The organism is Streptomyces cinereospinus (genome assembly GCF_042430725.1).
In the GTDB taxonomy this organism is placed as follows: domain Bacteria; phylum Actinomycetota; class Actinomycetes; order Streptomycetales; family Streptomycetaceae; genus Streptomyces; species Streptomyces cinereospinus.
Genome location: NZ_JBHMCY010000068.1, coordinates 1 through 43,546 on the forward strand (window position 1 = coordinate 1; position 43,546 = coordinate 43,546).

Here is a 43,546-nt window from a genome sequence, read left to right on the forward strand (position 1 = left end):
CGACGAGCCGTCGGCGAACCCGCTGGATAGATCACGAAACCGCACTGGAGTATTAGCCGGTATCTATGCCGGTCGTCGTTCGCCCGTCTGGCTCAGGAGACGAAACGGAACTACACGGACGACTACTGCCTGTTCTTCGATTTCCTGTGGCAGCGCGGGAAGACATGGGGCGACGCCACAGCAGACGATCTGTGGGACTTCGAGGACTGGCGAACCCGCTCGCTGCGCAATCCGCGTCGGGTGGGAGGGGCACGGTGGAACCGCGGGCTGGCCGCTCTGATCCGGCTGTACGAGTGGGCGGTGCAGCGCGATCATGTGCCGGTCAACCCGGTGATCATGCGATCGGTCCCCAGCAGGAGCGGCCAGCGTGTTCTGGTGCCGGCGGCCAGGGCGAGGAACGCGCGGACCAGCGAGATCCGTTGGCTGACGCCACGGGCATTTCGCCGCTGGGTGGAGTGCGGTCTGCGTGGGCATGGTGCCGACGGCGTGCCGTCGGCGGGGTGGGCGGGGCGGCTGGCCGACCGCAACGGCACCTTCGCTGATCTGCTGTTCTCCTCCGGGGTTCGGCTGACGGAGGGGGCTTCGTTGCTGACGTTGGAGGTCCCGCGCCTTCGGCTGGAAGGCGGTCGTTACTACGTGGGGCGGCTCGCTCGGGTGGTGACGAAGTCGAAGCGGGCGCGCACGTTCTATGCCTCCTCCGTGGTAGTCGGGGAGATCGAGGGGTACGTCGAGTCCTCGCGCGCCCGGGTGGTTCGGCGCGCGCAGGCCTTGGGCCGCTACGACGATCTGCCGATGAGGCTGGTGACCCGTGAGACCGGTCGGCACCGGCGTGTGCTGCATTGGTGCGACCGGGACGGTGAGATCGGGCAGACCCCGCTCGCGGAGGCAACGGTGGAGGAGCGGATGGGCTTCTTCATCGAGGGTCCGGCCGGTCCGGAGCCGCTGTGGCTGTGGCTGAACGAGGCCGGTCTGCCGTTCAAGCCGGCCTCGTGGGAGGGCGTTTTCCGGGCGGCGAACGAGCGCTGCGAGGCAGTGCTGGCGCCGGTGATGAGCGAGCCGCCGTTCTGCACGCCGCACATGTGCCGGCACATTGTCTCCGCTTAGTTTCCGTGTGGCGATTGGCTCCAACGGGGCTGGTGGCCTGGGCGTTTGGGCTTTGCGCTGAGCCGTGTGGTGTTTCTACTGTCGGCGCTCATGATCCTGAGTTTCTTCTCGTCCCGGGGCTGGGAGTCCTGGGATGTCGAGCATCGGCCGTTGATCCCTGAGGGGATGCCCGTGCTCGTCGACGACGACCTGTGCTTCGAGGACGGCCCGGCCGCGCCGCGCCCGGTGGCGGTGGTGAACCGGTGGTTGCGTGAGCTCCCGGCCAGTGGGGCGCCGGCTCCGAGCTCGTGGGAGAACTACGCGCGGGTGGTCAAGGAGTGGATGGAGTTCCTGGCCGTGCACGGGGTGGGGCTGTTCGACTCGCGGGTACGGCTGAAGGCCGCGTTGAGCCGGTACGCCGAGCACCGGGCGGCGGGCCCGCTGAAGGCCCGGTTCGCGGCGACGACCTGGGGTCAGCACATGAGCATCCTGTCGCTGTTCTACCGGTGGGCGATCGCCGAGGGGTACGCGACGGCCGAGCCGTTCACCTACCGCGCCGCGCGGGCGCTGTTCGCGGGCACCGGCCGGGAGGTGAAGGTGAACCTGGCGGTCCGCCGCACCCCGAAGCCGCACGTGACGATCAAGTACCTGGAGCCCGACTTCACCGAACTGTTCCGCAACGGACTGCGCGGACTGGCACCCGACGGCTCCCAGGACACCGGATTCCACGGCCGGGAGATGACCCGCAACGCGGCCGTCGGGGACCTCGCGCTGGCCACCGGACTGCGACTGCAGGAGTTCACCTACCTGCTGCCCTGGGAAATCCCCCCGCTGCCGCCCGAGCCGACCGTGGTGCCGATCCCGTTCCCGGTGCCGGCCGGGATCACCAAGGGAAAGAAGTTCCGCACCACCTGGGTCTCCTACGAGGCCCTCGCCACGGTGCACGACTACGTGGAGCTGGACCGGGCCGCCACCGCGGAGAGCACACGGTGGCGGCCGCCGCGACGGTGGGGTGAGCCGTTGATGGTGACCGAGCCTGACGCGAGGGGCGGGCTGATCAACGGCATCCGGCGGCCCTGGGCATCGCTGACCCCGGCAGAACGCCGTCGGCTGGTCGCGCCGGAGGGCGGTTCGTGCCTGCTGGCAGTGAAGAACGGCGGCGGCCCGTTCACCGCGTGGGCGACGGTCTTCGAGCGGACCTCCGACCGGATCCGCGCCCGCTTCGAACCGCGGTTCCCGCACGTCTGGCCCCACCGATGTCGCCACACCTTCTCGATGAGGACTCTGGAATACCTGGTCACCGGGCACTACCGGCAGGCCGCGAAGCTCGTGCGGGACACCGATGCCGACGCCGCCCTGGTCTTCTACCTCAGCAAGGCCGACCCACTGCTGGTGCTCCGCGACCTGCTCGGCCATACCACCGTCCTCACCACGGAAAAGTATCTCCGGCGCCTGGACACCACCCGCATCTTCCGAGAGGCATACGAGGGGGCGGGCGCCGCGGCCGGACTGACCGACGACGCGGGCGCCGACCGGGAAGCCGCCGCCGAGTTCGCCGAGGACGGGGCTTTCTGATGCCGACTATACTGATCGACCAGCCCCTGGGAATCACCTGCGTGTTCAGCGACGGAAGCCGTGCGACGTTCTCGCTGGACGGCTTGCCGAACCCGTTGCTGGCCCGGCAGTTGGCCACCGGCCTGGTGGATCTCATCCACCCGCACGGCACCGCGGATTCCGCCGGCACGGTCAACCATTACGCCCAGGCGATCCGGGGCATGGTGCGGATCCTGGCCGCGCAGGGCTTCACCGGTGGCCTCGACCAGCTCAGACGGGGCAGGCTGGCCGAGTACCTGATGGGATGCTCGGGCGGCCGGGAGGCGTGCACCCGCGCAATGGTCGAGGCGTTCGGCCGGGCCGACGGCTCGCTGGCGGACGGCGTGCTGGAGCTCGCGGCCGGACGGAACTTCAACGTTCAGCCGAACCACCACGCCCTGCCTCCCTACTCGGAGACCGAGTGGCAGCGGCTGGGCGACCTCTGCCGACGGCTCGTCGAGGAGTCGTACACGGCCCACCGACAGGCCCTGACCGCCGTCGCTCATGGACAGCATCCCGCCGACGGCGGATGGATTCCCCAGAACCTTCGCTGGCTGCTGGCCACCATCGGACCGGTGAACATCTCCGAGTTCGGCCGCAACGTCGGCATCTCGGCCGCTTTGGTTCACCGCCGCGGCGGCTTCCACGACGCGACGCAGGCCCTGTTCCCACATCTGAACGTACTCATCGCCTACCGGCTGTTGTTCGGCATCTACTCCGGCATCGTGCCGGACGGCATCGAGGACCTGGTCACGCAGGACGTCGACTGGGCCGGGGACTCCACGATCCTGCTCTCCTACGTCAAGGGCCGCACCGCGGCCGAGAGCCTGAACCTGCCGCGCAGGGCCGTGCGCCTGCTGGAGCAGTGGCTGGCCCACTCCACGCTGCTGCGGAGCTTCGTTCCGCCGGACGAGGGCCGCAAACTGTGGCTGGGCCTGAGCCGGGCCGGCGGTGACCGCCGAGTGAGACAGTTCGACCGTGTCGCCATCCAGCGGTGGGTGAAGCGGCACCAGCTGGCCGGGGACGACGGGCAGCCCCTTAAGATCCACCGATCCCGGATCCGCACCACGCACGAGGCGATGCGGGACAAGACCACATGGACCGGCAGCGGCCGGGCCACCATCGACCCCAACCACACCCCCGCCGTCGAAGGCGACCACTACCTGACGGCCACGACCCCCGCCCAGCACCGCGCGGTCGAGACAGTGATCGAAGACGCCCAGCACGACCTGCTCCGCAGGTCGCACCCGCCGACGGTGATCACCGAGGAAGAGGTCGCCGCACTCGCCGAGGGCTACCCGCTGCTGGTGGCGGACCTCGCACTGGACGACGACGTGATCGCCGAACTCGTCGGCGGGCAACGGGACGTGTTCACCGCCGCCTGCGGCGATCAGCTATCCGGACTGCACGGCCCGAAGGGCAAGCCCTGTCCGGCCCGCCCCTGGGTCTGCCTGCTGTGTCCCCTGGCGGTGTTCGCACCACGGCATGCTGTCAACCTGCTGCGGCTGAAGGCGTTCTTCTCCCGGCAGTGGCAGCAAATGCCCGCCGCCCACTTCATGGCGGTCTTCGGCCCCTACGCCGCCCGCGTCCAGCAGGTCCTGGACCGCTTCGATCCGGCCGTGGTCACCGCGGCCGCCGCCCACGTCACCGACCGGGACGACGAACTTCCCCTGCGGCCCGAGGAGATGACCGCATGAGCACCGCTCTCGCTCCCGCCTTCGATGGACGCTCTGCCGTCTTCACCGGCGCCGATATCTGCGCCGAAGCGGGTCTGACGCTGCCCGGCGATGCCGCTCGCACGGTGTTCGAGGACGACGTCTGGGACTTCACCCACGTCGTCGGGCTGCCGACCCAGCTGAGCCCGTCGCTGAGGCGCTTCGACTTCACCCTGATCACGGGCTCGCGTTGGCGACTGGTGGCCAAGGAACTGGTCCTGGCGATGCTCGCACCCCGCCACCAGACGGTCGCCCCGTTGCCCCGAGCCTTCCGCAACCCGCTCCATGTCACCAGTTGTCGCGGTCGTCTCGACGAACTCGTCCGCTTCTTCAGCTGGCTGAGCGACCGGGCGATCAGCAGCCTGCAGCAGATCACCACCCGGGACTGCGAGGCATACCTGGCTCACCGCCGCTACGTGCTCGACGAGGACGGAGCCGTGATCGGCGAGAACAGCCACGCGACCCGGAGGGCGGCCGCTCAGGTCGTCGTCGATCTGGTGAACTACCGCGACCTGTTCACCGCCGACCGCGTTTCCGCCGAGCTGAGGCCCTGGGGCGGTGCCACCGCCTCCGCCGTCGCCGAGATGCCCTGCGGCCGGGAGGAGAACAAGACCCAACCGGTCGCGGACGAGATCATGCAGCCGATGCTCGCGGCCGCCCTCTACCTGGTGTCCGCACTGGGCCCGCACGCCGTCGATCTGGCACACAAGATCCGCGACTCCGACCTTCACTCGGTACGGCGAGCCCAAGGACTCCGCCGCGTCGGCCCCAAGAACCGTGTCCCGGTCCGGGAACTCAGCGAAATCCTCGCCGAGTACACGCGAACGTGCACAGCCCTGCCCATGCTGGAGGATCATTACATCGCGAAACGCCTCGAACAGGGCTGGGCCGAGGACGATCCCCTCCTCCCGGTGGCCATGGGCGCCCTCGCCCGCCGGGCCGGGCTGAGTCAGTTCTGCCATCCATGGCTGTCCACCATGCGGCCGGCGCTGGAAGACGCCCTGGCCCAGGTCGGCGTCGAGAGACCGTTCGGCCGCGAAGCCGAACTGGTCCCCGCGGCCGACGGAACACCGTCAACGCCCTGGACCCTACCGCTGTCCCGGCTCCAAGCCGTCGCCGTGGTCGGCATCGTCCGTACTGCCGCGATCATCACCGCTGCCGCCATCTCAGGCATGCGCGCGAGTGAGCTGATGGAATTGCGCATCGGCTGCCGGCGACCGCCCGAAGAGTCCGTCGTGGGCCTGTCCCGCTACCGGATCGCAAGCAAGATCGTCAAAGGGCAGCCGCTGGGCGGCACCGACGACGAGTGGGTCGTCATCGAGCCGGTCTATCGGGCGATCGAGCTCCTTGAGCAACTGCACGATGTCTCGGCAGAAGGCGCCTTGCTGATCGGCCGGTTCTCCTTCAACGTCCGCTTCAAGTGGTTCAAGAACTGGGTCAACTCCGCGGCCGGGAAGCGACTTGGCCTGGCGCCGATCCCCGAGGGACCGGTCAACCTGCGGATGCTGCGGCGGACGTTGTCGCTGGAGATGGCCTACCGGCCTGGCGGCGTCCTGGCCACCAAGATCCACATGAAACATATCGCCGTGGCCACAACAGAGGGCTATGCCTCGCGTCCTGGCGGGGCGCAGGCCGAACTTCTGGCCGAGGTCAACAAGCACGAGAGCGAACGCAACCTCCAGCTGGTCCTGGCGGAGTTCCGAAACTACCAGCAGGGTGTCCTGCCCGCCGGCCCTGGCGCCCGCAGCCTCACGGAGTTCTTCGCCGGCATCGACGCCCGGGTCGATACGTCCTCGACCGCAGCACCGAGAGTCCAGCGCAACGGCCGTGACGTCCTCAACCTGCTGACCAAGCGCGCCAAGACGTTGCACCTCGGACCGGCGAACTACTGCTGGTTCACCGATCCCTCCCGGGCGCTCTGCCTCAAACTCGCTGGCACCCCCACCGCGGACCGGCCGCTGATCGGGATGTGTGACTCGGCCCGCTGCCCGCAGGCCACCCACCACCCCTGCCACCGCCCCGTCTGGGCCGAGCACGCCGAACGCACCGAAACGTTCATCGGGCAGCTCGGCGCGACGCGCAAGACCGAACGCACCCGGCTCCAAGCCGACCACGACCGGGCCCTCCGCGTCGTCGCCGAAATCGACGCCGCCAGCACGATGAACGAGGCATCCGCATGAGAATCTCCGCAGCCCAGCGGGCCGAGAACGAGAACCGCATCCGAGCCGCCATGGACCGCCTCCTCCGCGGAGAGATCCCGCCCGGCGGAAAGTGCGACATCAAGACCCTCGCCCGCGAAGCGGGCGTCGACCGCACCGCGTTCTACGGCACCCGTCCCTACGCTCACCTCCGCGTCGAGTTCGAACGACGGGTCCAGACACTGCAAGACGCCGGCGAAATCCCAGATCCCCGCGAGGCCCAGATCGCCCGGCTCAAGGCAGAGAACAGCAAGCTCCGGGACCGGCTGGCCCAGTCGGAGCAGACGATCGAAGAACTGACCGACTTCCGCGCCCAGGCCCTGGCCCAGCTCGCCGCCCAGCATGAAGAGATCGTCCGGCTTCGCGAGTCTGCCGCCGGGGCAAGCCGAGTGAGCCGCCTGCCCGCTCCGCGAACCACGGTGATCGGCAGCTGCAGTTGAAGGGGAGGACCCGGAAGAAGTACGCGCCCCAAGACCGCACGCGCTGAAGCAGTCACTCTCTTGAACTACGCGTCCGGCGAACGATCCCGCCTCCAAGCGAACCTCATCCCACAGTGGTGACCATGCTGAACCGAGTAGCCGTCCTGTCCGACATCCACGGAGTCCTGCCCGCCCTGGAGGCCGTGCTCGCCGAACCAGAAGTAAGCGCCGCCGATCGCATCGTGCTGACCGGCGACATCACCGCCGGCCCGCAGCCGACCCAGGTCCTCGACCTGCTGGTCAGTCTCGGCGACCGCATCGTCTGGATCAGCGGCAACGCCGACCGTGAACTCCTCGAATACCGCTGCGGTCAACGCGACTCGATCCCCGATCCGATTGCTCCCTGGGCCGCCGAACAGCTACGCGAAGACCACCTCGACCTACTCGGCCAGCTGCCCCGATCGCTCTCTCTGCCAGTGCGCGGCCTGGGAAAGGTGCTGTTTTGCCATGCCACCCCTCGTGACGATGAGGAGGTCGTCCTGGTGGACTCACGCCTTGACCGCTGGCGAGAGGTTTTCAGCGAGCTCGACGACGATGTCCGCACGGTGGTCTGCGGTCATACGCACATGCCGTTCGTCCGCCTCGCTCACGGCCGACTCGTGATCAACCCTGGCAGTATCGGCATGCCCTATGGGCGGGCGGGAGCCCACTGGGCACTTCTGGGCCCCGGCGTCGAACTGCGATCGACCACCTTCGACACCGAGGCTGCCATCACCCAGGTCACGCAGAACTCCTCCTACCCCGAGATCGCCGAGTGGGCCGACTACTTCCTTCATGCTCGGGCAACCGACGCAGACGCTCTCGAAGCCTTCGCGCCGCGGGACGGGCGCAGTGATGCACCGTGACATCGCACGCCACCATCCTCTTGAACCACCCACCAAAGGGTGTGATCTGCATCGCACCCATGGACGTGGAATGCAACACAGTCGACGGACTGCGTCACGAAAGCAACCACATCCACACACATGGTCAATCGCTACACGGGGTCATCCGCACACGGCCTCTGCGGACACAAGTCATGGCTTCGCGTTGTTGATGCTCGTGGTGCTCAACCACGTCATGGACCGGCGTATGGGTCTGACGCCGGAGGAGCGAAGGGACTTCCGCCTGCTGTACGGCGATCCCTGGCGGATGGTGCAGGACCTCCTCGGTCACTCCCAGATGGAGACCACGAAAGCGGTGTACCTCGCCCCGGTCGCGGATCTGCAGCTGCGGTCGCTGCTGGCTGACTTCGTGCCCGCGGACGGGCCGGTGTCGGAGCAGGAGCTGGCGGGGCTGTTCGCACGGCTGGCCCTGGAGAGCGAAGGCATCCAGGACCTGGACGATCAGTTTGAGGCCCGTTGAGCCGCCGCGGCAGGGCTGCTGCCTTGCCCGACGCTCCGCATCAGCGTCCGGCAGTCCTTGAGAAGGAGGGCCTGGTCGTGCAACACCGGGACGCTCAGGGCATGATGCGCAGCTACGACTTCGGTGTGCTGCCGGTTCCGGAGGCGTTTCAGCGGTCTTTGGCCGCTCTGTACGCGGCCAAATGCGCCCCGGGCGGAGGCTGGGACAGCGTCGAGACCAGCGAGGCCCATTGGTACCTCGTGCGGCCCTTCACCGAGTTCCTCGCCAGCCTGGACGACGTGGCGCCGGACGTGGACCGGCTGACGACGGCGCACTGGAATGCGTGGCGGCTGAGCCTGCCGCCAAGACCGAACGGCTACAGCAAGTACGCATCGGTCGCCGGCCTGCTCCAACTGGATCCGCGGCTCGCGCAGCCTGTGCGGGAGGCGATGGCCAAGCGGTTCGCATGGGAGACGGGTCGTGTCCAGGCCTATGGGCCCGAGGAGTTCAAGGAAATCCGGATCGCGGCCCGGCGGACGTTCCGCTCGGCGCTGCTGCGGATCCGGGAGAACACCGACCGGCTCACGGCCTGGCGTGCGGGCGCGACTGAGCCAAGCAGCCGGGAGTGGCTGGTCGGGGAGGCTCTGGACGTGCTGGCGCGCACCGGCGATGTACCGCTGTACGAGTGGCGGCGCGTCGTGCGCCGTCGCTACCGTCCGGCGCTGGGCGGCGGCTCGGCGGAACACACCTGGAAGCGGCTCTTCCTCAGCCGTAAGGAAACAGCTGCACTGGCGGTGCTCATCGCCTCCGAACTCGGGCTGAACTCCACCACGATCTCTGAGCTGTCGATGCCCAAGACGCTGCCCGGCACGGCGGAGGCGGGTATGCCGGTCTACCGGCTGCGGCTGGAGAAACGGCGCCGTGCAGGTCACCGTGGCCGCTTCGAGAGCCGTAACCTCACCGACTCCGGGGCCGACTCCTCCGGACGGATCATCAGCGAAGCCTTGGAGGCCACCTCGCACGCCCGGGCCACGTTGGCGCTGCTCGGTGCGGACACCGAGCGGCTGCTGGCCTGGCACCAGACCACCGAGCACGAGGGCCAGGCCTACCTCAAGGCCGTCCGAGCCGGCCAGTTCGGGTTCGGCGTGGACGAACACTCCGGCCGCGACTGGGCACGGTCGGTCGGGCTGTCCGGTTCTCCGCTCAAGCGGATCCGCAAGACGGTGAACGTGCTGCACCGGCGCGAGCCCGGGCAGAACACCCAGGACACGCACGACAGCGTCTACGTGCTGCCGGAGCCGCAAGTCCAGCAGGCGGCGGTGCCGGTGATTGCCGAGGGGGCCCTGGACGCGGTGGCTGCTGCTCATCGCACCGTGTTCAGCGCCCGTCTGACGGAGCGGTCCAAGGCGGGGGAGCTGGAGACGGCGACAGCAGATTGCGCCGACTACGAGCACGGCCCGTTCAGCCCGCCGGGCCAGACATGCGCCGCCTCGTTCCTGCTGTGCACGGCCTGCCCCAACGCCAGGGTCACGCCCACCCATCACCCTCGTCTGGCACACCTGCACCAGGCGCTGGGCAACCTGCGCGGCGTCGTGGAACCGGTCGTCTGGGACGCGGACTGGGCCGATGCCCACGCCCGGCTCGCCGATCTTCGCGACCGCCTCGGGGAGGCGGTCTGGAATGCCGCGCTCGCATCGGTCAGCGATACCGACCGCGATGTCATCGATCAACTTCTTCACGGAGTCTACGACTTGTGACCGCTCTGCCTTCCGAACTGCCGGCAATGCCCGGATGGAGAACCCCGGTCATCGCACCGTCCCTGATCCTGGCGCCCGGCCCCGTCCCGATCTCGATCTACGGCGACGACGTCTGGTCTCTCGCACCGTTGATCGCCAACCCCAGCGCGTCGCGGGTGGGCGTGGACTGGTCTAAGTTTCCGGACGCCTTCCGGGAAGAGATGCGTCTCGCGGCTTGGACGATGATCAATACGGCGCTGCCGGAAAGCGTCCTGGTCGGTCACCCTGCCTGGCACTCCCGCCTGGGACCGCACGGGATCTACGACACCGTGCGCCGGTGGCAGCGCTTCGCCCGCTGGGTCACGGCGCAGGGGATATCCGGCCTCGGTGCCTGCACGACCGAGATCTTCACCGCGTACGCCGGTCACCTGGCCCGCCGGTCAAGTGCCAACCGCAACGATGGCACGAAGGAGCTGGCCGCTCTGACCCGCCTGTGGGCGTTCGACGCCGCGAGCGCCCGTCCGGCCGGCCTGGTGATGCCTCCCTGGCACCGGTACGGCGTCGACGACTACCTCCCGGCCGCGCCTGCCCCCGGTCCCGGGGAGAACAGCCGGGAGCCGATCGCTCCGGCCACCATGGGGCCGTTGCTGGTCTGGGCGCTGCGCGTGGTCGACGACTTCGCCGACGACATTCTGTCCGCCTGGGCGGAGACGCAGCGCCTGACCGAGCAGGCCGAACAGGCCGTTGGTACATGGGAGACCATGGCGCGGCTGAGGATCTACCTGGATCAGCTCGTGGAGCGTGGTGACCCCGTACCCACCCGATGGCACAAGGGCGAGCACCAGATCAGCATGACCTACATGGCCGCGCTGGTCGGCTGCTCCCCGAAGCAGATCAACAGCCATCTGCGGACCGAGCTGCGGGAGGGCTTTCGCGACTACGCCCAGCGCCGCCCCGGCCCCTGCCCGCTCTCCACGCCGATCACCGGGCGGGTCGCCGGACAGCCGTGGACCGAATCGATCGACTTCACCGAGGTCCCACAGCTCATGCGGCATCTGAGTGTCGCCTGCTTCATCGTCCTGGCGTACCTGACTGGCATGCGGCCCGGTGAGGTGATGGGCCTGGAGAGCGGCTGTTGTCCCGAACCGTCATCGCCAGGACGGCACCTGATCTATGGCCGGGTGTTCAAGGGGGTCCACGACCAGGACGGCAACCACTACTCCGCCGGGCAGGTGCGGGAGGTCCCCTGGGTCGCCATTCCACCGGTGGTTACCGCGATCCGCGTGCTGGAACGCATCGCCCCGGACGGGCTCCTCTTCGACAGCGCCGTCCACGCGATCCCGCGCGGTCGCATCTCCACAAGCCGGGTCGTCGGCTTCGAGGCGATGCGCAACCGGATCGAGGACTTCATCGAATGGGCCTCCGGCCTCGCGGTGGGCCTGGATCGTCCCCATGAAGTCATCCCAGAGGATCCCTTCGGGGCACTCGGCGTGGCGCGCTTCCGCCGGTCGCTGGCCTGGCACATCGCGCGCAGACCGGGCGGGCTGGTGGCCCTGGCCATCCAGTACGGGCACATGCGCACCGCCATGAGTGCCGGCTACGCCGCCCGCGGCCGCGGCGGCATCCACGAGCTGCTCGACGTCGAAACCGCCCGGGCTACCGCCGACACCCTCACCACCCTCCACGACGACCTCGCCGCCGGAACCGGGATTTCAGGGCCGGCCGCCCGGCGGGCGATCCACGCCGCGGCCCAGGCCCCCACCTTCGCTGGATCCATCCGCACGCACCGCCAGGTCCGGGACATCCTGGGCAACCCGGCCCTGACCGTCTACGACAACCCGCACTCGTTCCTGATGTGCGTCTACAACCGCGACCGTGCCTTGTGCCACCGCCTCGATGGCACCGACGCCCCGAGCCTCGACCGCTGCCAGCCGTCGTGTGCGAACATCGCGCGCACCGACCGCCACGCCGACGAACTCGTGCATCATGCGAAGAGGTTGGAGAAGCAGGCCGCGTCGGAGGCTGTGCCCGGCCCGCTCGCCGACCGGCTCTCCCGGCGTGCCGACCATCTCCGGGGTCTGGCCGACCGCCACAGCAACGCTCGCATTCACTCCCAGGAGCCGACCGCATGAGCCCCGTCGCAGACGAGCGCGACCGCATCCGTGCCGCGATGGACCGCATCCTGCGCGGCACACCCGAGCGCTCCAACGGCGCCCTGACGATCGTCTCCCTCGCCGTCGAAGCCGATGTCCCGCGCAACGCCCTCACCCAGCGGCACACCGATCTGAAGAACGAGTTCTACGACAAGGTCCGCGCCCGCGGCGGCACCCCGGACAGCGAACAGCGCCTGCGCAAGCAGATCCGTCGCCTCAAGGAACTACGGGCTGCCGACGCTAAGGAGATCACCCAGCTCAAGGCCGATGTCGAGGCACTGGTGGGCGCCCTGCACCAGGCCACGATGGAGAGCAGTCACTTGCGCCAGCAGTTCGCCGACCATCCTGTGATCCGTACGCTGCCCACGCAGGCCCCACTCGACAGGTAGTTGATCAACCGCCTGAAACAGAGCTGGCGGCAGCCTTTGTCGCGACCTGGGCGCCTGGAGAGGGCGACGGTCTGTTCCTCGAAGGCGCCGCAGGCGGGGCGGCAGTCATAGGTGCACGGCATCAGTCAGTATCGAGGCCGTCGATCAGGCGGTTGAGGAAACGGGTGAAGGTGGCGTCGGGGGTGAGAGGGCGTCCGGGGGCGGAAAGGGCTTCGGCGAGTTCCGGATGGCAGCCGTCGGCGGCGACAGCGGCGAGATAGCGGCCCTCGGCTGCGGCCCGGTCCGGTGATCTTGAGACTGCGGCCTGCGCGATCTCATGGGCAACGTACCCGGCCACGAATGCGGTGATCTGGGCGAAGACCTCTAGCTTCGCCGCACCGTCCAGCCCGGTGGGCCGCAGGACGGCGAGCACGTGTTCCAGGAAGGCCAGGGTGTTGGGGCCCGGAACGCGACGGGTGGACAAGGCGGCGGGCAGCCAGGGGTGACGCAGCATGTGAGCGCGCTGCAGTCGGGCCACGGTCTTCAGATCGGCACGCCAGTCGCCGCTGGGTGGGTCCGTGACCGTGAGTTCGCCGCTGACGTGGTCGACCATCAGTTCCAGCAGCGTCTCCTTGTCAGGGGCGTAGCTGTAGAGCGACATGACGCCCGCTCCGACCTCGGCGGCTACCCGCCGCATGGTGACCGCGTCGAGTCCTTCCGCGTCCGCCAGGGCGACGGCCGCCGCGGTGATCACCTCCCGGCTGAAGGAGGGCCTGCGACCCCTGCGAGGCTCGGTGGGACGCAGCCAGAGCTGTTCGGGACCGACGCTCTCTGCACCGGACTTTCCGTCACCGGACACGGCCTCGCACCCCTTCCCCTGGTTGTCGAGGCGGCTCTTGCCAAGGTCATCCAAGCATCCTCTATTCTCGTACATCGTACGAGAATAGAGGAGGGGAACGATGCCATCACGCACGCCCGACGCCGTAGCCAGACCAGCCTGGGTGCCACCCGCCGGAAAGCCGCCGCTTTCCTCGCGGATGATGAGGGCGACCTGGCGAGGTCTGCCGGCGAAACGGCATGAGGCCGGTTGGGAGCCGGGACTGTTGGTGCCGGCCGCCGACGGCAGCCCGTTGATCACTGACCACTACTTTCCGCGTGCCCAGGGCGACTTCCCCACGCTCCTGGTCCGCTCGCCCTATGGCCGGGGCCTGCCGTGGTCACCCCAGTACGGCCTGCTCTTCGCCGAACAGGGCTTCCACGTGGTCCTGCAGAGCTGCCGCGGCACCGGAGGTTCGGGCGGCATGTTCGATCTGTGGCGCAACGAGGCCGCCGACGGCCGGGCCACGGTGGCCTGGCTGCGCGAGCAGCCCTGGTTCAACGGAACACTGGGGACCGTCGGCCCCAGTTACCTGGGCTACGTGCAATGGGCCCTCGCTCTGGACCCACCGCCGGAACTGAAGGCGATGGTGGTGCAGGTGGGGCTGCACGATCCCTACGCCCTGTTCTACGCGGACGGTGCGCTTCGCCTGGAGAACGCCCTCGCCGTGGGCGTGGGCATGAACTACCAGCACCAGGGCATGGCACCGTTCCTCAAGGCGACGCTGCGCCTACAGCGCCGCCTGCGCGACATCACCACCGCGCAGCCCCTGCGTGGCGCGTACGTGTCGGCCTTCGGCAGCGAACTGCCTTGGCTGGACGACGTGATGACACACCCGGACGCCAAGGACGCCTACTGGCACGGCGCGTCGTTGGCGGAGTCGGCGGAGCGGCTCCGCGTGCCCACGGCGCTGATCACCGGATGGCACGACGCACTGGCCGACCAGACCTTCGAGCAGTACGACCGGCTGCGCCGGGCCGGGTGTGAGGCCGCCCTGCTCGTCGGTCCCTGGACCCACACCTCCGCCCTGCAGCAGGGATGGCCCGAGGTGTTCGCCGAGAGCCTCGCGTGGCTGCGCACCCACCTGTACGCCGATCCCTCCGGCCTGCGTCCCACCGCGGTGCGCGTGCACATCGGCGGCGAAAACGCCTGGCGGGATCTCGACGACTGGCCGCCAGCTGCGGCTGCCACCTCGTGGTACCCCATCCCCGGCGGGCATCTCACCCAGCAGGCCCCCGCAGACTCCTCACCCGTGGCGGCGTTCCGCTACGACCCGGCCGACCCCACCCCCTCCCTCGGCGGCCCGCTGCTCTCCCGCACCGCCGGTCCCCGGAACAACGCCACCCTGGAGGCCCGAGACGACGTCCTGACATTCACCGGCCCACCACTGACCGAGCCCATGGACATCCTGGGCCCGGTCTCCGCACGGCTGAGCATCTCCACGGACACCGGACACGCCGATGCCTTCACCCGCCTGTGCGACGTGGACCCGCAAGGCCGCTCCGTCAACATCTGTGACGGGTTCAGCCGACTCCGGACGGCTGAACAGGCGCCCTCACAGGTCACCGTGCCGATGAGCTCCATCGCCCACCGCTTCCCCGTCGGCCATCGCATACGCTGGCAGATCAGCGCAGGCGCCCACCCACGCTACGCCCGCAATCCCGGCACCAGTGAGTCGCCGGTAGACGCCATCACCTTCACGCCGGTGCGCATCACGCTCCACGCGGACTCGGCATTGGTACTTCCCAGCAGCCCTGGGCTCGCGTAGTTCGTCAGTCCTCCGGGGAAGGGTCGACGAGCCGGGCCGTCCGGCCCGGCTCGTCTCCTCCACGCCCTTTTCGCGATCCAGGTCAACCAAGTCAGGATTTCATAGCAGCCACCCGTGGGCCGCGATTCACTTCGACACGCTGAACTTGACAGAGAACTCGCGGGCCGCTTGCAGCCGGTGCGCGTGGCCGGGCCCGGTCCGGTCGGTCGTCGAGGCGGGGCGGGGCGGCGCGGAGGCCAGGCCCGTGGGAGTGATCTCCTCAAGGACGCTCGCGGAGCGCGGCGTCGGGGCTCTCCTGGCGGTCGGGCACGTACTTGTAGCCCACGCGCCGAACGGTGACGATGCGGTGCCGGTGGGCCTTGCCCAGCTTGCGGCGCAGGCGGGCGATGTGGACATCCACGGTGCGGCCGTCGCCGATGTGGTCGTAGCCCCAGACGCGGGCCACCAGCCGATCACGCGTCTGCACGTGGTGGGGGTGCTGAACGAGATGCGCCAGCAGCTCGAACTCCAGGTAGGTGAGGTCGAGTTCGTGTCCGTCGACCTCGGCGGCACGCCGCGCCGGATCGATGCGGACGACATCGTCCGCCGTCCGCCGGACAGGGGTCGAGCCTGTGGCGGCGACCGGCCGGATCTCGGGCCGTGGCCGGTCCTTGACGAACAGCTCGGCGGGATCGGTGCCCTCGGGGACGAGCACGAGGTAGCCGACGAGTGGCGCGTCGGTGTGTCCCTGGGTGTCTCTGTGAGCGGTGTCGCCCACCAGGCGAAGACGGGGGGTGTCGGAGAGGGGCGGATCGTGTGGGGTGGCCTGGGCCGGAAGCGCCGTGGTCATGGCAGTTGTCCCTCAGAAGTGTGTCGGGTCGTCAGGCGCACGGGGTGATGCCGCCGATCGCCTGGGAAGGGGGGCGGGAGCGGAGCGACACGGGCGCGAAGGCGCGCGTCGCGTGCCTCACGCGCGGCAGCAGGCGGCGCTGACGACGTGACCAAAGTCGACATGCCGACGACGAACGAGTCGTTGCTGCTTGGGGGACATGGTCGTCATCCTGGTCACCCCGGCGGACGCAGTCAAGGTATTCCTAGTAATTCCATAGGAAATATAGGGAAAGTCTCACACTCTGAGAGGCCGGCCGTCCACCGGAGTCCGGGCGCGTCGGCGGCGATGCGCTCCAGCAGACCCGTGGCGCGCGGCCCCCGCGCCGACGACGACCAGAACGGCCGGGTAGGGGGGCGGTGCTCACCGGCCACCGCCGATCGCCGGGCGGGCGTCGGCGGCCGTCGCCGCGCTCAGTCGCCGGCGCAGGGCCCTCGGACGGCCGCGCAGCCGTTGCAGCGGGGTCGGCGGCAGGGCGCGGGAGTTGCCGCGGGCGTAGTACCGCTCGACGTAGAACTGGCCCGTGCTGAGCACCGTGGTGACCGCGATGTACCAGAGGGTGGCGACCATCAGCAGCGGAATGACCTGGTAGGTCTGGTTGTAGATCAGCTGCACCGAGTACAGCAGGTCGTGCACGGCCAGCACGCTGACGATGCTGGTGCCCTTCAGGGTGCCGATCAGCATGTTCCCGGCCGTCGGCACGATCGAGCGCATCGCCTGCGGGACGACGATCCGGCGCAGGGTGCGGCGTCTGCTCAGACCGAGTGCCTGAGCCGCCTCGGTCTGTCCGGAGTCCACCGAGAGGATGCCGCCGCGGACGACCTCCGCGGCGTAGGCGCTCTCGTGCAACGTCAGGCCGATGACGGCGGTCAGGGTGGGGCCGAGCAGGTTGACGGTCTCGACGGTGAGGAACTGCGGGCCGAACGGGAGGCCGAGGCCCAGCGTCGGATACAGGGCGCCGATGTTGAACCAGAACAGCAGTTGCACCAACAGCGGCGTCGACCGGAAGATCCACACAAAGCCCCAGCTCATCGTGCGCAGCACCGGGTTGGCGGAGAGCCGCATCACGGCGAGCACCGTGCCGAGCAGGAAGCCGAGCACCATCACCACAGCCGTCAGCCACAGGGAGAGCAGCAGTCCGTCGAGCACGGCGGCGCTGGTGAAGTACCGGCCCACCACGCTCCACTGGAAGGCGTCGTTGCGGACGACCGAGTTGAGCACCATCGCGAACAGCAGCAGCGCGACGACAGCGGTCAGCCACCGGCCGACGTGCCGGCGCGGCACGATCCGCGGCACGTCGGGGCCAGGGGTGCGAGCCTGTTTCGGGGGCTTCGGCGCAGGGGCGGGCGTGACTTCGGAAGGCATGACCATCGAGGGGCTCTCCGGGGGAGGGGATCGCAGGCGTGGGTGACCACCCGGTGGCACTCGCAGGGAGCGCAACGGCACAGACGCTGCGTGCGTACGGTGCGTCCGGGGCTCGGCGTCGTCACATGCGCCGCGTCCCTCAACGCGGCCGGGACGGCTGCCGCGCCGGGCGGCGCCGATCCGCCGTCGATCGTAAGTGCCCAGGGCATCGACGTGTCAACAGCGAGCTGGACGACGCCGGTCCAGGTGGTCCGGCATCCGGGCGCTGCTTGACGGGCGCCACGATGTACTGCTCAATTGGTCGCATGAATGCCCAGCAGCGCTTGGTCTCGCGCGATCACATCGACTTCGGTCGGGTGTGGTCCGCCGCGTGTTGCGCCTGACTCGGCAGCGGGCCGTCTGACCGGCCCTTCCCTCCCTCGGTGACCCCGTCGCGGGCCGAGTCAATTCCTGACGTGCGCTGCCGCAGCTTCGCTTCTCCCGACGCCCGACGTCGTCACGACCGCACCGACCCGTCCGCCTGACGGTTCGTGTGCTCATGTCCGCACCCGATTCCGCCATGCCCGAGTGCCGTCGCACCCCCGGAAAGGCCATGCCCCATGCCCGTGGCGGTCCGCGGGACCGCCGCCACCCGCGACGGCTCCGCATCCACCCCGCGCTCCGGCGCCGTGTTCGAGCACCTCGACGTCCAGTCGCGCACAGGAAAGGCCCCGACCTTTGAACCTCCCCGGCCTCAGAGCCCGCCTGCGCCGCACCGCCGCCCTCACGCCACTGCTGACACTGACCGCGTGTGGCTCCGGCGACACCTCCGGCACCACACCGGCGGTCGCTCAGGACTCTCCCGCGCCGACCGACGACCCGGTCGCCGCCGTGCGCAAGGCGGACTCCGCCGCCGCCCTGCTTCCCGCCGACATCCGCGAGGCGGGCACGCTCCGGGTCGGCAGCTCGATCGGATTCCCGCCCGGGGCGTACTACCCGAACGGCACCGACCAGGCGCCCGCGGGCCAGGACATCGACCTCGCCGACGCGGTGGCCAAGGTCCTCGGCGTGAAGCTGGAGCGGCAGGACGCCTCCTTCGAGACGATCCTGCCCGCCCTCGGCAGCGGCAAGTACGACTTCGGCACCGGCAACTTCGGGGTCACGAGCGATCGCCTGAGGACCATCGACTTCGTCACCTACATCAACGACGGCCAGGGCTTCGCGGTCAAGAGGGGCAACACCGAGCTCACCTCGAAGGTCACCGATCTCACCCAGCTGTGCGGGCTGACCATCGGCACCGGCGCCGGCACCACCTTCGAGGCGACCCTCACCGCGCAGCAGGGCGTGTGCGCCAAGGCCGGCAAGGAGCCGTACGACGTGAAGGTCTACTCGGAGAACGCGGCGACCCTCACCGCGCTCCAGCAGGGCCGTATCGACGTGATCATGTCGACCATCAACGGCCTGCGCTACCAGGCGGACCAGCCCGCCTCCCAGACCACCTTCCTCGGCGAGTTCCACCGCCTCGACGTCGGCTTCGCCTTCAAGAAGGGCTCACCGCTCACCCGGGCCTTCCAGGCCGCCGTCAACGAGCTGATCAAGGACGGCACCTACGCCCGGATCCTCGAGAAGTGGGGCACGTCCGCCTCCGCGATCGACACGTCGCGGATCAACCCGCCCGAACACACGTGAGAGTCGAGCAGGACCACCACGATGGCACGGCAGGACGGGCTGGCCGCCCGGGCTGTGCACGGCGAGACGTGCCAGGCGCCGCAGCGCCTGACCCCGGCGACGCGGGGTCGGACGTGATGCACCTGTGCCGCGCCGTCCACCCGCACTCCCGGCCCCGCACAGATCTCCAGCGCGTGGCCGGCGCGCTCTGTTGTTCCTGACCCGTTCCTCCACCGCCGTGCCCACCCCTCGGTGAGGGCCGGCGTTCTCGTCACGGACTTCCAGGAAGGCACCCACTCGTGTCCCCAACACCTCCCCCCGGCCTGCACCTTGCCGTCGCCCTGGACGGCACCGGCTGGCACCCCGCCTCCTGGCGTGAGCCGGAGGCCCGTCCCCGGGACCTGTTCACCGCCGGATACTGGACCGACCTGGTCGCCGAGGCCGAGCGCGGACTGCTCGACTTCGTGACCTTCGAGGACGGCCTCGGCCCGCAGTCCTCCCACTTCCTGGACCCGGACGAGCGCAGCGACCAGGTGCGCGGCCGTCTCGACGCCGTCCTCATCGCCTCCCGCGTCGCACCGCTGACCCGGCACATAGGTCTGGTGCCGACGGTGGTGACCACCCACACGGAGCCGTTCCACCTCTCCAAGGCGATCGCCACCCTCGACTACGTCAGCGCCGGCCGCGCCGGCCTGCGCGCGCAGATCACCGCCCGCCCGAACGAGGCCGCGCACTTAGGCCGCCGGACCATCCCGCGCATCGAGGCCTACGACAGCCCGGCCGCCCGGGACGTGGTGACCGGCCTCTTCGACGAGGCCGCCGACTACGTCGAGGTGGCGCGCCGCCTCTGGGACAGCTGGGAGGACGACGCCGAGATCCGGGACGCCGCCACCGGCCGCTTCATCGACCGGGACAAACTGCACTACATCGACTTCGAGGGCCGGCATTTCAGCGTCAAAGGGCCCTCCATCACGCCCCGGCCGCCCCAGGGCCAGCCCATCGTCAGCGCCCTCGCGCACGACACCATCCCGTACCGGCTCGTGGCCCGTGCCGCCGACATCGGCTACGTCACCCCGCACGACGCGGACGAGGCCCTCGCGATCGTCGCCCGGATCCGTGCCGAGCAGAAGGCGGTGGGGCGAGACGCCGAACCCCTCCATGTCTTCGGCGACCTGGTCGTCTTCCTCGACGACGACCGGACCGCCGCGGCGGCCCGCCGGGAACGGCTCGACGCGCTCGCGGGACAGCCGTACACGAGTGACGCCCACATCTTCGTCGGCACGCCCTCCGGACTCGCCGATCGGCTGCAGGAACTGCACGGCGCCGGGCTGACCGGCTTCCGGCTGCGCCCCGCCGTAGCGGGCCACGACCTTCCGGCGATCACCCGGGGCCTGGTCCCCGAGCTGCAGCGCCGGGGTGTCTTCCGCCGCGCCTACGAGGCCGACACCCTGCGCGGCCTGCTGGGCCTGGCCCGCCCCGCCAACCGCTACGCCGCCGCGACCGCCTGAGCCGGAGGGACCACCACGACCATGAGCAAGCCGCTGAAGCAGATCCATCTGGCCGCCCACTTCCCCGGCGTCAACAACACCACCGTCTGGAGCGACCCGAACGCCGGCAGCCACATCGAGTTCAGCTCCTTCGTCCACTTCGCGCGGACCGCCGAACGCGCCAAGTTCGACTTCCTCTTCCTCGCCGAGGGCCTCAGGCTCCGCGAGCAGGGCGGAAGGATCCACGACTTGGACGTCGTCGGCCGCCCCGACACCTTCACCGTCCTGGCCGCGCTCGCCGCCGTCACCGAGCACCTGGGCCTGACCGGCACCATCAACTCCACCTTCAACGAGCCCTACGAGGTGGCGCGCCAGTTCGCCAGCCTCGACCACCTCTCCGGCGGGCGCTCCGCCTGGAACGTCGTCACCTCCTGGGACGCCTTCACCGGCGAGAACTTCCGCCGCGGCGGTTTCCTGCCGCAGCAGGAGCGCTACTCCCGCGCCAAGGAGTTCCTGGCCACGGCGAACGAGCTCTTCGACTCCTGGCACGGCGACGAGATCCTCGCCGACCAGGAGACCGGCGTCTTCCTGCGGGACGCCAAGGCCGGAGCCTTCGTCCACACCGGGCAGCACTTCGACATCCACGGCCGGTTCAATGTCCCGCGCTCCCCGCAGGGCCGCCCGGTGATCTTCCAGGCCGGCGACTCCGAGGAGGGCCGCGAGTTCGCCGCCTCCTCCGCCGACGCGATCTTCAGCCGGCACGCCACCCTCGAAGCGGGCCAGGCCTTCTACACCGACGTCAAGAAGCGCCTCGCCAGGTACCGCCGTCGCCCCGGCCACCTGCTGATCCTGCCCGCCGCCACCTTCACGCTCGCCGACACCGACGCCGAGGCGGAGGAGCTGGCCAAGGTGGTGCGCCGGCAGCAGGTCAGCGGGGCCACCGCCATCAAACACCTGGAGTTCGTCTGGAACCGGGACCTGTCGGCGTACGACCCGGACGGGCCGCTCCCCGAGATCGACCCGGACCTCGGCGACGACCACATATCCCAGGGCCGCGCTCAGGTCCGCATGTACCGCGACCCGCTGGCCACCGCTCGCGAGTGGCGCGAACTGGCCGCCGCGAACAACTGGTCCATCCGCGACCTGGTCATCGAGACGGGCAGCCGGCAGAACTTCGTCGGTTCACCGGAGACGATCGCCCGCACCATCAACGAGCTCGTGCAGGCCGACGCCAGTGACGGCTTCATCCTCGTCCCGCACATCACCCCGACCGGCCTCGACGCGTTCGCCGACCAGGTCGTCCCGCTCCTGCAGGAACAGGGCGTGTTCCGCACGGAGTACGAGGGGCCGACCCTGCGCCACCAGCTCGGCCTGGCCCACCCCGACGACGTCCGCGACGAACGGGCGGCGTCATGAAGTTCCTCGCCATCACCCTGATCGCGCACCGGCCGGACCCGGTCACCGGGGTGCACAAGCCGACCCATGACCGCTTCCGCGAGGTCCTCGACAACGCCCTGCTCGCCGAGGAGCTCGGCTTCGACGGCTTCGGCGTGGGGGAGCGGCACGAGCGGCCCTTCATCTCCTCGTCGCCGACCGTCGTCCTCAGCCACATCGCGGCACTGACCCGACGCATCCGGCTGTTCACCGCCGTGGCCACGCTCAGCCTCCTGGACCCGGTGCGCGCCTACGAGGACTACGCCACCCTCGACCACCTCTCCGAGGGCCGGCTGGAGCTGATCATCGGCAAGGGCAACGGCGCCGCCCAGCGCGAGCTGTTCCACGTCACACCCGAGGACCAGTGGGACCGCAACGCCGAGAGCTACGAGGTGTTCCGGCAGATCTGGCGGCAGGACAAGGTGACCGCCAGGACCCGGTTCCGGCCGGAGCTGAAGGACGCCGAGGTGTGGCCGAGGCCGTACCAGCAGCCCGTCCGGGTCTGGCACGGCAGCGCGACCAGCAAGGAGTCGGTGGACCTGGCCGCCCGCTACGGCGATCCGCTGTTCTCGGCGAACGTCACCCACCCCATCGAGCCGTACGCCGAGTTGATCAGGTACTACCGCGAGCGCTGGGCCTTCCACGGCCACGACCCGGCGAAGATCGCTGTCGGCGCCGGCACGGCCGGGCTCCTCGTGACCCGCACCTCCCAGGAGGCCCTCACGGTGTACCGGCCGGTCTTCGAGTCGACGCTGGCGTTCCAGAAGCAGTTCGGCCTGCCGGTGGTCTTCGAGACCCTGGAGGACTTCGTCGAGCGCAGTTCCGCCCTGATCGGCAGCCCGCAGCAGATCATCGAGAAGGTACACCGCTACCACGAGCGCTTCGGGCACACGGTGCTCCACCTGCACGCGGACGCGAGCGGGTTGACGGACGGCCGGCACCGCGCCTCCCTCGAGCTGTTCCAGTCCGCGGTCGCCCCCGTACTACGGCAGGACATCCCGGACCCGCCTTTCACCTGGGGGCCGGCACTGCCCGTCACCGAGGAGTCCGCCCGGGCCTGACCTCGCCCCGGCACCCCCGGCCTGGCGCCGATACCGCCGGTCGGCGGTCGGTGAGGCGGATGATCAGCCGTCCGATCTCGGCGGAGCCTAGGCGCTCGCCGCTCATGCCCGCCGCCCCCTGCCGTGCACATCCGCGGGGACGGCGAGTCACCTGATCAGTGCGGAGCTTATCCGCGGGTGAGCTGGGAACTCGGAGCACATCACAGCCGCCCGTCGTCCAGGGCCGGGTCCCGTACCCGCGAGGGCAGCGCTCGGATCTTCAGGAGTGACTTTGACCATGCGCATCGGGGTGGAGGAGGAGTTCCACGTCCTTGAGGCGGAGCGCGGACGGCTCGTGCCGCGCGCCGACGCCATCCTGCGAGGGCTTCCCCGGCGGACCTTCACGACGGAACTGCACCAGTGCACCGTGGAGACCAACAGCGCGGTGCACGCATCCCTGCACGACCTGTACGCGGACCTCACCCGCCTGAGACGGCAGCTGGACGCGGCCGCCTTTGCGCAGGGGCTGGCCGTGGTGGCCGCGGGGACGGCCCCGCTGGCGACCACGGCCGCGGTGCCCACCACCGCCGACGCCCGCTACCGCCACATGGCCGACGAGTACCGCAAGGTCGCCGACGAGCAGCTCATCTGCGGCGCCCAGGTCCATGTGGACGTGCCCGACCGCGACACCGCCGTGCGCGTCATGTGCGAGGTCTCGCCCTGGCTGCCCGTCCTGCTGGCCGTCTCCGCGAGTTCCCCCTTCTGGCAGGGGACCGACACGGGGTACGCGAGCTGGCGTTCCATGGTGTGGCAGCGTTGGCCCACCGCGGGGCCGGCCGGCTGTTTCTCCACCGCGGCCGAGTACGACGCGGCGGTGGACGACCTGATCCGGGCCGGGGTCATCAGCGACGCGGGGATGATCTACTACGACGTCCGTCCCTCCGCCCATCTGCCGACGCTGGAACTGCGCATATGTGATGCCTGCCCGCGTGCCGAGACCGTCGTGCTCATCGCCGGGCTCTTCCGCGCCCTGGTGACCGAGGCCCGCGAACGGCTGCGCGGGCGCGGTGCCGGCTGCGCGGGCCGGCACGAGTGGCTGCGGGGCGCGGCATGGCGTGCCGCCCGGTCCGGGCTCGAAGGTCCCCTGGTGGACCCCGAGACCCACCGCGAGGCACCCGCGGGCCAGGTCCTGCGCGGGCTGCTCGTCCGGCTGCGGCCCGCCTTGGAGGCCCACGGGGACTGGCACACCGTTCAGGCGCTGACCGAGTCGGCGCTCGCGGACGGAAGCGCCGCCCGGCGCATCCGCCGTACGGCACAGGCGGAGGACCTCCTCGGCTGTGTCGACATGCTGATCGCCGAGACCCGCGGCGAACGCGCACACCGCCGCTCCACGCAGCGCAGCCGCGGGCCCGCCCCGGCCGTCGCCGCGTGCGGCCCGCACTCCTCCGCCGGTTCCGGGACGCCGGAGGCCATCGGCCCCGGATGAGCGGTGCGTGCCATGAGACCGCCTCCGGTCCCGCAGCCTCCGCGCGCAGCACCCCCGCGCAGGCGCCGCCTCGGCGGCACCGCCCTCTCGGGCAACCCGGCCCGCCGTGCGTCCTGCCCCGTGGCAGAGCGTGTGTCCTGTCCCCGAGCAGAAAGGATCTTGTCATGTCATGCAGCACCGCCCGGATTCCGGCAGAAGGGCGGACAGGCCCGTCGCGGCGTGCCGCGGCCGGTACCCGGAAGGGAGGCGGGACGCCATGTGCGGTCTGAGCGTGGAGATCCGCTTCGACGGCCGACGGCCCGACCTGGCGGCCGTCGGACGCATGACCGACCGGCTCGCCGCCCGTGGCCCCGACGGACAGGCGACCTGGACGCGGGGCGCGGTGGCGCTGGGACACCGGCGACTGAAGATCATCGACCTGTCGGACCGGGGAGGGCAGCCGATGACGGACAGCCGGGGAGAAGTCACCGGCGTCTTCAACGGCTGCGTGTACAACTATCCCGAGCTGCGAGAGGAGCTGCGCCGCCTCGGGCACCGCTTCGAGTCGACCTCGGACACGGAGGTGGTGCTCAACGCCTACCTGCAGTGGGGAACCTCCTGCGTCGAGCACTTCCGCGGCATGTTCGCCTTCGCGATCGTCGAGCATCGGACCGGCCGGGTGATCCTGGCCCGGGACCGCCTCGGCATCAAGCCGCTGTACCTGGCACGGACACCGGGCCGGCTGCGGGTCGCCTCCACGCTGCCCGCCCTCCTCGCCGCCGGAGACGTCGACACCTCACTCGATCCGGCAGCGCTCCACCAGTACCTCAGCTGGCACGCCACGGTCGCGGCGCCGCGCACCGTCCTCAACGGCGTGCGCAAGCTCCCCCCGGCCACGGTGCGGGTCGTCGAACCGGACGGCACCCACAAGGATCACTGCTACTGGCAGCCGTCCTACACACGCCGGGCGGAATGCTCCGGCATGAGCGCCGACGAATGGCGGGACGCGGTGCTGGACGCGTTGCGCACAGCGGTGCGCCGCCGCATGGTCTCCGACGTACCGGTCGGGGTGCTGCTCTCCGGGGGACTCGACTCCAGTCTGATCGTCGCGCTGCTGGCCGACGAGGGCCAGCGCGACCTGATGACGTTCAGCGTCGGGTTCGAGACGGAGGGCGGCGAGAAGGGCGACGAGTTCCGGTACTCCGACCTCGTGGCCCAGGAGTTCGGCACCGACCACCGCCGGATGATGGTGCCCTCCGAGCGGGTCTCCACGGCGCTGGACGGGGCGGTCGCGGCGATGAGCGAGCCGATGGTCAGCCACGACGCGGTCGCCTTCTACCTGCTGGCCGAGCAGGTGTCCAAGGAAGTGAAGGTCGTGCAGAGCGGGCAGGGCGCCGACGAGGTCTTCGCCGGCTACCACTGGTATCCGCAGCTGGCCGAGGTCTCCCGCGAGGACGAACCGGAGCGCTACGCCGAGACGTACTTCGACCGGTCGCACGCCGATCTCGCCCGGATCCTGCGGCCGGAGCTCCTGCCCCGCGAGGACGTCTCGGGCGACTTCGTCCGCCGCCACATGGCCGTACCGGGGGCGCAGACCGCGCTGGACGCCGCGCTCCGCCTGGACACGCATGTGATGCTCGTCGACGACCCCGTCAAGCGTGTCGACAACATGACCATGGCCTGGGGCCTGGAGGCCCGCGTGCCCTTCCTCGACCACGAACTGGTGGAGCTGGCGGCGGCCTGCCCGCCGGAACTCAAACTGGCCGACGGCGGCAAGGGCGTGCTGAAGGAGGCGGGCCGCAAGCTCCTGCCTCACGAGGTCGTCGACCGCCCCAAGGGCTACTTCCCGGTACCGGCCATCCGGCACATGGCCGGACCCGTCCTGGAACGGGTGCGCGCGGCCCTCCGGGCACCGGAGGCCAGGCAGCGCGGACTGTTCCAGGAGTCGTATGTCGCCAAGCTGCTCACGGCGCCCGACGAGCACCGCACCAGGCGGGGCGCCAACGCACTGTGGCAGACGGCCTTGCTGGAAATATGGTTGCAGACCCACGGAATCAAGTGACCGGCCACCGGGGCATGCGGCCGGCGCCCGCCCCCGCTCCCGGGACGCTCGGTCCGGCCCCCGTGCCGGCACAGGACGGCCGGACAGGGAACCGGCCGGGCGCCACCGGCGCCGCCGCGCCCGCGTCGGTGGCACTGCCCGGGGCGGGCGGCCCCCGAGACGCCGTGACCCGGCTGCGCGCGCACGGCTGCTGGTACCCCTCCGCCAACGCCGACGGCACCGAGGCGGCCTTCATCTGCGACCGGGGCGGCGTCCCCCAGCTGTGGGCCGGCCCCGTCGGCAGCGACGAGGTGCGCCTGCTCGACTCCTCACCGGATCCCGTCAAAGAGGTGTCCTGGTCACCGGACGGCCGCTGGATCGCGTACACCACCGCGCCGGGCGGGGGCGAACACACGCGCGTGCTGTGCGTACGGCCCGACGGCACCGGCCGCCGCATCCTGGCCGGGGCCGACCCGGCCAGTTCCGCCCATCTGGGGTGCTGGGCGCACGACGGCTCGGCCGTCGCCGTCACCGTCGCGGCCCCGGCCGCCACCGTCCCCCCGGGCCTCGCGGGGCAGACCCTGCTGGACCGCGGCCCGGCGGACAGCCTGCTCACCGGGGCCCGCCCGGGCGCCGACCGGACGGACCGGGACGGTCCCGCGACGCTCCTCGGCCCGGCCGCGCACGACGCCACGCCGAGGACGGCGCCGAACGGGACGCCGGGCGGGACCACGGCCCCCGCGGCCCGGCCCGACGGCGGCCTGTCGGTCTACCTGATCGATCCCGACGGCCTCGCGTCCCCCGTGCTGCTCACCACGGAGACGCACGCCGCCTCCCTGCGCGCGTGCGACCTCAGCCATGACGGCCGCTTCGCACTGCTGCGCCGGGGGCCGCGCGGGCGGCGCGAGGCGGTCGTCCGCCGCACCGCCGACGCGGCGACCACCTTCGCCCTGCCGGTCGCCGACGGCGACCCGTGGATCGGACGGTTCTCCCCGGACGGGCGTTCGCTGTGGCTGCGCAGCAACGCGGACCGGGAGTACGCGGCGCTCCTCGCCGTCGCCCTGGACGCCGACGGAAGGCCGGAGGGTACGTCCGTCGCGGCGGAACGCGACGGAACCGATCTCGAACTCCTGGCGCTCGCGCACGACGGCCGTACCGCCTCGCTGGCATGGAACGTGCAGGGCGCCAGCGAGCTGGAGCTCGTCGAGACCTTCCCCACCGGGCACACCTCCGACGACACCGGCCCGGCACGTTCCCTCCCCGTGCCCCACGAGGTCGTCACCCGGGTGACCGCCGCCGGAGCCGGGCGACTGCTGCTCGCGCTGTCCGGGTCGCAACGCCGACCGGGTGTCTGGTGGGCCCACGAAGGCGTGTCCGTGCTCCGCACGCCCTGGTCCGCCCGGGACGAGGACGCCGTTCCGCCGGGCCGCCCACCGGTACGCCCCGTCCCCTTGCGTCTGACGGCACGCGACGGGCTCCCCCTGAGCGGCTGGTACTACCGGGCGCCCGGGCGTGCCCCCGACGAACCGGCACCGTGTGTCATCCACCTGCACGGCGGTCCGGAGGAACAGGAACGCCCGGTGTTCAACCCGCTCTACCACGAGCTGACCGGGCGCGGCCTGGACGTCTTCGCCCCCGACGTCCGGGGATCCCTGGGACACGGCCGGTCGTTCGTCGACGCGGACCTGGGCGCCGGCCGCTTCGCCGCGTTCGACGACGTCGCGGACTGCGCGGCCCACGCGGTCACCGCGGGCCCCGCCGATCCGACGCGGCTGGCGGTCATGGGCCGCTCGTACGGCGGCTATCTGACGTTCGCCTCCCTCGTGTGGCACCCGGATCTCTTCCGCACCGGGGTCGCCGTCTGCGGCATGTCGGACTTCCTGGCCTTCTTCGCCGGTACGGAGCCCTGGATCGCGGAGTCCGCCGCGCACAAGTACGGCCACCCGGAGCGCGACCGCGAGCTGCTGCGCGCGCTGTCACCGATGAGCCGTATCGGAGCGCTGCGGGTGCCGCTGCTCGCCGTCCACGGCGAACACGACACCAACGTGCCACCGGGGGAGTCCCAGCGGTTCGTACGGGCGGCGCGGGAACGGGGCATCCAGGCCGAACTGCTGACTCTGCGCGACGAAGGCCACGACTTCCTGCGCGCGGACAACCGGCGCCTGTTCCGCCGGGCCGCCGCCGACTGGATGGAACGGCACCTCCAGGCGTGACCCTTCGGGTTCCGTGCCGGTCGACGGCGCCCGGGGCCGGGGCGGGTCCGGCGGCGGTGACCGGTGGCGGGCCCGTCAGTCGTCGCCCGCGGTCCGGCTCACCAGTCCGCCGTACGCCTGTGGCAGCGCGTCCGCGCACCGGCCAGTGCCGCGAGCGCACCCGAGCGCGGAGTTTCCCCCAGGCAGGCGGCCCCGTCGGCCGGCGCGGCCGCTGGGGCTCCGAGTCAGGCGCGGGGAAGGCGTCGGGGGTGCTGATCCGGCTCTTGAGCAGCGCCCCGGACTCCGTCAGCGCACCGCCGCTGCTGTAGTCGCTGCCGGTGCCGGGCCGCAGCGCCGCTCTCGGGGCGTCGGAGTCCTGCCCCCGGGCAGCACTCATACGGTCCACTGGCTGGCGGCCGACGCCCCGGGGCGGCTGTCCGACCCGTCCGGTCCGCTGACCTTCACTACCGGCACCCCGCCGGAGGCCGCCTGCGCGGTGACGTACCACCGCGACACGAGCCGGGGCGACGGATTCGTGGCCACGGTCACCGTCCGCAACCGCTCCGGCGCCCCGATGTGCCCACGGCGGACAGCCGCAGCGGAGACCAGCCCGCCGTCGGCCGCGCCGGAGCCTCCGCTCCCGGCGCGGACCCGACATCGGCACGCGGAGGTCGGCGAACCCGCCGCCACTGGCGTGCCGCGCAACGCCGTCGGCCGCCCTCTGCGGCTGCCGTCCCGGCTCTCGGCCGGCCTGACCCGCGCGTCGGCCTCAGCAGCTGATCACCGGCCCCGGCTCTCCTCAGGCCGGCTCCGCGCGGGACGCGGACTGCGCCGTGCTCTCCCGCAGCACGAGCCGGTGCGCCACCACGAGGTCCTGAGGTGAGCGGACACCGTCCGGCGAGGCCTCCGCCACGGCGGGCCCGGAGGTCTCGTCCATACGGCGTCGCAGGAGTTCGAGGGCGATTCTGGCCACCGCCGCCTTGTCGGGGGCCACGGTGCTCAGCGTGGGCACGCTGAACCGCCCGGCCTCCACGTCGTCGAAGCCCATGACGGCGACGTCCTGCGGCACCCGCAGGCCGTGCTCGTGCAGCGCGCGCAGCGCACCCAGCGCCAACTGGTCGTTGAGGCACAGCAGCGCGTCGGGGCGGGCACCGCCGCTGAGCGCCCGGGACACGGCCTCGGCTCCGTCGGGCATCCGGAAGGACGTGACCGGCAGCAGGGCGGCCGGGTCGTGGGCGACGCCCGCCGCGGCCAGGGCGGCGCGGTAGCCGCGGGTGCGGGCCTCGGCCGTGCCCAGTCCGGTGTCGTCGCGTCCGCCGATCACCAGGATGCTGCGGCGGCCGAGACCGATCAGGTGCTCGGTCGCCTCCCGCGCGGCCTGCTCGTTGTCGATGGCCACATGGTCGGCGCCCTCCTCCAGCAGCTCGCCGAGCAGCACGGTCGGCGGGGCGTCGGCCCGATCGCGCAGGTCGTCGGCGGTGAGTGCGAGCGGGCTGAGGATGACACCGTCGACGAAGGTGGAGCCGAACCCGGCCAGCGCCGCCAGCTCGTGGTCCCGGTCGGCTCCGGTCTGGTGGATCAGTACGGTCAGGGAGCGCTCCTCGGCCTCGCGGATGACGTGCCGGGCGAGCTCGGCGAAGTACGGGACGTCCAGTTCGGGCACGACGAGGGCGATGATTCCGGTGCGTCCCCGGCGCAGGTGGCGCCCCGCCAGGTTGACCTTGTAGCCGAGCTCCTCGATGGCCTCGCGCACCGCGTTCCGGGTGCGGTCGGAGACGTGGGTGTAGTCGTTGATGACGTTGGAGACCGTCTTCTCCGACACCCCCGCGAGCCGCGCGACGTCCTTGATCCTGGGTCGTGCCACCGGAACCTCCCTGCCCTCAGCGCTGCCGAGTTTAAGTCCCGGCGGGTCGCGAAATCCCCGCCAGGCTCACCGGCGTCCGGCGGCGCCGCCTTCCAGCCGCTCGGTCCCAGCTCTTTACAGCCAATGTACATCGATGTAAAAACGAGCCACCGCACCGGCCCGGCCGGTGCTCCTCACCGCCTGGCCTGCGCGGTGGGCCCCTCACGCAGGGGTCCACCGCCGGTCCGGCGCGCGTGTCCGGCCGTCGAAAGGTCCGCGATGTCCACCCGTTCCCCCGTTCCCGCCGCACCCGCCTCCGACCCGGCCCGCGGCCTCACCCGCCGCGGGCTGCTGCGCCACGGCGCCGCCGCCGCGGGCGGGCTGCTCGCCGCCGGCCCGCTGTCCGGCTGCGCCTCACCGGCCTCCGCCTCCGACGCCTCCGCCCTGAGCGTCTGGGACCTGTTCCTAGGCGGCGACGGCATGCTGATGGACGACATGATCAAGGCAGTCTCCGGCGGTCCGCGGGGCTTCGAGGTGGAGCGGACGATCCTGGACTGGGGACCGTCGTACTACACCAAGCTGGCCATGTCCGCGGCCGGCGGCCGCGCCTCCGACGTGGCGGTCCTGCACCTGTCCCGGCTGGCGGGCTACGCGCCCGGCGGTCTGCTCGACCCCTTCGACCTGGACCTGCTCGCCGAGTTCGGCGTCACCGCGCGCGACTTCACCCCGGCGGTCTGGGCGCGCACGCAGCACGCCGGCACCGTCTACGCCATCCCCCTGGACGTGCACCCCTTCATCGTGTTCTACGACGAGGAGGCCGCCGACACCGCCGGACTGCTCGACGCCTCGGGGCAGCTCGCCCCGATGGGCTCGCCCCAGGCGCTGCTGGACGCCTCCGAGGCGCTCGCCGAGGCGACCGGGCGGTCGGGCATCCTGTTCGGGCACGTCACCGACACGGCCCAGAGCTGGCGGCAGTTCGCCGCCCTGTACGCCCAGACCGGCGCCGCCTTCACCCTGCCGGACGGCGGCCCGGCACGGATCGACACCGACGCCGCGGTGCGCGTCGTGAGCTTCATGCAGCAGCTCTTCGACGGCCGCACCAACCCCAACGACCTCGACTACAACGGCGCGATGGCGAGTTTCATCGGCGGTCGCGGTGGCATGGTCATGCTCGGGGAGTGGGAGCTGCCGACGCTGAAGAAGTCGGGCATCCCGCTCGGCGCCGCGCCCTTCCCGCAGGTCTTCGACCAGCCGGCCGTCTACAGCGACAGCCACAGCTTCGTCCTGCCGCACCAGGAGAACCCCGACCCCCGGCGGCGCCGCGAAGCCCACCGCTACGTCGCCGAGATGGTCAAACAGAGCCTGACCTGGGCGAGCGCCGGTCACATCCCCGCCTACCAGCCCGTGCTGGCGGAACCCGAGTACGCCGCCCTCGACCCGCAGTCCTCCTACGCGGACGCGGCGGAGGTCGCGGTGCTCGACCCGCCGAACTGGTTCGCCGGAGCCGGCTCCAACTTCCAGAACCGGATGTGCCAGCCGCTCCAGTCGGCGCTGCTGGGCAACACCTCCGCCGAGAAGGCGGTACGCCAGATGGTCCGCGAGGCGGACGCGCTGCTGCGGCAGCCCAACCCGGTGGCCTGACCAGCAAGGAGTGACTCACGTGACCATCACCGCACCCCCCGGCGCCGCCCCGCCCGGCGGACCGCACGCCCGCAGGGCCGGCGGCCGCCCGCGCACCGGCCCGCGCGGCGGCGCCCGTACCGCCCCGCACTCGGGCCTCGTCTTCGTCCTGCCGTTCCTGCTCGTCTTCGGCCTGTTCCTGGTGTGGCCGGTCGTGCAGGGACTGTGGATGAGCTTCACCGACAGCTCGCTGACCCTGCGCGACACCGGTTTCGTCGGCTTCGACAACTACGCCGAGGCGTTCGGCGACCCGGACGTCTGGAGCAGCCTCGGCAACACGGTCGTCTTCACCGCCGTCTCCAGCGTGCCGCTGGTGCTGATCGCCCTGGTGATGGCGCTGCTGGTGCACAGCGGACTGGCCGGGCAGTGGGCCTGGCGGCTGGCCTTCTTCGCCCCCTACCTGCTCCCGGTGACCGTGGTGACGCTCATCTGGACCTGGCTCTACCAACCTGAACTGGGGCTGGGCAACCAGCTCCTCAACACCCTGGGCCTGGAGTCCGTCGGCTGGCTCTCCGACGAATCCGTCGCGATGTGGTCGGTCGCCGCCCTCACCGTCTGGTGGACGGTCGGCTTCAACTTCCTGCTCTACCTCGCCGCGCTCCAGTCCCTGCCCGCCACCTACGACGAGGCCGCGGCCCTGGACGGTGCCGGGGCGTGGCGCCGCCTGTGGTCCATCACCCTTCCCCAACTGCGGCGCACCACCGCGCTGGTGGCGATGCTCCAGGTCCTCGCCTCGCTCAAGGTCTTCGACCAGATCTACATCCTCACCAAGGGCGGCCCCAACGGCTCGACCCGCCCGGTCCTGGAGTACGTCTACGACGTCGGGTTCACGGGCTACCGGCTCGGCTACGCCTCGGCCGTCTCCTACCTCTTCTTCGCGCTCGTCATCGTCGTCTCGCTCGTGCAACTGCGCCTCTTCCGCCAGGAGGACTGACCGTGTCCGCTCCCGCAACACCCCTCCTCCCGCGGCGCCGGAGGGCCACGGAGGCGGCCGGCTCGCCCCTGCTGCTCGGACACGGCCGGCTGCCCCGCGTCCTGGCCGGACTCGCGCTGGCCGTCCTGGCGGCCGTCTGGCTGCTGCCGTTCGTCTGGGCGGTCGCCACCTCCCTGCAGAGCGAACAGGACGTGGCGGCGCCCGGCCTGTCCCCGTTCAAGGGCGCCCTCACGGCGGACGCGTACCGGCAGATCCTCGAACGCGGCAACGTCACCGTCTGGGCCTTCAACAGCTTCCTCGTCGCCGGACTGGTCACCCTGATCACGGTGGCCGTCTCCACGCTCGCGGCGTACGGCTTCTCGCGCGGCACGTTCCGCGGCCGCCGGGCCCTGCTCGCCGTCACCGTCGCCGCGATCATGGTCCCGCCGCAGTTGCTGGTCGTGCCGCTCTTCGAGCAGATGCTCCTGTTCGACCTGGTCGACACCTACGCGGCGGTCATCCTGCCGCAGGTCGTCGCCCCCATGATGGTGTTCATCCTCAAGCGCTTCTTCGACGGCATCCCCCGGGAACTGGAGGACGCCGCCCGCCTGGACGGCGCCTCGGAGTTCCGGGTCTTCCGGTCGGTGGTGCTGCCCCTGTCCCGGCCGATCGTCGCGGCGGTGGCGATCTTCGTCTTCATCGGGGCGTGGAACAACTTCATGTGGCCGTTCATCGTCACCAACGACCCCGACCTGATGACACTCCCGGTGGGCCTGGCCACCGTGAAGGACGCCTACGGCATCCAGTACGCGCAGTCCATGGCGTCCGCGCTGCTCGCGGCCCTGCCGCTGCTCGTGGTGTTCCTCCTCTTCCAGCGCCGCATCGTCAACTCCGTCGCCACGACCGGCCTCGGCGGTTCCTGACCCCACCCCGTTCCCGTACGGGCCCGGCGGCACCCCCGCCGGCCCACCGATCGACTGGAGCATGTGTGCCCACTCACTCCGTACCGCGCCCGGAGTACCCGCGACCGCAGTTCGTGCGCCGTGACTGGCTCAACCTGAACGGAGCCTGGCAGTTCGAGACCGACCGCGGGGACAGCGGCCTCGAACGCGGCCTGCTCGGCCGCGCGCTGCGCGACGAGATCCTCGTTCCCTTCCCGCCCGAGTCCGAGCTGTCCGGCATCGGCGACACCGACTTCCTGGAGGCCGTCTGGTACCGGCGCGTCCTCACGCTGCCCGCCGAGTGGGCCGGGCGCCGTGTGCTGCTGCACTTCGGCGCGGTCGACTACGACACCACCGTGTGGGCCGACGGCAGGGAGGTCGCCCGGCACCGCGGCGGCTTCACCCCCTTCACCGCCGACCTCGGCGACATCGCGGGGTCGGGGGAGGAGCTGGAGATCACCGTCCGGGCCCGCGACCCCAAGTCCGGCCCGCAGGCCCGCGGCAAGCAGGCGGTCCGCTACGCCAACCACGACTGCAACTACACCCGCGTCACCGGCATCTGGCAGACCGTCTGGCTGGAGCCCGTCCCCCACGTGCACCTGCGCCGCCCGCGGATCACCCCCGACCTCGCCGGCTCCGCCTTCCACCTCGAACTGCCGCTGTCCGGGAACCGGCCCGGCCACCGGGTACGCGCCGTCCTCAGCGACGCCGAGGGCGAGGTGAGCCGCGCCGAGGCCCGCGCCGACCTGGACCTGGCCCCGCGCCTGCACCTGCCCGTCCCCGACGGCCGGCGCCGCGAGTGGAGCCCCGAGGACCCGCACCTGTACGACCTGCGGTTCGAACTCCTGGACGCCGCCGGCGAGGTCGTCGACAGCGCCGCCGGCTACGCGGGCCTGCGCGCCGTGGGCCTGCGCGGCAAGGCCGTCCTCCTCAACGGCCGCCCGGTCTTCCAGCGCCTGGTCCTCGACCAGGGCTGGTATCCGGACGGGCTGATGACCGCGCCGACCGACGAGGCACTGGTCCAGGACATCGAACTGGCCATGCAGGCGGGCTTCAACGGGGCCCGGCTGCACCAGAAGGTCTTCGAGGAGCGCTTCCTCTTCCACGCCGACCGCCTCGGCTACCTGGTCTGGGGCGAGTTCGGCGACTGGGGATGCGAGGTCGGCGGTTCCTCCGGCGACAACCAGCAGCCCGACGCCTCCTACGTCGGCCAGTGGCTGGAAGTCCTGGAACGCGACTACTCCCACCCGTCGATCATCGGCTGGTGCCCGCTCAACGAGACCTACCAGAAGCTCCACGACCGCATCACCCAGCTCGACGCCGTGACCCGCGCGATGTTCCTGGCCACGAAGGCGATGGACACCACCCGGCCGGTCATCGACGCCTCCGGTTACGCCCACCGGGTCGCCGAGACCGACATCTACGACGCCCACAGCTACGAGCAGGACCCGGAGGCCTTCCGGCAGCTGATGTCGGGCCTGACCAAGGACGACCCCTTCGTCAACACGCACGAGAGCGGCACCTCCTACTCACTGCCGTACGGCGGACAGCCGTACTTCGTCAGCGAGTTCGGCGGCATCTGGTGGGACCCCGAGGCGGCCGCCGCCCAGTCCGGCGAGGACCGCACCGTCTCCTGGGGATACGGCCAGCGGGTGCGCGACGAGGACGAGTTCCACGCCCGGTTCGCCGGACTCACCGAAGTGCTGCTGAGCGACCGGGACATGTTCGGCTACTGCTACACCCAGCTGACCGACGTCTTCCAGGAACAGAACGGCATCTACCGCTTCGACCGCGGCGCCAAGCTGGACGTCGACCGCATCCGCGCCGCGCAGACCCGCCCGGCCGCGATCGAGGAGCCGGACCAGGCCTGACCCGGCCCGACAGCGGAACTCCTTCCCGGCCCGGCGACCGGGGAGGAGTTCCGCCGTGCCGCGACGGCGCGCACGCGGCCGCCGCTGCTCGTCTCAGCGGCGTTCCAGGCGCCAGATCTGCGGCTGGAGACCGTTGCAGGTCCACTGCTGGACGTTGCCACCGGGCTGCCGGGAGCCCCCGGCCACGTCCAGGCACTGGCCGCCGGACCCGGCGGCCAGCCGGTAGTAGCCCCGGCCGACGTTCTCCAGCCGCCAGTCCTGTGCGGAGGCACCGTTGCAGGACCACTGCCGGACGTTCGTACCCGGCACGGAGGACCCGTTCTCCACATCCAGGCAGAGTCCGCTGTTGCGGCCGGTGAGGGTGAAGCGGCCGGCTGCCCGGGCGCGCATCGTCCAGTCCTGGGGCCCCAGGCCGTTGCAGGTCCACTGCTGGACGTTGCCGCCGGGCACGCGGGAGTCACCGGCCACGTCGAGGCAGTGCCCGCTGTTCGCGTTCACCAGCCGGTAGCGGGCGCCGTCGACGACACCCGCCGCGTCACCGCTGCCGGTGAGGCCTCCGGAGGCGAAGTACGCCCTGCACACCGTGCCGTCCCAGTCGGTGGCGATCTGCAGGACCCGCGATCCGTCGGCCGTCGGCAGCAGGGGCGAGCTGTAGTTCTGGCAGTAGTTCACACCCGGGTCCGGCACGCTCACCGGCGACGCGATCTCGTACCAGGGTCCGCTGCCGTTCTCGGTGTTGGCGAGGACCGTACGCCCGCTGTCCGCCGCCGGAGTGCCGTCCCGGTTGAGCAGCCGCTGACCGACCAGCAGGATCCGCCCGTTCGGGCCGCCGCCCGGCGCCGGTGCCCAGGCGATGGTGGGCGCGGCGCGGAAGTACTTGCCGTCGACGGTCTCCGGCCGGAACCCCAGTGCGGCGGGGTCACCCCAGTTCCAGCCGTCCGCCGAGGTCCGGAAGTGCACCACGCACTGGTACTGGCCGCCGGGGTTGCAGATCTCGTAGCTCATGAAGTAGGTACCGTTCGGCAGTTTCCGCACCACCGGCATGCCGGGGCGGTCGGCCGACCAGCCGCTCGCCACGGTGTCGTGGTGACCCTGCCAGCGCACGCCGTCGTAGCTGCGCGCGGCCACCAGCTTCTGACTGTGCCCGGGGTCCGTCTCGTCGGCGTAGTGGCAGACCAGCGCGCCGTCCGCGGCCACGGAGAACTCCGGTTCCCACAGACCGCCGGTGCCGTTCGCGACGGCGCAGGAGGACAGGTAGGACCAGGTGCGCCCCACGTCGTTGCTCCGCCAGATCCGCAGCGCCATCCGCCGGTCCGGCTCGTCCTGGCCGGCGGACGAGGCCCACAGCAGCGTGCCGGCCGACAGTGCGCCGACACGCTGCGGGAGTTCGAACAGCGTGGCGCAGCACAGGCCCTGGCCTGCGGCGGAGTCCGGATCGGCGACCCTGCCGACCTCCCGGAAGGACGCTCCGGAATCGGTGCTCTCGTGGATGGCGCCGATGCCGTTGGCGCCGTCGAAGGTGACCACGCCGGCCAGGACGCGCCCGTTGGCGGTGCCGTTGTGCGCGAGCCGGATGGCACGGGGGTAGAGGCCGGTGCCGGCGCGCAGCGGCGTGCCGGTGGCGGCGGGGGAGAGGCCACCGGCCGAGGACCGGCCGGGCCTGGTGGTTGCCGTGCTCGCGGTCGAGGCGTCGGCGGTCACGGCCGGAGCGGTGACCGGCGGGGCGGCGGCCGGCGCGGCCTGCGCGGGCGGGGCGGCGAACGCGAGGCCCAGCACGCCTGTCACGCCGAGCAACGCGGTCAGCCCGGCACGCCGTGCGCGTCGGGCGAGGGGGTGGGGCAGACGGAGAAACATCGTGGTCTTCCTCCCTGCGGGACCTGAGTGGGCGTCAGGCTAGAGCCGCGTGTACATCGATGTAAATACACCGGGAGGCACTGCGGGGGAGGCGGACGCAGATCTCGATCGACCGGCGAGTCAATGACGTCTCCCCCTTTGTCGTTCTGTTGCCATGGCGTGCTGCCATGGCCGCCGAGAAGCCGACCGGCCAGTTCAGCCGGTCGGCTGCCAGGTCGCCGACTCGTCCTCCAGGTCCGTGGACACGCCGCGCGGCCCCACCCGGTCAGGCACCCCCGCCGGGCGACCGGCTCCGCGCGCGGCGGCTTGCCTCGCCCGGCGGTGACGAGGTCGCGCTGCCCGAACAGGACCGGTCGTTCCGGCTGCCGGACCCGGTGGTCACCGCGCTGGCCCCGCGTCGACCCAGGGCAGGAGACCGTTCAGGCGGAATCCCGTGCGGCCCGTTCCCGCTCGCCGGGGCGCTGGCCGACGTGCTCCTTGGCTCCCGTGCGGCCTGAAGAGGGTGCGTTGACAGTGCGGGTGGTCGGTGTCCCACGCAACCGCGGGCAGCGTGACGTTCACCCGCGGAGCGAGGCCGGCAGGCATCGTGGAGTCGGTGACGACGTGCTGGCTGTCAGCCTCAAGGACTCATCCGCGAAGCCGACGAACACCGACTCGTCCAGCGGGTCCGGTGCCACGCGAAATGCGTACCGCTCGCCTCTACTGCTGGAGCTCCAGGACGTCGGCGACCACGCAGCTGACGTTGTCGGGGCCGCCGGAGCCGTTGGCGCGGGCGATGAGTTCGCGGACGGCCTGCTCGGGTTCGCTGACCTCGGCCAGCACTCGGTGGATGTCTTGGGCCGGCACCACGGTCGACAGACCGTCTGAGCAGAGCAGATATCGGTCTTCCCGCTGGGCGTCGTAGAGGCGCATGTCGGGGGTGGTGTCGGCTCCCGGGCCCAGGGCCCGGACCAACAGCGACCTCTGGGGATGGGAGGCGGCCTCTTCCGGACTGAGGCGGCCTTCGTCGACCATCGACTGGACCACGGTGTGGTCATGGGTGATCTGGAACAGTTCTCCGTCACGCAGGAGGTAGACGCGGGAGTCGCCGATATGGACGAGGGCCAGCTGTGATCCGGTCCAGAACAGCGCGGTGAGTGTCGTGCCAGTGGCTTCGACCGAAGGGCCGCTCCCGGCGATGTCGTGTACGGCCTGCTTGGCCTGTTCGACCACCTCTTCGAGAACGTTGAGGAGACTACCGGCTGAGACGCCGTCGGTTTCGAGGGGCTTGAGCGCGTCGACGGCGGCCGCGCTGGCAGTGCCTCCGTGGCTTCCGCAGCCGTCGGCGACGGCGAGCAGCCGGGGTCCGGCGTAGGCAGTGTCCTGGTTGCCGGCACGGACGAGGCCCGTGTCGGAGAGAGCGGCGTAACGGATGCCCAGGGACTCGGCGGTCGGGGACATGAAGGGGTCCTTCCGTGACAGGTGGTCGACGAGGAAGGTGGCCAGGTCCCGCCGTGCGGCGGTGTCGGCCTCGACCTGGGCCCAGAACGCGCGGACCTCCTGGGCTGCCGCGACTGCATCCAGCGTGCGGACGTACTGGATGCGGGCCAGGGGCATCCCCAGACGGCGCAGCCAGGCGACCAGTCGGGCCTGCTCCAGCTGTTGAGGTGCGTAGAGGCGATAGCCGGTCACCGGGTCGACGCGAGCGGGGGTCAGCAGGCCGAGCTCGTCGTAGAGACGCAGTGCCTTCGGCGACAGCCGGGACGCCTTGGCGAACGCCCCGATGGTCAGCAACCCCATGCTCGTTCCTCCTCATGCCGAGCGCGTCGCCCGGCCCCACCGATGCTGTGGGCTCCCCCGAGGTGAAGGTCAACCGCGGCTTCCCGCTCGGCCCCCGTCCGATGGTCTCCTGCACGGTCGACGAGCCCGTGCACGGCAGGCGGGGAGACGTCGAGTCCGGATGGTTGTTCACGGGCGGGTGGTGGTGAGCTCGACGTGTGCGGTGATCATCGGCAATCGGTGGATCACGTGTCTGACTGCCGGAGTGACTGCTGAACTCATCGACGATCGAGCTGGCCACGTCAGCCACCCCTGTCGTCGTGCTGGTGCGCCAGTGGAAACGACCTTCCACGTCCGGCCGTGAAACGTGCATGACCGGCAATGGAGGCCGCCGCTCTTGTCTGACGCGGGTCGTGTCCAGTTCGCGGCAACCTTCGCAAGCTTCACCTTCCTGGCTCCCCTCGTGACCGGCAGTGCCGGAATGGCCCGGCCGTGGGTCTCAGTCGTGCTCGTGCTCTTCGGAGCCGGGTCGTTCGCCGGTGTCACCTTCGCTGGACTGCTCTCGGATCAGCGCCCCGGTCTGGTCATCGCGGTCGGCGGCCCCCTGCTGGTCATCGGCTGGGCGGCTCTGGCCCTGCTGGCCGAGAACCAGATCGCTCTCCTCGCACTCGTATGCGTGCAGGGTGCGCTGTCGTTCGCGGTGGGCAGTACGTTGATCACGAGGGTGCTGTATGAGGCGGCCGGGGCTCCCACCATGGCTGGGGCCTATGCCACGGCGGCACTCAACGTAGGCGCCGCCGCCGGCCCTCTCATCGCCGCGACGACCCTCGGCACCGTGGGCAACCGTGGGCCGCTGTGGGCAAGCGGATTCCTCGTTCTGGCCGCTTTGCTCGCCGCACTCCCCTTCCGCCATGTGCTGGCGTCGCAGGGTGCTCCTGTGGCGCCAGCAGGTGCCGTCTCGTGTGCCGAAGAGAGGTGACAACTCATCGAGCACGGGCTCATCCGCCTCATGGTCCGAGCCGCTGCCGACAATCCCCCGGCGTCACACCTCTCAGCGCGCGTCACCAACGTCATGGTCAGCCGGTCACGCCGTCCGGCTGACCGGCCGGGACGTGAGCAGTGGTGCGCAGGCGCGCTGTTCGTCGAACGGCTGCCGGGTCTGGAGACAGTGGTGGAGCTGTCGAGGGAAGCGGTTGAGCAGGTGGCGCAGGGCAGCACTGTTTGGACGGACTGGCCTGCATCGAGGTCTCGTCCGGCTCCCGGCCTCGCCACCGGATCCGGGCCCGCACGCCCTTGCCGGCCGCCGTGGCCTCTGCCCGGCCTTCGGCCCTCGGCAGTGCGCGTACGCACTTGTTGGCCGTTAGGGATGACGGATGGTCACAGTCCGAGCAGCTTTTCCGCGTTGCGGTGCGCGATGTCGTGCTTGGCCTCCTCGGTGAGGTCGCAGGTTTCGAGGAACGGTCGCGCTCCCTCGTTGCTGAGGAAGGGGTAGTCCACCGAGTAGATCAGCCGGTCGGTGCCGAGGGTGTCGGCGCAGAAGCGCAGGTGTGCGGCAGTGAACATGCCACTGGGTGTGTAGTACACGTTCTCGCGGACGTAGTCGCCGATGGTCCGGTCCAGCCCGGTGATCCGCTGGGGCAGGGCCTCGTCGAGGCGGTCGAGGAACCACGGGACCATCTCGCCCCAGTGCCCGAGGACGAACTGCAGGTCCGGGTAACGGTCCAGGGCGCCGCTGAGTACCAGGTGGAGGAAGTGGATCCCCGATTCGTTGTGCCATCCCCATCCGGCGGTGGCGAACCGGGTCGCGACCACGGGGTCCAGCCCCGCTTCGTAGTCGGCCGCACTCGTGGCACGCGTGGGCGGGGCGGGGTGGAGATAGATCGGCACCCGCAGCTCGGCGGCCGTGCGCAAAATCGGGTCGAACCTCTCGGCCGACAGGTATTCGTCGTCGGTACGGCCGTGGATGAGAGCACCGACATGCCCCAGTTCCTCCACCGCACGCTTGAGTTCCGCAGGTGCGCGGTCCGGGGCGGACGTGGGCACCGACGCGAAGGCGGCGAACCTGTCGGGGTGGCGCCTGCACGCCGCCGCCAGTCGGTCGTTGACGTCCCGGACGAGTCGGGGCGCCACATCGGCGGGGAGGAACTGCGTCGTCAGGTTGGACAGCACCTGCATGTCGATGCCATGCGCGTCCATGTCCGCGATGCGCCCCTCGTCGAGGTCTTCCAGCACATGGACCGGGGGCGTGTACGGGAATCCGGTCGACGGCGCGTAGCTTGCCGCGAAGTGGGGGCTCACCTCTGCCGAGCGCTCGGCACTGGCCTGGGCCACCGCGATGTCGAGGGTGTGTTCCTCGATGGTGATCAGTCGCATGCTGCTTCCTTCTGTCAATTCTCGAGTGGCGTTTTCGGGCGGGGGACCGGACCGGTCCGGTGCGCGCGGACGCATTCCGTGACGTACGGCGGTCAGCGTCCTGCCAGGCCCCCTTGCCCTACCGCGTCGACGGCCCGGCCCGCCGTCCAGACACCCCCGGACATCGCGGGTCGCGCCGACGGCGGACGCCGGGTCACCGGTGACGAGGAGGAGGTCGGCGCGCAGGCCCGGCCGGATACGGCCGCGGTCCATGAGTCCTAAGGCGTCGGCGGCGCCGCCGGTTGCCGACCGCGGTGCTTCCAGCGCGCTCGGACCGGCTTCGGCGAGGAGGTCCAGCTCGTCGGGCAGACCGCTGCCGTGCGGCACCGCCGCGGGGACCAGGTCACCTCGATCCTCCCGTCCGGATGGAACAGTTCGCGCAGCCGTTCCCATGCACCCGGATCGCGGCGGATCCATCCGGTCATGAGATCAGCGACGTCCCGTCGGTCCTGCGGCGTTGCTTTCACGGCTTCGACTGTGCCTCCTCCAAGGTGATCGATCCAATGGGTTGATGCGATGAATTAATCGTTCTGGACGATGGGGGAGTCCCGTGGAGCTGCGTCGTCTGCGCTCTTTCGCAGCGGTCGCGGAAGAGCGTCACTTCGGGCGCGCGGCAGCCCGGCTCCAAGTGACCCGGTCGGCGCTCAGTGCGCAGGTGCAAGGCGTTGAGCGCGAGGTGGGCGGTCCCGTCTTCGCCCGCACGAGCCGCAGGGTCGAACTCACCTGCGCGGGAGAACTGCTGCTGGTCGAGGCCCGTCGTACGCTGGCGCTGGCCGATCGGGCGCTGAGTGTCGCCCGGCAGTCCGTGAGCGGCGAGGTCGGGGCGGTTCGGACCGGGTTCTTGGGCGTCGCCCTCCTGGAGGACGTCCTGACGGCGGACCTGCGCAGCTTCCATCGGTCGCACCCTCGACACGGGCGGCCCGGTCCTGCCCCGTCGTTCCAGGACGCCCCTGTCGAACGCCATGCGGCACGACCACGAACTCGCCACCGCCGGGTCGGTGGCGGAGACCGACCCGGCGGACCGTGACCTCGTCGTGCTCGCCGCCGACGAGCACGACGAGACGGCCCTCGCCAAGCTCCGGCCCGGGCTCCGGACCGCCCGCAGCGGGCGTCGGACCCGCATCCACCTGGTGCGCCGCACGCTCGGCGTGCCGGCCCCGGCCGCGGCCGCAGTGGGCGTGGCCGTCGTCCCCAAGCCGACGGAACGCATCGCGCTGCCGGAGATCACCCACCGGCCCCTGCGCGGCGCGGCCCCCGGACCGCACGTCGTGACCATCAGCAGGCCCGACGAGCTGTCCGGTCCGGTCCGCACCTTCCTCGGCCGCCTCGCACCGCCCTGAGGCGCGGCCCCGCCTCAGGGTCCGGCGGGCCGGGCCGACGGGCTCTCAGGCGCTCATGAGGGTGGCCATGGGGTCGGGCAGGTTCTGGTTCAAAGACCATGC

31 protein-coding genes and 2 pseudogenes are annotated in these 43,546 nt (G+C 70.9%); 26 read left to right on the forward strand and 7 right to left on the reverse strand.

Annotated features, from left to right (window positions below):
- Positions 1-87 precede the first annotated feature (87 nt).
- The 11 genes and pseudogenes from ACFF45_RS27750 to ACFF45_RS27800 form a co-directional block, all read left to right on the forward strand.
- Positions 88-297 (forward strand): annotated as a pseudogene (locus tag ACFF45_RS27750) (site-specific integrase); the annotation flags it as partial.
- Between the two features lie 3 nt (positions 298-300).
- Positions 301-1,104, forward strand: a complete 804-nt coding sequence (locus ACFF45_RS27755; protein ID WP_381349326.1) for a hypothetical protein — start codon at positions 301-303, stop codon at positions 1,102-1,104.
- A 90-nt stretch (positions 1,105-1,194) separates the two neighbouring features.
- A complete protein-coding gene (locus tag ACFF45_RS27760; RefSeq protein WP_381349327.1) occupies positions 1,195-2,658 on the forward strand; it encodes a site-specific integrase in 1,464 nt (487 codons plus the stop codon).
- Entirely contained in the window at positions 2,658-4,373 is a 1,716-nt protein-coding gene (locus ACFF45_RS27765; RefSeq protein ID WP_381349328.1) for a hypothetical protein, read from the forward strand. Before ACFF45_RS27760 ends, ACFF45_RS27765 begins: the two co-directional genes overlap by 1 nt.
- A complete protein-coding gene (locus ACFF45_RS27770) occupies positions 4,370-6,571 on the forward strand; it encodes a site-specific integrase (protein WP_381349329.1) in 2,202 nt (733 codons plus the stop codon). The genes ACFF45_RS27765 and ACFF45_RS27770 overlap by 4 nt, the downstream gene beginning before the upstream one ends.
- Positions 6,568-7,029 (forward strand): hypothetical protein, encoded by a 462-nt coding sequence (locus tag ACFF45_RS27775; protein WP_381349330.1) that lies wholly within the window; start codon positions 6,568-6,570, stop codon positions 7,027-7,029. The genes ACFF45_RS27770 and ACFF45_RS27775 overlap by 4 nt, the downstream gene beginning before the upstream one ends.
- Before the next feature lie 122 nt (positions 7,030-7,151).
- Complete coding sequence (locus ACFF45_RS27780; RefSeq protein WP_381349331.1) at positions 7,152-7,913, forward strand: metallophosphoesterase family protein; 762 nt, start codon at positions 7,152-7,154, stop codon at positions 7,911-7,913.
- 226 nt (positions 7,914-8,139) lie between these two features.
- Complete coding sequence (locus ACFF45_RS27785; protein WP_381349332.1) at positions 8,140-8,412, forward strand: hypothetical protein; 273 nt, start codon at positions 8,140-8,142, stop codon at positions 8,410-8,412.
- Positions 8,413-8,513: 101 nt separating this feature from the next.
- Positions 8,514-10,148, forward strand: a complete 1,635-nt coding sequence (locus ACFF45_RS27790; RefSeq protein ID WP_381349333.1) for a hypothetical protein — start codon at positions 8,514-8,516, stop codon at positions 10,146-10,148.
- A gap of 26 nt (positions 10,149-10,174) precedes the next feature.
- Positions 10,175-12,259 carry an integrase gene (locus ACFF45_RS27795; RefSeq protein WP_381349334.1) on the forward strand — a complete coding sequence of 695 codons (2,085 nt, stop codon included), beginning with the start codon at positions 10,175-10,177 and terminating at the stop codon, positions 12,257-12,259.
- The gene (locus ACFF45_RS27800) at positions 12,256-12,669 is read left to right on the forward strand and encodes a hypothetical protein (protein WP_381349335.1); all 414 of its coding nucleotides are present in this window, start codon (positions 12,256-12,258) and stop codon (positions 12,667-12,669) included. Before ACFF45_RS27795 ends, ACFF45_RS27800 begins: the two co-directional genes overlap by 4 nt.
- Positions 12,670-12,790: 121 nt before the next feature.
- Here the strand turns inward: ACFF45_RS27800 and ACFF45_RS27805 are convergent, their stop codons facing one another.
- Positions 12,791-13,507: a TetR/AcrR family transcriptional regulator C-terminal domain-containing protein gene (locus ACFF45_RS27805; RefSeq protein WP_381349358.1), complete on the reverse strand. Its 717-nt coding sequence runs from the start codon at positions 13,505-13,507 to the stop codon at positions 12,791-12,793.
- 181 nt (positions 13,508-13,688) lie between these two features.
- Here ACFF45_RS27805 and ACFF45_RS27810 point away from each other — a divergent pair, with 181 nt between their 5' ends.
- The gene (locus ACFF45_RS27810; RefSeq protein WP_381349359.1) at positions 13,689-15,293 is read left to right on the forward strand and encodes a CocE/NonD family hydrolase; all 1,605 of its coding nucleotides are present in this window, start codon (positions 13,689-13,691) and stop codon (positions 15,291-15,293) included.
- A gap of 259 nt (positions 15,294-15,552) precedes the next feature.
- Here the strand turns inward: ACFF45_RS27810 and ACFF45_RS27815 are convergent, their stop codons facing one another.
- Positions 15,553-16,122 (reverse strand): winged helix-turn-helix domain-containing protein, encoded by a 570-nt coding sequence (locus ACFF45_RS27815; RefSeq protein ID WP_381349336.1) that lies wholly within the window; start codon positions 16,120-16,122, stop codon positions 15,553-15,555.
- Between the two features lie 402 nt (positions 16,123-16,524).
- A complete protein-coding gene (locus ACFF45_RS27820) occupies positions 16,525-17,532 on the reverse strand; it encodes an amino acid ABC transporter permease (protein ID WP_381349338.1) in 1,008 nt (335 codons plus the stop codon).
- A gap of 711 nt (positions 17,533-18,243) precedes the next feature.
- On the opposite strand from ACFF45_RS27820, the gene ACFF45_RS27825 reads away from it, so the two are divergent.
- The 7 genes from ACFF45_RS27825 to ACFF45_RS27855 all read left to right on the forward strand — a co-directional run bounded on the left by ACFF45_RS27825 (position 18,244) and on the right by ACFF45_RS27855 (position 28,853).
- The gene (locus ACFF45_RS27825; protein ID WP_381349339.1) at positions 18,244-19,194 is read left to right on the forward strand and encodes an ABC transporter substrate-binding protein; all 951 of its coding nucleotides are present in this window, start codon (positions 18,244-18,246) and stop codon (positions 19,192-19,194) included.
- Between the two features lie 278 nt (positions 19,195-19,472).
- Complete coding sequence (locus ACFF45_RS27830) at positions 19,473-20,681, forward strand: LLM class flavin-dependent oxidoreductase (RefSeq protein WP_381349341.1); 1,209 nt, start codon at positions 19,473-19,475, stop codon at positions 20,679-20,681.
- Between the two features lie 21 nt (positions 20,682-20,702).
- Positions 20,703-22,076 (forward strand): NtaA/DmoA family FMN-dependent monooxygenase, encoded by a 1,374-nt coding sequence (locus ACFF45_RS27835; protein ID WP_381349343.1) that lies wholly within the window; start codon positions 20,703-20,705, stop codon positions 22,074-22,076.
- Entirely contained in the window at positions 22,073-23,155 is a 1,083-nt protein-coding gene (locus ACFF45_RS27840; protein ID WP_381349344.1) for an LLM class flavin-dependent oxidoreductase, read from the forward strand. The genes ACFF45_RS27835 and ACFF45_RS27840 overlap by 4 nt, the downstream gene beginning before the upstream one ends.
- Positions 23,156-23,432: 277 nt before the next feature.
- The gene (locus ACFF45_RS27845) at positions 23,433-24,620 is read left to right on the forward strand and encodes a carboxylate-amine ligase (protein WP_381349360.1); all 1,188 of its coding nucleotides are present in this window, start codon (positions 23,433-23,435) and stop codon (positions 24,618-24,620) included.
- Between the two features lie 256 nt (positions 24,621-24,876).
- Positions 24,877-26,661: an N-acetylglutaminylglutamine amidotransferase gene (locus tag ACFF45_RS27850; protein ID WP_381349345.1), complete on the forward strand. Its 1,785-nt coding sequence runs from the start codon at positions 24,877-24,879 to the stop codon at positions 26,659-26,661.
- On the forward strand, positions 26,658-28,853 hold the full coding sequence (locus ACFF45_RS27855; RefSeq protein ID WP_381349346.1) for a prolyl oligopeptidase family serine peptidase: 2,196 nt from the start codon (positions 26,658-26,660) through the stop codon (positions 28,851-28,853). The genes ACFF45_RS27850 and ACFF45_RS27855 overlap by 4 nt, the downstream gene beginning before the upstream one ends.
- 778 nt (positions 28,854-29,631) lie before the next feature.
- On the opposite strand, the gene ACFF45_RS27860 is transcribed toward ACFF45_RS27855, so the two are convergent.
- A complete protein-coding gene (locus ACFF45_RS27860; protein WP_381349347.1) occupies positions 29,632-30,696 on the reverse strand; it encodes a LacI family DNA-binding transcriptional regulator in 1,065 nt (354 codons plus the stop codon).
- Between the two features lie 258 nt (positions 30,697-30,954).
- Here ACFF45_RS27860 and ACFF45_RS27865 point away from each other — a divergent pair, with 258 nt between their 5' ends.
- The 4 genes from ACFF45_RS27865 to ACFF45_RS27880 all read left to right on the forward strand — a co-directional run bounded on the left by ACFF45_RS27865 (position 30,955) and on the right by ACFF45_RS27880 (position 36,080).
- Positions 30,955-32,316, forward strand: coding sequence for an extracellular solute-binding protein (locus ACFF45_RS27865; RefSeq protein WP_381349348.1), 1,362 nt, complete (start codon positions 30,955-30,957; stop codon positions 32,314-32,316).
- Positions 32,317-32,335: 19 nt separating this feature from the next.
- Positions 32,336-33,289, forward strand: coding sequence for a carbohydrate ABC transporter permease (locus tag ACFF45_RS27870; RefSeq protein ID WP_381349349.1), 954 nt, complete (start codon positions 32,336-32,338; stop codon positions 33,287-33,289).
- Between the two features lie 2 nt (positions 33,290-33,291).
- Entirely contained in the window at positions 33,292-34,191 is a 900-nt protein-coding gene (locus ACFF45_RS27875) for a carbohydrate ABC transporter permease (RefSeq protein ID WP_381349350.1), read from the forward strand.
- A 65-nt stretch (positions 34,192-34,256) separates the two neighbouring features.
- Entirely contained in the window at positions 34,257-36,080 is a 1,824-nt protein-coding gene (locus ACFF45_RS27880) for a glycoside hydrolase family 2 protein (protein ID WP_381349351.1), read from the forward strand.
- Between the two features lie 93 nt (positions 36,081-36,173).
- Here ACFF45_RS27880 and ACFF45_RS27885 read toward each other — a convergent pair whose 3' ends face one another.
- The gene (locus tag ACFF45_RS27885) at positions 36,174-37,934 is read right to left on the reverse strand and encodes an RICIN domain-containing protein (protein WP_381349352.1); all 1,761 of its coding nucleotides are present in this window, start codon (positions 37,932-37,934) and stop codon (positions 36,174-36,176) included.
- 699 nt (positions 37,935-38,633) lie between these two features.
- The gene (locus ACFF45_RS27890; RefSeq protein ID WP_381349353.1) at positions 38,634-39,713 is read right to left on the reverse strand and encodes a MerR family transcriptional regulator; all 1,080 of its coding nucleotides are present in this window, start codon (positions 39,711-39,713) and stop codon (positions 38,634-38,636) included.
- 388 nt (positions 39,714-40,101) lie between these two features.
- Between ACFF45_RS27890 and ACFF45_RS27895 the strand changes: the two are divergent.
- Positions 40,102-40,671 (forward strand): annotated as a pseudogene (locus ACFF45_RS27895) (MFS transporter); the annotation flags it as partial.
- A gap of 398 nt (positions 40,672-41,069) precedes the next feature.
- On the opposite strand, the gene ACFF45_RS27900 reads toward ACFF45_RS27895, so the two are convergent.
- Positions 41,070-42,065, reverse strand: a complete 996-nt coding sequence (locus ACFF45_RS27900) for an amidohydrolase family protein (RefSeq protein WP_381349355.1) — start codon at positions 42,063-42,065, stop codon at positions 41,070-41,072.
- A gap of 589 nt (positions 42,066-42,654) precedes the next feature.
- On the opposite strand from ACFF45_RS27900, the gene ACFF45_RS27905 reads away from it, so the two are divergent.
- Together ACFF45_RS27905 and ACFF45_RS27910 are read left to right on the forward strand one after the other, a co-directional pair.
- Positions 42,655-43,131 (forward strand): LysR family transcriptional regulator, encoded by a 477-nt coding sequence (locus ACFF45_RS27905; protein WP_381349357.1) that lies wholly within the window; start codon positions 42,655-42,657, stop codon positions 43,129-43,131.
- Positions 43,067-43,444: a hypothetical protein gene (locus ACFF45_RS27910; protein WP_381349362.1), complete on the forward strand. Its 378-nt coding sequence runs from the start codon at positions 43,067-43,069 to the stop codon at positions 43,442-43,444. Before ACFF45_RS27905 ends, ACFF45_RS27910 begins: the two co-directional genes overlap by 65 nt.
- The last annotated feature ends 102 nt before the right edge of the window (positions 43,445-43,546 follow it).

Excerpts from the sequence above, each read along its gene's own strand:
- ACFF45_RS27760 (WP_381349327.1), top strand. The coding sequence starts at position 1,195 with ATGATCCTGAGTTTCTTCTCGTCCCGGGGCTGGGAGTCCTGGGATGTC.
- ACFF45_RS27765 (WP_381349328.1), top strand. The coding sequence starts at position 2,658 with ATGCCGACTATACTGATCGACCAGCCCCTGGGAATCACCTGCGTGTTC.
- ACFF45_RS27770 (WP_381349329.1), top strand. The coding sequence starts at position 4,370 with ATGAGCACCGCTCTCGCTCCCGCCTTCGATGGACGCTCTGCCGTCTTC.
- ACFF45_RS27775 (WP_381349330.1), top strand. The coding sequence starts at position 6,568 with ATGAGAATCTCCGCAGCCCAGCGGGCCGAGAACGAGAACCGCATCCGA.
- ACFF45_RS27780 (WP_381349331.1), top strand. The coding sequence starts at position 7,152 with ATGCTGAACCGAGTAGCCGTCCTGTCCGACATCCACGGAGTCCTGCCC.
- ACFF45_RS27785 (WP_381349332.1), top strand. The coding sequence starts at position 8,140 with ATGGGTCTGACGCCGGAGGAGCGAAGGGACTTCCGCCTGCTGTACGGC.
- ACFF45_RS27790 (WP_381349333.1), top strand. The coding sequence starts at position 8,514 with ATGATGCGCAGCTACGACTTCGGTGTGCTGCCGGTTCCGGAGGCGTTT.
- ACFF45_RS27795 (WP_381349334.1), top strand. The coding sequence starts at position 10,175 with ATGCCCGGATGGAGAACCCCGGTCATCGCACCGTCCCTGATCCTGGCG.
- ACFF45_RS27800 (WP_381349335.1), top strand. The coding sequence starts at position 12,256 with ATGAGCCCCGTCGCAGACGAGCGCGACCGCATCCGTGCCGCGATGGAC.
- ACFF45_RS27810 (WP_381349359.1), top strand. The coding sequence starts at position 13,689 with ATGAGGGCGACCTGGCGAGGTCTGCCGGCGAAACGGCATGAGGCCGGT.
- ACFF45_RS27815 (WP_381349336.1), bottom strand. The coding sequence starts at position 16,122 with ATGACCACGGCGCTTCCGGCCCAGGCCACCCCACACGATCCGCCCCTC.
- ACFF45_RS27820 (WP_381349338.1), bottom strand. The coding sequence starts at position 17,532 with ATGGTCATGCCTTCCGAAGTCACGCCCGCCCCTGCGCCGAAGCCCCCG.
- ACFF45_RS27835 (WP_381349343.1), top strand. The coding sequence starts at position 20,703 with ATGAGCAAGCCGCTGAAGCAGATCCATCTGGCCGCCCACTTCCCCGGC.
- ACFF45_RS27840 (WP_381349344.1), top strand. The coding sequence starts at position 22,073 with ATGAAGTTCCTCGCCATCACCCTGATCGCGCACCGGCCGGACCCGGTC.
- ACFF45_RS27845 (WP_381349360.1), top strand. The coding sequence starts at position 23,433 with ATGCGCATCGGGGTGGAGGAGGAGTTCCACGTCCTTGAGGCGGAGCGC.
- ACFF45_RS27850 (WP_381349345.1), top strand. The coding sequence starts at position 24,877 with ATGTGCGGTCTGAGCGTGGAGATCCGCTTCGACGGCCGACGGCCCGAC.
- ACFF45_RS27865 (WP_381349348.1), top strand. The coding sequence starts at position 30,955 with ATGTCCACCCGTTCCCCCGTTCCCGCCGCACCCGCCTCCGACCCGGCC.
- ACFF45_RS27885 (WP_381349352.1), bottom strand. The coding sequence starts at position 37,934 with ATGTTTCTCCGTCTGCCCCACCCCCTCGCCCGACGCGCACGGCGTGCC.
- ACFF45_RS27890 (WP_381349353.1), bottom strand. The coding sequence starts at position 39,713 with ATGGGGTTGCTGACCATCGGGGCGTTCGCCAAGGCGTCCCGGCTGTCG.
- ACFF45_RS27900 (WP_381349355.1), bottom strand. The coding sequence starts at position 42,065 with ATGCGACTGATCACCATCGAGGAACACACCCTCGACATCGCGGTGGCC.
- ACFF45_RS27910 (WP_381349362.1), top strand. The coding sequence starts at position 43,067 with ATGCGGCACGACCACGAACTCGCCACCGCCGGGTCGGTGGCGGAGACC.